Origin of the sequence: Chromohalobacter beijerinckii (genome assembly GCF_023061185.1) — a bacterium.
Taxonomy (GTDB): domain Bacteria; phylum Pseudomonadota; class Gammaproteobacteria; order Pseudomonadales; family Halomonadaceae; genus Chromohalobacter; species Chromohalobacter beijerinckii.
In genome coordinates, this window is the sequence record NZ_JAKGAK010000010.1 from 1 (window position 1) to 57,114 (window position 57,114).

Annotated in this window: 53 protein-coding genes (1 of these 53 only partly in view); 26 read left to right on the plus strand and 27 right to left on the minus strand. The window is 62.1% G+C overall.

Annotated elements, in window-relative coordinates; genetic code table 11:
• Window positions 1-44: 44 nt before the first annotated feature.
• On the minus strand, window positions 45-1,856 hold the full coding sequence (gene typA, locus L1075_RS09195; RefSeq protein WP_246941507.1) for a translational GTPase TypA: 1,812 nt from the start codon (window positions 1,854-1,856) through the stop codon (window positions 45-47).
• Window positions 1,857-2,344: 488 nt separating this feature from the next.
• Here typA and L1075_RS09200 point away from each other — a divergent pair, with 488 nt between their 5' ends.
• Window positions 2,345-4,426 (plus strand): TonB-dependent receptor, encoded by a 2,082-nt coding sequence (locus L1075_RS09200; RefSeq protein WP_246941508.1) that lies wholly within the window; start codon window positions 2,345-2,347, stop codon window positions 4,424-4,426.
• Window positions 4,427-4,508: 82 nt separating this feature from the next.
• On the opposite strand, the gene L1075_RS09205 is transcribed toward L1075_RS09200, so the two are convergent.
• Both L1075_RS09205 and L1075_RS09210 read right to left on the minus strand, forming a co-directional pair.
• Window positions 4,509-5,501: a polysaccharide deacetylase family protein gene (locus L1075_RS09205; protein WP_246941510.1), complete on the minus strand. Its 993-nt coding sequence runs from the start codon at window positions 5,499-5,501 to the stop codon at window positions 4,509-4,511.
• A 147-nt stretch (window positions 5,502-5,648) separates the two neighbouring features.
• Window positions 5,649-6,611 carry a glycosyltransferase family 2 protein gene (locus L1075_RS09210; protein ID WP_246941512.1) on the minus strand — a complete coding sequence of 321 codons (963 nt, stop codon included), beginning with the start codon at window positions 6,609-6,611 and terminating at the stop codon, window positions 5,649-5,651.
• A gap of 488 nt (window positions 6,612-7,099) precedes the next feature.
• Here L1075_RS09210 and glnA point away from each other — a divergent pair, with 488 nt between their 5' ends.
• The 10 genes from glnA (at window position 7,100) to L1075_RS09260 (ending at window position 18,085) form a co-directional block, all read left to right on the plus strand.
• Window positions 7,100-8,509 carry a glutamate--ammonia ligase gene (gene glnA / locus L1075_RS09215; protein ID WP_246941514.1) on the plus strand — a complete coding sequence of 470 codons (1,410 nt, stop codon included), beginning with the start codon at window positions 7,100-7,102 and terminating at the stop codon, window positions 8,507-8,509.
• A 179-nt stretch (window positions 8,510-8,688) separates the two neighbouring features.
• Window positions 8,689-9,309, plus strand: a complete 621-nt coding sequence (locus L1075_RS09220) for a DUF4124 domain-containing protein (protein WP_246941516.1) — start codon at window positions 8,689-8,691, stop codon at window positions 9,307-9,309.
• Window positions 9,310-9,470: 161 nt separating this feature from the next.
• Entirely contained in the window at window positions 9,471-10,565 is a 1,095-nt protein-coding gene (glnL, locus tag L1075_RS09225; protein WP_075368614.1) for a nitrogen regulation protein NR(II), read from the plus strand.
• 15 nt (window positions 10,566-10,580) lie between these two features.
• Window positions 10,581-11,990 carry a nitrogen regulation protein NR(I) gene (gene ntrC / locus L1075_RS09230; RefSeq protein WP_246941518.1) on the plus strand — a complete coding sequence of 470 codons (1,410 nt, stop codon included), beginning with the start codon at window positions 10,581-10,583 and terminating at the stop codon, window positions 11,988-11,990.
• A 144-nt stretch (window positions 11,991-12,134) separates the two neighbouring features.
• Window positions 12,135-13,106: a phosphate/phosphite/phosphonate ABC transporter substrate-binding protein gene (gene phnD, locus L1075_RS09235; RefSeq protein ID WP_246941520.1), complete on the plus strand. Its 972-nt coding sequence runs from the start codon at window positions 12,135-12,137 to the stop codon at window positions 13,104-13,106.
• Between the two features lie 64 nt (window positions 13,107-13,170).
• Window positions 13,171-13,992 carry a phosphonate ABC transporter ATP-binding protein gene (gene phnC, locus L1075_RS09240; RefSeq protein WP_246941522.1) on the plus strand — a complete coding sequence of 274 codons (822 nt, stop codon included), beginning with the start codon at window positions 13,171-13,173 and terminating at the stop codon, window positions 13,990-13,992.
• On the plus strand, window positions 13,989-14,798 hold the full coding sequence (gene phnE, locus L1075_RS09245; RefSeq protein WP_246941524.1) for a phosphonate ABC transporter, permease protein PhnE: 810 nt from the start codon (window positions 13,989-13,991) through the stop codon (window positions 14,796-14,798). Before phnC ends, phnE (L1075_RS09245) begins: the two co-directional genes overlap by 4 nt.
• Entirely contained in the window at window positions 14,795-15,628 is an 834-nt protein-coding gene (gene phnE / locus L1075_RS09250; RefSeq protein WP_246941525.1) for a phosphonate ABC transporter, permease protein PhnE, read from the plus strand. The genes phnE (L1075_RS09245) and phnE (L1075_RS09250) overlap by 4 nt, the downstream gene beginning before the upstream one ends.
• A gap of 233 nt (window positions 15,629-15,861) precedes the next feature.
• Window positions 15,862-16,725 (plus strand): isocitrate lyase/PEP mutase family protein, encoded by an 864-nt coding sequence (locus L1075_RS09255; protein WP_246941527.1) that lies wholly within the window; start codon window positions 15,862-15,864, stop codon window positions 16,723-16,725.
• Window positions 16,726-16,747: 22 nt separating this feature from the next.
• Window positions 16,748-18,085: a deoxyguanosinetriphosphate triphosphohydrolase gene (locus L1075_RS09260; RefSeq protein ID WP_040240791.1), complete on the plus strand. Its 1,338-nt coding sequence runs from the start codon at window positions 16,748-16,750 to the stop codon at window positions 18,083-18,085.
• A 31-nt stretch (window positions 18,086-18,116) separates the two neighbouring features.
• On the opposite strand, the gene L1075_RS09265 is transcribed toward L1075_RS09260, so the two are convergent.
• The 3 genes from L1075_RS09265 to L1075_RS09275 form a co-directional block, all read right to left on the minus strand.
• On the minus strand, window positions 18,117-19,037 hold the full coding sequence (locus tag L1075_RS09265) for a MalM family protein (RefSeq protein ID WP_246941529.1): 921 nt from the start codon (window positions 19,035-19,037) through the stop codon (window positions 18,117-18,119).
• 109 nt (window positions 19,038-19,146) lie between these two features.
• Complete coding sequence (locus tag L1075_RS09270; RefSeq protein WP_246941531.1) at window positions 19,147-20,523, minus strand: maltoporin; 1,377 nt, start codon at window positions 20,521-20,523, stop codon at window positions 19,147-19,149.
• A 711-nt stretch (window positions 20,524-21,234) separates the two neighbouring features.
• Entirely contained in the window at window positions 21,235-22,152 is a 918-nt protein-coding gene (locus L1075_RS09275; protein WP_246941533.1) for a nuclease-related domain-containing protein, read from the minus strand.
• Between the two features lie 148 nt (window positions 22,153-22,300).
• Here L1075_RS09275 and L1075_RS09280 point away from each other — a divergent pair, with 148 nt between their 5' ends.
• Window positions 22,301-23,182 (plus strand): NAD-dependent protein deacetylase, encoded by an 882-nt coding sequence (locus L1075_RS09280; RefSeq protein WP_246941535.1) that lies wholly within the window; start codon window positions 22,301-22,303, stop codon window positions 23,180-23,182.
• Window positions 23,183-23,234: 52 nt separating this feature from the next.
• On the opposite strand, the gene L1075_RS09285 is transcribed toward L1075_RS09280, so the two are convergent.
• The 11 genes from L1075_RS09285 to L1075_RS09335 all read right to left on the minus strand — a co-directional run bounded on the left by L1075_RS09285 (window position 23,235) and on the right by L1075_RS09335 (window position 33,180).
• Window positions 23,235-23,642: a YbaY family lipoprotein gene (locus L1075_RS09285; protein ID WP_178998320.1), complete on the minus strand. Its 408-nt coding sequence runs from the start codon at window positions 23,640-23,642 to the stop codon at window positions 23,235-23,237.
• A 46-nt stretch (window positions 23,643-23,688) separates the two neighbouring features.
• Window positions 23,689-24,063, minus strand: a complete 375-nt coding sequence (locus tag L1075_RS09290; protein WP_040240804.1) for a translation initiation factor Sui1 — start codon at window positions 24,061-24,063, stop codon at window positions 23,689-23,691.
• A gap of 89 nt (window positions 24,064-24,152) precedes the next feature.
• Window positions 24,153-24,830 carry an HAD family hydrolase gene (locus tag L1075_RS09295; RefSeq protein ID WP_178998319.1) on the minus strand — a complete coding sequence of 226 codons (678 nt, stop codon included), beginning with the start codon at window positions 24,828-24,830 and terminating at the stop codon, window positions 24,153-24,155.
• A 181-nt stretch (window positions 24,831-25,011) separates the two neighbouring features.
• Complete coding sequence (locus tag L1075_RS09300) at window positions 25,012-26,319, minus strand: TRAP transporter large permease (protein ID WP_178998318.1); 1,308 nt, start codon at window positions 26,317-26,319, stop codon at window positions 25,012-25,014.
• Entirely contained in the window at window positions 26,316-26,906 is a 591-nt protein-coding gene (locus L1075_RS09305) for a TRAP transporter small permease (protein ID WP_246941537.1), read from the minus strand. The genes L1075_RS09300 and L1075_RS09305 overlap by 4 nt, the downstream gene beginning before the upstream one ends.
• Window positions 26,907-26,982: 76 nt before the next feature.
• Entirely contained in the window at window positions 26,983-27,999 is a 1,017-nt protein-coding gene (locus L1075_RS09310; protein WP_246941539.1) for a TRAP transporter substrate-binding protein, read from the minus strand.
• Between the two features lie 56 nt (window positions 28,000-28,055).
• A complete protein-coding gene (locus L1075_RS09315; protein ID WP_246941541.1) occupies window positions 28,056-29,159 on the minus strand; it encodes a LacI family DNA-binding transcriptional regulator in 1,104 nt (367 codons plus the stop codon).
• 126 nt (window positions 29,160-29,285) lie between these two features.
• Complete coding sequence (locus L1075_RS09320; RefSeq protein ID WP_246941543.1) at window positions 29,286-30,044, minus strand: SDR family NAD(P)-dependent oxidoreductase; 759 nt, start codon at window positions 30,042-30,044, stop codon at window positions 29,286-29,288.
• Between the two features lie 165 nt (window positions 30,045-30,209).
• A complete protein-coding gene (locus tag L1075_RS09325; protein WP_246941545.1) occupies window positions 30,210-31,187 on the minus strand; it encodes a 2-hydroxyacid dehydrogenase in 978 nt (325 codons plus the stop codon).
• Between the two features lie 41 nt (window positions 31,188-31,228).
• Window positions 31,229-32,194 carry a sugar kinase gene (locus L1075_RS09330; RefSeq protein ID WP_246941547.1) on the minus strand — a complete coding sequence of 322 codons (966 nt, stop codon included), beginning with the start codon at window positions 32,192-32,194 and terminating at the stop codon, window positions 31,229-31,231.
• Between the two features lie 206 nt (window positions 32,195-32,400).
• Window positions 32,401-33,180: an IclR family transcriptional regulator domain-containing protein gene (locus L1075_RS09335; protein ID WP_246941549.1), complete on the minus strand. Its 780-nt coding sequence runs from the start codon at window positions 33,178-33,180 to the stop codon at window positions 32,401-32,403.
• A 178-nt stretch (window positions 33,181-33,358) separates the two neighbouring features.
• Here L1075_RS09335 and L1075_RS09340 point away from each other — a divergent pair, with 178 nt between their 5' ends.
• The 5 genes from L1075_RS09340 to L1075_RS09360 all read left to right on the plus strand — a co-directional run bounded on the left by L1075_RS09340 (window position 33,359) and on the right by L1075_RS09360 (window position 38,106).
• A complete protein-coding gene (locus L1075_RS09340) occupies window positions 33,359-33,802 on the plus strand; it encodes a lyase family protein (RefSeq protein WP_281504136.1) in 444 nt (147 codons plus the stop codon).
• 154 nt (window positions 33,803-33,956) lie between these two features.
• On the plus strand, window positions 33,957-34,778 hold the full coding sequence (locus tag L1075_RS09345; protein ID WP_246941553.1) for a CoA transferase subunit A: 822 nt from the start codon (window positions 33,957-33,959) through the stop codon (window positions 34,776-34,778).
• On the plus strand, window positions 34,775-35,551 hold the full coding sequence (locus L1075_RS09350) for a CoA-transferase subunit beta (protein ID WP_246941555.1): 777 nt from the start codon (window positions 34,775-34,777) through the stop codon (window positions 35,549-35,551). The genes L1075_RS09345 and L1075_RS09350 overlap by 4 nt, the downstream gene beginning before the upstream one ends.
• A gap of 10 nt (window positions 35,552-35,561) precedes the next feature.
• A complete protein-coding gene (gene pcaF / locus L1075_RS09355; RefSeq protein ID WP_246941556.1) occupies window positions 35,562-36,767 on the plus strand; it encodes a 3-oxoadipyl-CoA thiolase in 1,206 nt (401 codons plus the stop codon).
• A 22-nt stretch (window positions 36,768-36,789) separates the two neighbouring features.
• Window positions 36,790-38,106: a short-chain fatty acid transporter gene (locus L1075_RS09360; RefSeq protein WP_246941557.1), complete on the plus strand. Its 1,317-nt coding sequence runs from the start codon at window positions 36,790-36,792 to the stop codon at window positions 38,104-38,106.
• 419 nt (window positions 38,107-38,525) lie between these two features.
• Here the strand turns inward: L1075_RS09360 and L1075_RS09365 are convergent, their stop codons facing one another.
• The 3 genes from L1075_RS09365 to L1075_RS09375 form a co-directional block, all read right to left on the minus strand.
• A complete protein-coding gene (locus L1075_RS09365; RefSeq protein ID WP_246941558.1) occupies window positions 38,526-39,470 on the minus strand; it encodes a threonine ammonia-lyase in 945 nt (314 codons plus the stop codon).
• Window positions 39,461-40,009 (minus strand): thioredoxin family protein, encoded by a 549-nt coding sequence (locus L1075_RS09370; protein WP_246941559.1) that lies wholly within the window; start codon window positions 40,007-40,009, stop codon window positions 39,461-39,463. Before L1075_RS09370 ends, L1075_RS09365 begins: the two co-directional genes overlap by 10 nt.
• Window positions 40,010-40,126: 117 nt before the next feature.
• Window positions 40,127-40,297, minus strand: a complete 171-nt coding sequence (locus L1075_RS09375; RefSeq protein ID WP_246941560.1) for a hypothetical protein — start codon at window positions 40,295-40,297, stop codon at window positions 40,127-40,129.
• A 109-nt stretch (window positions 40,298-40,406) separates the two neighbouring features.
• On the opposite strand from L1075_RS09375, the gene L1075_RS09380 reads away from it, so the two are divergent.
• On the plus strand, window positions 40,407-41,879 hold the full coding sequence (locus L1075_RS09380; RefSeq protein WP_246941561.1) for an aldehyde dehydrogenase family protein: 1,473 nt from the start codon (window positions 40,407-40,409) through the stop codon (window positions 41,877-41,879).
• Window positions 41,880-41,952: 73 nt separating this feature from the next.
• Window positions 41,953-43,044, plus strand: coding sequence for an NAD(P)-dependent alcohol dehydrogenase (locus tag L1075_RS09385; RefSeq protein WP_246941563.1), 1,092 nt, complete (start codon window positions 41,953-41,955; stop codon window positions 43,042-43,044).
• Window positions 43,045-43,098: 54 nt separating this feature from the next.
• Here L1075_RS09385 and L1075_RS09390 read toward each other — a convergent pair whose 3' ends face one another.
• Window positions 43,099-44,199, minus strand: a complete 1,101-nt coding sequence (locus tag L1075_RS09390) for an NADH:flavin oxidoreductase/NADH oxidase (RefSeq protein ID WP_246941564.1) — start codon at window positions 44,197-44,199, stop codon at window positions 43,099-43,101.
• A gap of 62 nt (window positions 44,200-44,261) precedes the next feature.
• The gene (locus tag L1075_RS09395) at window positions 44,262-45,032 is read right to left on the minus strand and encodes a trimeric intracellular cation channel family protein (RefSeq protein WP_246941566.1); all 771 of its coding nucleotides are present in this window, start codon (window positions 45,030-45,032) and stop codon (window positions 44,262-44,264) included.
• Between the two features lie 237 nt (window positions 45,033-45,269).
• Here L1075_RS09395 and L1075_RS09400 point away from each other — a divergent pair, with 237 nt between their 5' ends.
• Together L1075_RS09400 and L1075_RS15735 are read left to right on the plus strand one after the other, a co-directional pair.
• On the plus strand, window positions 45,270-46,040 hold the full coding sequence (locus L1075_RS09400; protein ID WP_110060816.1) for a MipA/OmpV family protein: 771 nt from the start codon (window positions 45,270-45,272) through the stop codon (window positions 46,038-46,040).
• Between the two features lie 140 nt (window positions 46,041-46,180).
• Window positions 46,181-46,309 (plus strand): hypothetical protein, encoded by a 129-nt coding sequence (locus tag L1075_RS15735; protein ID WP_256985256.1) that lies wholly within the window; start codon window positions 46,181-46,183, stop codon window positions 46,307-46,309.
• A gap of 135 nt (window positions 46,310-46,444) precedes the next feature.
• Here L1075_RS15735 and L1075_RS09405 read toward each other — a convergent pair whose 3' ends face one another.
• The 5 genes from L1075_RS09405 to L1075_RS09425 form a co-directional block, all read right to left on the minus strand.
• Complete coding sequence (locus tag L1075_RS09405; protein WP_246941568.1) at window positions 46,445-47,824, minus strand: NAD-dependent succinate-semialdehyde dehydrogenase; 1,380 nt, start codon at window positions 47,822-47,824, stop codon at window positions 46,445-46,447.
• Window positions 47,825-47,989: 165 nt separating this feature from the next.
• Window positions 47,990-49,981: a transketolase gene (gene tkt, locus L1075_RS09410; RefSeq protein WP_246941570.1), complete on the minus strand. Its 1,992-nt coding sequence runs from the start codon at window positions 49,979-49,981 to the stop codon at window positions 47,990-47,992.
• Window positions 49,982-50,006: 25 nt separating this feature from the next.
• Window positions 50,007-50,963 carry a transaldolase gene (gene tal / locus L1075_RS09415; RefSeq protein WP_246941571.1) on the minus strand — a complete coding sequence of 319 codons (957 nt, stop codon included), beginning with the start codon at window positions 50,961-50,963 and terminating at the stop codon, window positions 50,007-50,009.
• Window positions 50,964-51,064: 101 nt separating this feature from the next.
• A complete protein-coding gene (gene dhaL, locus L1075_RS09420; RefSeq protein WP_246923718.1) occupies window positions 51,065-51,718 on the minus strand; it encodes a dihydroxyacetone kinase subunit DhaL in 654 nt (217 codons plus the stop codon).
• Window positions 51,719-51,745: 27 nt separating this feature from the next.
• Window positions 51,746-52,738 carry a dihydroxyacetone kinase subunit DhaK gene (locus L1075_RS09425; RefSeq protein ID WP_246941573.1) on the minus strand — a complete coding sequence of 331 codons (993 nt, stop codon included), beginning with the start codon at window positions 52,736-52,738 and terminating at the stop codon, window positions 51,746-51,748.
• Between the two features lie 378 nt (window positions 52,739-53,116).
• Between L1075_RS09425 and L1075_RS09430 the strand changes: the two genes are divergently transcribed.
• The 5 genes from L1075_RS09430 to L1075_RS09450 all read left to right on the plus strand — a co-directional run.
• A complete protein-coding gene (locus tag L1075_RS09430) occupies window positions 53,117-53,611 on the plus strand; it encodes an RpiB/LacA/LacB family sugar-phosphate isomerase (protein ID WP_217693988.1) in 495 nt (164 codons plus the stop codon).
• Window positions 53,612-53,702: 91 nt separating this feature from the next.
• Entirely contained in the window at window positions 53,703-54,683 is a 981-nt protein-coding gene (locus L1075_RS09435; protein WP_246941575.1) for a sugar-binding transcriptional regulator, read from the plus strand.
• 286 nt (window positions 54,684-54,969) lie between these two features.
• Window positions 54,970-56,070, plus strand: coding sequence for an MDR/zinc-dependent alcohol dehydrogenase-like family protein (locus L1075_RS09440; RefSeq protein ID WP_246941577.1), 1,101 nt, complete (start codon window positions 54,970-54,972; stop codon window positions 56,068-56,070).
• Between the two features lie 109 nt (window positions 56,071-56,179).
• A complete protein-coding gene (locus L1075_RS09445) occupies window positions 56,180-56,809 on the plus strand; it encodes a DUF2291 family protein (protein ID WP_246941579.1) in 630 nt (209 codons plus the stop codon).
• 17 nt (window positions 56,810-56,826) lie between these two features.
• A protein-coding gene (locus L1075_RS09450) for a sugar ABC transporter ATP-binding protein (RefSeq protein WP_246941581.1) crosses the window boundary here: on the plus strand, window positions 56,827-57,114 show its start. 1,260 nt of this gene lie beyond the right edge of the window; 288 of the gene's 1,548 nt are visible here — the first part of the coding sequence; it begins with the start codon at window positions 56,827-56,829; the stop codon falls past the right edge of the window.

The window sequence follows — 57,114 nt, forward strand, 5'->3', positions numbered from 1 at the left end:
GAAAGGTGAGCTTCGTGTTCCTGCCGAACGAGTGCGGGGCGCCGTTACTTCTTCTTGGCGCGCTTACGCTCGTTCTCGGTGAGGTGCTTCTTGCGCAGACGAATATGCTCGGGGGTGATCTCCACCAGTTCGTCGTCATCGAGAAACTCGATGGCTTGCTCGAGGCTGAAGCGGATCGGCGGCGTCAGCACCAGGGCTTCGTCGGTGCCGGCGGAACGCATGTTGTCGAGCTTCTTGGCCTTGGTGGGGTTGACCGCCATGTCGTCGGCACGGTTATTGATGCCGATCAGCATGCCTTCGTAGACCTCGGTGCCGTGCTCGACCATCAATTTGCCGCGATCCTGCAGGGCAAATAGCGCGTAGGCCAGCGCCTTGCCGGGGGCCATGGAGACCAGCACGCCATTGCGACGCTCGACGGAGGCATCGGGCTTGAGCGGGCCGTAATGGTCGAAACGGCTGGTGAGGATGCCGGTACCGGAGGTCAGCGTCAGGAACTGGCCACGGAAGCCGATCAGCCCACGCGCGGGGATGATGAAGTCCAGGCGCACACGACCCTTGCCGTCCGGGTTCATGTTGGTCATCTCGCCCTTGCGGTAGCCGAGCTCTTCCATGACCGCGCCTTGGTGCTGCTCCTCGCAGTCGATGATGACTTCTTCGTAGGGCTCCTGCTTGACGCCATCGTTCTCGCGGATGATGACCTCGGGGCGGCCCACGGCCAGCTCGTAACCTTCACGACGCATACTTTCGATGAGTACTGATAGGTGCAGCTCACCGCGTCCGGAGACCTTGAATTTCTCGGGCGTTTCGCCTTCCTCGACACGCAGCGCGACGTTGTGAATCAGCTCCTGCTCGAGGCGGTCACGAATGTTACGGCTGGTGACGAACTTGCCTTCCTTGCCGGCGAACGGCGAGTCGTTGACCTGGAAGGACATCGAGACGGTGGGTTCGTCGACGGTCAGCACGGGGAGCGCCTCGACGTTGGCCGGGTCGCACAGCGTATCGGAGATCGCCAAATCGCTGATGCCGGTAATGCAGACGATGTCGCCGGCTTCGGCTTGTTCGGTCTGCACGCGCTCGAGGCCGAGGTGCGTCATGACCTGACCCACCTTGCCCTTGCGGACATTGCCTTCCTTGGAGATCACGCTGATCTGTTGCCCGGGGCTCACGTTGCCGCGCTTGATGCGGCCCAGACCGATAACGCCGACGTAGCTGTTGTAGTCCAGCGCGGAGATCTGCATCTGGAACGGCCCGTCGCGTTCGACCGTGGGCGGTTCGACGATATCGACGATGGATTGGAACATCGGCGTCATGTCGTCTTCGAGCTCTTCCGGGTCCATGCCGGCGACGCCGTTGAGCGCCGAGCAATAGATGATCGGGAAGTCGAGCTGCTCGTCGCTGGCGCCGAGGTTGTCGAACAAATCGAAGATCTGGTCGATGACCCAGTCAGGGCGCGCGCCGGGACGGTCGATCTTGTTGACCACGACGATGGGCTTCAAGCCGCGATCGAAGGCTTTCTGAGTGACGAAGCGCGTCTGCGGCATGGGGCCGTCGACAGCGTCCACCATCAACAGGACGGAATCGACCATCGACATGACGCGCTCGACTTCACCACCGAAGTCGGCGTGTCCGGGTGTGTCGACGATGTTGATGTGGTAATCGTGCCACTGGATCGCGGTATTCTTGGACAGAATGGTGATACCGCGTTCTTTCTCCTGGTCGTTGGAGTCCATGATGCGCTCTTGCCCTTCGGCCTTGCGGTCGAGGGTGCCGGACTGACTCAGGAGCTGATCGACCAGAGTGGTCTTGCCATGGTCGACGTGGGCGATAATGGCGATGTTGCGAAGGTTCTCGATCACGTAGGGATCCTGCTTGAAAATTGGGCCGTATTATAGGGTCAGGGTGCCGACGACTGCCAGTTTGATGACCGTTGCCAACAGGCGCGGCACGACAAAAATCGCGTTGGCGCGGCGATAACCGTGGCGCTATCAGGGACTTGGGGCGTTTTGGCGGCAGGACGAAAATACGCAAAAAAATGGCGGCGCACTCGTCAATCGCCATTTATCGCGTCGAGGTAGACGCCTGGCGTGGGGTGGAGCGCACCGATCTAGAAGGGCTATTCACTCATTAAAGGTGCCCGAGGAGCCAATCATAGAGACGTCCTGCGCTGCTGGCAACGGGTTGCGTGACAACGAGGTACTTATGTAGGAGGCATTACTTTGCCGCCTTTTTTTGTTTTGATACGATATAACATCACATAAAAGGTCCATGTAAAATATAGGTGTCATCAATGCGTTCAGGGGAACAGTGTGCAGCGGGTGCACTTATCGGTGTGTTTATTCTGGGTGTGTCAGTAACGTCGGATAAAGCGTTAGCGGCACAGGAGGACGAATCGCAAACACTCGAAACCGTTACTGTTACGGGCGCTCCATTACCGGGCAACCCGCTATTGCAGGCGGCTGATGTCGATGTGGTCGAGTCCAATGAAATGGAAGCCAAAGGCGCCATCAACATCGGTGAAGCGCTTGAGTCACAAGCGGGTGTCGATTCGATCAGTACCGGCAACAGCGTAGGAAAACCAGTGATCCGCGGGCTTTCCGGTGAGCGGATCAAGATGCTCAATAATGGTATTGGGGTCGACCATCAGCAATATGGTGTGCGTCACATGCCGACGACCGATACGTTCCTGCTGGATCGCGTCGAAGTAGTACGAGGGGCGTCGAGCGTGCTCTATGGTTCGAGTGCGTTGGGGGGCGCCGTCAATATGCTGTCGTCTGAAATCGCCTGGGATACGCCTGTTAGAGGTGAAACGCTGACCCGCTACTCGAGCAATAATGGCCAATGGGACACCGGAATCAAGGCGACGGGCGGCAATGGTCGGTTGGGTTACTCGCTAGGCCTCATCCGTCGTGATGGTGGCAATATACAGACACCCGATGAGACGACGCACTTTCCACCTCCACCTTCACAGGATTTGCAGGATGCGCCCGCTTACACAGGCGAGCTCGACGATACCGATTTCAATCAAGTCAACGGGGAACTGGCGCTCGGCTTTCGCGACGACGGTGGCGGCACCTGGACGGCGCGTTATTCCCGCTTCAACGATGAACACAACTTTCTGCTGCCGCCGCCGGCGGGTCAGTTGCCTCCCTCGGCGGGCGCGGAAGGCGTAGGGCAATACATCGATAATCAGCAACTCGAGCTATCCGGTGAGAAGCGGGTCGACGGGATTACCTGGAAGCCGAAACTCGTCTGGCAGAACAATCGGCGTCGCTCCAACGCGGGGGGACGTCCGCGCACGGCCGGGTTCGATGGCACTATCGATGTCGAGTTCGATCAGTACACCGCACGCCTCGAAGGACAGCACGGCCCCTTTGCCGGGCTGGACGGCGGTACGGTGGGGATTGAATACACGCACAAGGACCAGGAGTCGCGTGGGACGACCCAGCTATCGCCCGGCGGCACGGTAGATAATATGGCCGCGTTTGCCTTTGAGGAAAAGCGATTTGGGGATCTCTTGCTGCAAGCGGGGCTACGCTATGACCATCACCAAATCGAAGGTAAAGCTTCCAAAACGGCCAATCCGTCGCAGAACGTTACCGATGCCGAGCGCCATAGCTATGATGTTGTGACCGGGTCGCTGGGCGGTATCTATACGCTGACCGACAACCTCTCCTTGGCGGCTAACGCCGGACGTGGCTTTCGCGCGCCGAGCCTTTTCGAGCTCTATGTAGCCGGCAAGCACGGCGGGGTGGCCGCTTTCCAGCAAGGCAGTCCCGATCTCGACCCGGAAACCTCGTTCAATACTGATCTCTCGCTACGCTGGGCATCAAGCACGGCGCGTGCCAGCGCGACCGTCTACCGTAACGTGATCGACGATTATATTTTTCCCCGCGATACCGGTGAGAGGCGTAGTGGATCGCCAGTATTCGCCTACGATCAGACCGATGCCATATTGCGGGGTGTGGAGCTGTCCATCGAGAAGGATGTCACGTCTCGGCTGACGCTTTCGGCGGCGGCTGAGACCGTTAACGGGGAACGGCGCGACAATGGCGACGATTTGCCTTTGCTGCCCGCCGACAACATGCGCGTCGGCGCCCGTTTCGCGCCACAAGGGGCAGGGTGGGCGCGTAACCCGTATACATCCTTGACGGTTCGCCGCTACGCCTCCAAGGACGCTGCGCCAGGCGAGCCCTTTAGTCAGTTCGACGACGCGCCTTTTGGCACTGCATCGACCGATGGTTACACACTGGTCGATCTGGGCGCGGGGATCGCACCCCGCATCGGCGAGCAAGTGCTGCATTTGGACCTGGCGGTTCATAACCTCTTTGACGAGGATTATCGGGGCTTTCTCGACACCTATAAGGGCTACGCCCTGTCGCCGGGGCGTGATATTCGCTTGACCGCTCGTCTGGACTTCGGTGCCTGACATCGTGAGAAGGGTGAGCCGTGCATGCTAAAAGCGCAGCAGTGTGATGCAGTACGATGGCCGATGTCTTGAACGCTCTGCGCTATAGTCGTCCTAGTAGGTAGTCGTACAGGCGCCCTGCGCTGCTGGCAACGGGTTGCGTGATCGGGAAGCGTGGCAATGCCAGCGGGTCGTCGCGGTGCGAGAGCCAGCCGGCATGGCTGTGCAGGGCTTCCTGAACGCCGCAGCGCTGGGCCAGTTGACGTACACGGAGCGAGGCTTCCGGCTGTGGATAGGCGAAATAAGACAACGGGTCGCGGCATAGCACGCCGAGTTGGCGGCGCGAATGGCGAATTTGCCATTGGATCTGATGATCGTTGAGGGTGTCTAGCGGTGTGGCGGCGACGCCGCGCGCGCCGAAACGCACCAGGCCGTCGCTTTCCAGGCGGCGCACGCTGAACGGGTCGAGCGTTTGGGGGGCGATGTCGAACTCGGTGCCCAGCGCCGAGCCGAGCCGAACCAGCGTCAATGGAGCAGCTTGTTGCGCGAGTCGTTCGAGGTAGTCGTGCAATGCGTTGCTGTAGGCGGTGCCTGGGTGGTCGGGCCGTGGCGGTGGGAGCGGGAGCCCGGCATCGCCGAGGCATTCGCGAACGCGCATGGGCTGGGTGCCGTCCCAGAGAATGTCGCCGAGGGCCATCCGCCAATCGCCTTGCGAGCGTCCTGTATCGCCCGTACTCAGAAACACGCTGGCCGGCAACGCCAGGCGCTCGAGCTGTCGCAGCGCTACCTCGGTGGTGTCGCGCCAGCCGCCGTCGAAGGTCAGCGCGATGCGTGGCATCGGGTCGCGATGCAGACGGCGAGCACTCGCCAGGGAGACGATCTGAGCGTGATCGGTCAGGTGGTCGAGCAGCCGCCGGAAGCTTTCCGGGCCGAGGCAGTAGGGAGCTCGGTGCGGCAGGCGTGCGGCGGCTTCGTCGGGCAATACGCGCTGTATGACTAGAATCGCGCTGCGTCCGCGAAGCGGCTCGCTCAGGCTGCGTCGCCAGTGTCCGCGCAGGCGCTGCACGACGTCATGGGCAAGGCTGAGATGACTCATGGCGTGTCCCTCCGCACTGCTGTCGTTGCTCGGTGTGCGAGCGTTGTTGCCGTGGTGACATCCTGTCGCAGACGGCAAGGGTCTCCTGTGAGGGATGATGTTGTGATGGCGGTTGCGATATCTATAAGCATATCTCGTTGTCTCAATTTAGCCAGTCAGCCCCGGTTTTCCTCGTCGGCAGAACGTCATCATCGCCACGCCGGTGGCAGACAACTGCAAGGCGTGCAAGCTCCAGCGATACCAGTAGACGCGGTAGGCCTTGCGCGGCGCCGCTGTGTCGTCGCGCCACGCCATGAGCCCGGCGGGGAGTGCACTGAAGGTCAAGCCGGCCATCCCGACCCCCGGCGATAAGGGCAGCCAGAGCAGCAAGGCCAGCGGGAGGCTCGTGCCTTGAAGGAGGGCGGCGGTCACCCGGGGGACGAGAAAACGCGGATGTCGTGCGGTGCTGGGGATGTAAAGGCAATGCCGCTGATGTCGGTGCTGCCGGCGCCACCAGGGGCCAAGGCGCCGCGGGGCTGCATGGTCGATCAGCAATGGGGCGTCCTGCCAGCAGAGGTGCGCGTGGCAGCGCCACAGACGCACGAGGATATCCAGGTCGGCGCCAGCTTCGAGGCGTGGGTCATGGCCCCCGAGGCGCTCGTACCACTCACGGGTGACGGCCAATTGACCGGTAGGCCAATCCCACGGGTGGTCGTCAAAGCCGCGTTGCGTGCGGCTGAGATACCAACTAGCGAGCGGCGGCGGCAACGGGGTGACTGGGTATTGGGCGCAGACGATGGCGTCGGCGGCCTGGTAACTGAAGGCACGGGCGAGCCCGGTAAGCCATTGCTCCGGGACCTCGAGTGCTGCGTCCAAAAACACCAGTACATCGCCATTGAGACAGGTGGCGCCATGGTGGCGCAGCGCGCCCTGTCCATGTTGGGGCAGCACGGCGAAGCGAATATCACGTTCAATCAGCAGGCGCTGGGTGGGTTCATCAAGCGTCGTCAGCTGTACCAACGTCTCGGTGTGTCCGCTGAAGTGAGCGATACTGCGTGCCAGGGCGCTCAGACAGCGCTCCAAGTGCTCGGGGGTATGGCTGGCGTCGATTAGCAGACTGTAAGTGCGCATCGCTGGGAGTGCCTTGGGATCAAAGCCCGTGTCGGGGGAGCTGCCCAACAGACTGGGGGGTGGCGTGAACCCTGGCAATCATCGCTGGGGCTGGTTTTTCTAAAGCGATACTGACTACGAGCCTGCGCGAGTTCAGCCCTATAGGGTGTGGCGCTCAGCTATCGAGCGGGGGGCGAACATTCTTTTGCACCAATCTTGTGCATAGGGGTGGTGAGGTGCACCTTTTTAGGGCTCTAAAGTGCCTCTGCACTTTAATGTGGCGCGCCTGGCGCTAAAGTGGTGCTGACCGATGCGCAAAGATGGTCTATTTTTTCTCGGTGGATCATGTGTTTATCGAAGGCGCACTTAGGTGGCTCAATGATTGGCATGCCTTCTGCATTGCAAAACGTAAAGTGCATACCCGTGGGCAGCTGCCGGCGGGCGTGCTACAAACGACGCTGAACACGCAAGCAAACGACCCGAGCCGTGGGCTCATAGTGGAGGAAATCATGTCCGAGAAGACCCTCGCCCTGATCGAAGAACACGATATCAAGTGGGTGGATCTGCGCTTTACCGATACCAAGGGCAAGGAGCAGCACGTCACGATTCCGGCCGGCGCCGTCGATGATGAGTTCTTCGAGGACGGCCAGATGTTCGATGGCTCCTCCATTGAAGGCTGGAAGGGTATCAACGAGTCCGACATGATCCTGCGCCCGGAAGATGGCAGCGGTTATCTCGACCCGTTCACCGAAGACGCTACCCTCGTGCTGCGTTGCGATATCATCGAGCCGGCTACCATGCAGGGCTATGAGCGTGATCCGCGCTCCATCGCCAAGCGTGCCGAGGCGTATCTGAAGTCCACCGGGCTGGGCGATACCGCCTTCTTCGGCCCGGAACCTGAATTCTTCATTTTCGACGAAGTGCACTGGAATACCGACATCCAGGGCGCGATGTACAAGATCACGTCCGAGGAAGGCGCCTGGGCGACCGACTCCACCACCGTGGAAGGTGGCAACCTGGGGCACCGTCCGCGCGTCAAGGGCGGTTATTTCCCGGTACCGCCGGTGGATAGTTTCCACGACATCCGCAGCGCGATGTGCAACACGCTGGAGGCCATCGGCCAGTCGGTCGAGGTGCATCACCACGAGGTGGCCAACGCTGGCCAGAACGAGATCGGCGTCAAGTTCAACACCTTGGTCAAGAAGGCCGATGAAGTTCAGGAAATGAAGTACGTGATCCACAACGTGGCCCACGCGTACGGCAAGACCGCGACCTTCATGCCCAAGCCGCTGGTGGGTGACAACGGTTCCGGCATGCACGTGCACCAGTCTTTCTGGAAGGACGGCGCCAACATGTTCGCGGGTGACGAATATGCTGGGCTGTCTGAGACCGCGCTGTACTATATCGGCGGTGTCATCAAGCATGCGCGTGCCCTGAATGCCTTCACCAACGCGTCGACCAACTCCTACAAGCGTCTGGTGCCGGGCTTCGAAGCACCGGTCATGCTCGCCTACAGCGCGCGTAACCGCAGTGCATCGATCCGCATTCCGTATACCGCAAGTCCCAAGGGCAAGCGCGTCGAGTGTCGTTTCCCCGACCCGACCGCCAACCCGTACCTGGCATTCTCCGCACTGCTGATGGCGGGTATCGACGGCATCAAGAACAAGATCCATCCCGGCGACGCGATGGACAAGAACCTCTATGACCTGCCGCCAGAAGAAGGCAAGGCGATCCCCACCGTGGCCGAGAGCCTCGACCAGGCCCTGGAGGCGCTGGACACCGATCGTGCCTTCCTCACCGAGGGTGAAGTGTTCACCGATGCGATGATCGACGCTTACCTCGAGCTCAAGCAGGAAGAAGTCGATCGCCTGCGCATGGCGACGCATCCGGTCGAATTCGACATGTACTACAGCTGCTGATCTCGCACGACGGCGAGTGATCGCGACTGACCGAGGCCCCGTCCGATGTGACGGGGCCTTTTACGTTATGACGCGTGCATGATGGAGGGGTCGTTGAGGGTGTAGAGGGGACGTGTTGTGGTTGGATAAATTGAAGGTGCGCTAGACTGAGCGTTCGGTAAAGGCACGAGGAGAAGGGCATGCGCCAAGGGTGGGCCACCGCGACATGGTTGAAAGGCGCTTGGGCGTTGCTCGTAGCGGTTGTGATGGGTGTCTCGGCGGCGCAGGCGACGCCGGTCTATCGCAGCGTCGATGCGCAAGGCAACGTGACCTTTTCCGATCGCCCGGTAGGCGAGAAGGTAGACGTCGGTACGGTGAACACGGTGCCCGGCCAGCCGCGCGAGACACGCGATCTCCAGGCGCTGCCGGACGCAGCGACCGAGACGGGAGCGGATGACGCATCGTCATTCACCGCTTACGAGCGTCTTGCCATTGCGGCCCCTGGCAAAGAGACGACTCTGCCCACTGGCGCGGCGGGCGATACCCAGGTGCGTGTGGCGATCTCTCCCGAACTGCGAAAGGGGCACAGGTTGCGCATCCTCGTCGATGATGAGGTGAGTGGGCCGGCCCAGCATGCAACGACCTTCTCGGTCACCGAACTAGTGCGCGGGGAGCATACCTTGCGTGCTGAAGTCGTCGATGCTGAGGGGCGTGTGCGCCAACGTAGTGCCCCGATCACGCTGTATGTGCAACGTGCCAGCCGTTACCTACCTGCCAACCCCAACAATCCCCGTAATAATGGTGGCAGCGACAACCAGTGAGCCGATTTGGCGCCTGGCGCTGTCTACCTTCCCCTTTTTGCACTATTTTGGTGCGTTAGTGACTCATGTGCCAATGACTGCACTGCCCTATGCCGGGCGGTGACAGACTGGCGCGCTTCTTGCACTGCTAACGTACATGGACGATGGATAATGGATGGCACATGCCAGAACCTCCTTTGCCACAATATTCGTTCGAACCACCAGGCTCGGTCGAACCAAAACGTTTGCTAGAACACCTGACGACGGCGGTGGTACTGCTCGATGGCGATTTGCATGTGCGCTGGATGAATCCGGCCGCTGAGTCGTTGCTGGCGACTAGCCGGTTGCGTGTCATGGGTCAGCGACTGGAAAGTCTGGCGGGGGTCGAGGGCAGTGTCGAAGCGGTGTTGTTCAAGGCGCGCGACGAGCTGCACCCCTTCACGCAACGCGAGGCGAATCTGACGTTGCCGTCGGGGGATTCGGCCACGGTGGACTTTACCGTCACGCCGTTGTCCGCCGATGAACTGCTGATCGAGATCGAGCCGCGCGATCGGCTGTTGCGCATTTCCCGCGAGGAGGCACTGATCGCGCGCCAAGAAACCATCAAGGTGCTCACCCGGGGGCTAGCGCACGAGGTCAAGAACCCGCTGGGCGGCATTCGCGGCGCGGCGCAGCTGCTCGAGCGGGACCTGCCCGATCCGCAGCTCGCCGAGTTCACGCGGGTTATCGTCGAAGAGGCGGACCGTCTGCGCGATCTGGTCGACCGTATGCTGGGACCCAACAGCATGAGCCGCCACGAACCGCTCAACATCCATAAAGTGCTCGAGCGCGTGCGGACCCTGCTGGAGGCCGAGCATCCGCGTACCGAGTACGTACGCGACTATGATCCCAGTCTGCCGGAGCTGGAGGGCGATGAAGCGCAACTGATCCAGGCGGTGCTCAACGTCGCCCGCAACGCCGTCCAGGCGATGGAGGAGCACGGCGTCGACGCCCCGCGCCTGACCCTGCGTACTCGCGCCCGGCGGCAATTCACGCTGGGGGCCGAGCGTCACCGCTTGGTCTGTGAGCTGGGCATCCTCGATAACGGCCCCGGCATCCCCGAGACGCTACGCGAGACGCTGTTCTATCCGATGGTGTCGGGGCGTGCCGAGGGCAGTGGCCTGGGCCTTTCCATCGCGCAATCGATCCTGCACCAGCACCAGGGCTTGATCGAGTGCGACTCGGTGCCCGGGTGTACCGAATTCCGTTTGTTGATTCCGCTTGAGAGCCATCATTGAGGCTTGGGAGGCCCTATGACTGACGTCGCACGCATTGTGATCGTCGACGATGACCGCGCCATACGCTGGGTGCTGGAGCGCGCGCTGGCTCAGCCGGATCTCGACGTGCAGAGCTTTGAGCGCGCTGACACCGCGCTGGAACAGATGCTGCGTCAACCGCCCGATGTGCTACTGACCGATATTCGCATGCCGGGACTCGATGGGCTGGACCTGATGGCGCGCATTCGTGAAAGCCACCCGGATCTGCCGGTGATCGTGATGACCGCGCATTCCGACCTCGACAGCGCCGTGGCGTCGTATCAGGGCGGCGCCTTCGAGTACCTGCCCAAGCCGTTCGATGTCGACGAGGCCCTGGCCTTGGTACGCCGTGGCGTGGCGCATGCCCGCGAACGGCGTGCACCGGCGGCGGTGCCGGAAGGCCTGTCGGCGGAGATCATCGGTGAGGCGCCGGCGATGCAGGAGGTTTTTCGCGCCATCGGGCGGCTCTCGCAATCGCATATCACGGTGATGATCAACGGTGAATCGGGCACCGGCAAGGAGCGTGTCGCCCAGGCGCTTCACCAGCACAGCCCGCGTCATAACGGGCCCTTTATTGCCCTCAACATGGCGGCGATTCCCAAGGATCTGATGGAATCCGAGCTCTTCGGCCATGAAAAGGGCGCTTTTACCGGGGCGACGTCGCAGCGGCGAGGGCGCTTCGAGCAGTCTGATGGTGGCACGCTATTCCTCGACGAGATTGGCGACATGCCCGCCGAGACGCAGACGCGCCTGTTGCGCGTGTTGGCCGATGGCGAGTTCTACCGGGTCGGTGGCCACACACCGGTCAAGGTCGACGTGCGCATCATCGCCGCGACTCACCAGCATTTGGAGCGCCTGGTCGAGGATGGCCGTTTCCGCGAGGATCTGTTCCACCGCCTCAATGTGATTCGTATCCATCTGCCGCGTCTTTCCGAGCGACGCGAGGACATTCCTCGCTTGGCGCAGCACTTTCTGGCCGACGCTGCCAAGGAGCTCGCCACCGAGCCCAAGGTACTGACTCAGGAGGCCGAGCAGCACCTCACGCAACTGCCGTGGCCGGGTAACGTGCGCCAGCTCGAGAACACCTGTCGCTGGCTGACGGTAATGGCCTCAGGCCGAGAGGTGTTGGTCGAGGACCTGCCGCCGGAGCTGCGTGATATCGAGGGCACCGAAAGTGCCGGTGGCGACTGGCGCGGTGCCTTCCGTGAGTGGGCCGATCGCGCCCTGGCGGCGGGGCATACGCATCTGCTCGAAGAGGCGGTGCCGGACTTCGAACGCATCCTCATCGAAACGGCGCTCAAGCATACTGGCGGGCGCAAGGGCGAGGCTGCCGAGCTGCTCGGTTGGGGCCGCAATACACTGACACGTAAGCTCAAGGTGCTGCTGCCGGCGTTGGCAGACGATTGAACCTGAGAGTGAGGCCGATATGTCGGCCGCGGGTGTCGCGTGGTCATGGCAACGTCACGGGATCGTCATCGAAGCGTCGCGGAACTGTCATTCAAGCGGGCGAACAATGGGCATTACTCATTGTTCGCAACCAGGTGACAACGCATGTTCTCGCAGACGCTTTCACTGTCTCGCCCCGTTCTGGGGTTTGCCTTTGCTGCCCTCGCGGGTATTTCCACCGCCCAGGCCGACTTCCAGCTAAGCGACCGCTACACCGATGCCGATGGCGACCTCGTCGCCGACATTCCAGAAGATGAATCCCAGTGGCGCGATCCGGACACGCTGGTCTTCGCCTATACCCCGGTGGAGGATCCTGCCGTGTATGCGGATGTGTGGTCTGGCTTCCTGGATCATATGGAGGAAGTCACCGGCAAGAAGGTGAAGTTCTTCCCGGTGCAGTCCAACGCCGCTCAGATCGAGGCGATGCGCGCCGGGCGCTTGCACGTCGCCGGCTTCAATACTGGCTCCAATCCGCTTGCGGTGGCCTGCGCGGGCTTTCGGCCCTTCGCCATGATGGCCGCCGATGATGGCTCCTTCGGCTACGAGATGGAGATCATCACCTATCCCGGCTCCGGCATCGACGAGGTCGAGGACATCAAGGGCAAGACCCTGACCCATACCTCGGAGACGTCCAATTCCGGCTACAAGGCGCCTACCGCGCTGATGGCCTCGGAATTCGGCATGACTTCCGGTGAGGATTACGAGGTCGAGTTTTCCGGCAAGCACGACAATTCGATTCTCGGCGTGGCCAATCACGACTATGAAGTCGCTACCATCGCCAATTCGGTCAAGGATCGCATGATCGACCGTGGCGTGATCGACGCGGATCAGATCGAGGTGATCTACCAGTCGGATACCTTCCCGACGACGGGCTATGGCGTGGCGCACGACCTCAAGCCCGAATTGCAGGAAGCCATCAAGAAAGCGTTCTTCGACTTCGACTGGGAAGGCACTGCGCTGTCCGAGGAATTCGGCAAGAACGGCGAATCTCAATTCATCCCCATCACCTTCAAGAAAGAATGGTCGGTGATCCGGCAGATCGACGCGGCAAACGACGTGCAGTACCAGTGTTCGTAAGCCGGCGGGTAGTGGGCGGCGTCTTGCATGACGTCGTCTGCTGCCATGGTGCTGGGAGGATGACATGCTAGAACTCCAGCAACTTTCCAAGACGTATGCCACCGGTGACACGGCGCTGCGGGATGTCTCTTTCGTCGTGCCACGCGGTCAGGTGATGGGCTTGATCGGGCCTTCAGGCGCCGGCAAGTCGACACTGATTCGTTGCATCAATCGCCTGGTCGATCCCAGTGGGGGCCGTATCCTGCTCGGCGATACCGATCTCGCTCAGGTAGGGCGCAGTGAATTACGTCGCCAACGGCGGCGCATTGGCATGATCTTCCAGGAGTATGCCTTGGTCGAGCGCCTCACCGTCATGGAAAACGTGCTCTCCGGACGCCTGGGGTATGTACCGTTCTGGCGCAGCTTCACGCGGCGTTTTCCAGGGCAAGATATCGAGAATGCCTACCGCCTGCTGGATCGCGTGGGATTGCTCGAACAGGCCGACAAGCGTGCCGATGCCTTATCGGGCGGACAGCGCCAGCGGGTGGGTATTGCCCGTGCCCTGGCGCAGGAACCGGCGTTGCTGCTGGTCGATGAGCCGACCGCGAGCCTGGATCCCAAGACGAGCCGCCAAATCATGCGCTTGATCATCGAGATCTGTGACGAGCGCGAATTGCCGGCCATCGTCAATATTCACGACGTGCCGCTGGCGCAGCAATTCATGCATCGCCTAATCGGCTTGCGTGCGGGCGAGGTGGTCTTCGACGGCACGCCGGCGGCGCTCGATGAAGCGGTGCTCGGCGATATCTACGGTGCCGAGGACTGGACGGCGATGCGCCGTGAGCACGAAGAAGATCAGGCAGCCGAGGCGGACGCCACGCGGCGTGTGGCGGAGGTCGCACGATGAGCTTCGAGACGACCTATCCGACGCACTGGCGGCGCCCGCCGCGGATGTTGCGCGATCGGCGCTGGCGGCTCGTCGTACAGGGCGCGGTGCTCGTTTATCTAGTGCTGGCGATGGGCTCGTTGGACATCGAGTGGTCGCGGGTGGTGGAAGGACTGGCACGAGGACAGCGCTTCGTGGAGGGCTTCTTGCAGCCCGACTTCATCAGCCGCTGGAGCGATATCCGTCAAGGGCTGATCGAAAGCCTGACCATGACGCTTACCGCGACGGTGGTGGGGGGCTTGATCTCGGTCCCCATCGGTATCGGCGGGGCGCGTAACCTGGTGCCGGCGCCGGTATATGGGATATGTCGCACGATCATTGCCGTCAGCCGTTCGCTGCAGGAGATCATTATCGCGATCTTCCTGGTGGCGATGTTCGGTTTCGGCCCGCTGGCGGGTTTCATGACATTGTCGTTCGCCTCGATCGGTTTCATCGCCAAGCTCCTCGCCGAAGACATCGAAGAATGCGATGTGCACCAGATCGAAGCGGTGCGTGCGACGGGAGCGTCATGGTGGCAGGTGCTGCACTATGCCATCCAGCCGCAAGTCATGCCGCGCCTGATTGGCCTGTCGATGTACCGATTGGACATCAACTTCCGCGAAAGCGCGGTGATCGGCATCGTCGGCGCCGGCGGCATCGGTGCCACGCTCAATACCGCCATCGACCGTTACGAATATGACAGTGCCGGCGCCATCCTGCTGATCGTTATCGTCATCGTCATGCTATCCGAGTATGGCTCCAGCTATTTGAGAAGGTTCCTGCAATGAAACCATCTCTCGTTAATACCACCGAGCCGGCGACATATGCCCAGATCTGGACATTCCGCACTCCGCGCGCCCAGCTGGCTTTGTGGTGCGGGTGGCTGGCGCTGGTCGCGCTGTTCGTCTACTGCTGGCAGGTCATGAACGCCGATACGATGTGGGTATTCGTGGCCGATGCGCCGACCCAAGCCGTCGATATCGGTTCACGCATGTGGCCACCGAGTTTGAGTTATCTGCCCGAGCTGATGAAGCCGCTGTGGGATACGCTCAATATCGCCACCCTGGGCACGCTGGGCGGGGTGATCATGGCGGTGCCGGTCGCCTTTCTCGCGGCGCGCAATACCACGCCATCCTCGATCTTGATCAGGCCGCTGGCGTTGTGGGTGATCGTCGCGTCGCGCTCGATCAATTCACTGATCTGGGCCTTGCTGCTGGTGGCTATCATCGGGCCGGGGCTGCTCGCCGGCGTGGTGGCGATTGCGCTGCGTTCCATCGGCTTCGTCGGCAAGTTGCTCTACGAGGCCATCGAGGAAACCGATATCCGCCAGGTCGAGGCGGTCAGCGCCACGGGTGCGAGTTCCATGCAGCAGCTCAACTACGCCATCGTGCCGCAGATACTGCCGGCGTTCTGGGGAATCACCATGTTTCGCTGGGACATCAACATCCGCGAGAGCACCATTCTGGGGCTAGTCGGCGCTGGCGGCATCGGTCTCAAGCTGCAGTCGTCGATCAATGTGCTGGCCTGGCCGCAAGTGGCGACGATCCTGCTGCTCATCCTGGCCACGGTGATCGTCAGCGAGTGGGTCTCGGCGCGGGTGCGCCATGCCATTCTGTGATCTTTACGCCGTCGACACGCGGCATGCCCCGTGCATCTTGTCGTGCGGCGTAATATCCTTCTCCTCCTAACGTCTAAGTCGATGCCTTTCCGCCTGGTTTGACAGGTGACGCGTCAGCGGGAGGCATGTCCCATGCGCCAGTTAAGCTGGCCGTGTTCAATCCGACCGCCGTCGTCCGCGCGGGCCTTTCACCCGTGCGCCGTACGGTCGTCGCGTGACAATAGGAGTCCCGAGTGGCAACCCCCTCGCAACACGATCTACGTAATGACTTCCGCGCCCTGCTGGCCTCCGATCAATGCTTCTTCACCGCCTCGGTCTTCGACCCCATGTCGGCGCGCATCGCCGCCGACTTGGGCTTCGAAGTGGGGATTCTGGGCGGCTCGGTGGCCTCGCTGCAGGTGCTGGCGGCGCCCGATTTCGCGCTGATCACCTTGAGCGAGTTCGTCGAGCAAGCGACTCGCATCGGCCGCGTGACGCGACTCCCGGTGATCGCCGACGCCGACCATGGCTATGGCAACGCGCTCAACGTCATGCGCACCATTACCGAGCTCGAACGTGCCGGCGTGGCGGCGTTGACCATCGAGGACACCTTGCTGCCGGCGCAGTACGGGCACAAGTCCACCGACCTCATCCCCCTCGACGAGGGCGTAGGCAAGATGCGTGCGGCCTTGGAGGCGCGCATCGACCCGGCGATGGCGATCATCGCGCGCACCAACGCCGGTCAACTCGACGATGAGGCTGCCGTCGAGCGCGTGTGTGCCTATCAAGCGGCGGGCGTGGATGCTATCTGCCTGGTGGGCGTGCGTGACTTCGACCACCTCGAGCGCCTGGCGGCGCCGCTGGACATTCCGCTGATGCTGGTCACCTACGGCAACCCCGAGTTACGTGATCGCGAGCGTCTGGCTGCGCTCGGCGTGCGCGTGGTGGTCAACGGCCATGCGGCCTACTTCGCCGCCATCAAGGCCACCTACGATTGCCTGCGCGAGCAGCGCGATATCGCCGCTAGCGAATTGAGCGCGTCGCAGTTGTCCACACGTTACTCTACGCTGGACGAGTATCGCGCCTGGGCGCGCGATTATATGGATGTGAAAGAGTAGGCCTCGACAACCGGAGAGTGCGATGAGCGCCATGCAATGGGAGCGTCTGCTTGACCCTACCCGCCTCAATGACAAGCACGGAGGCTCGCGCGATGAAATCGGGCGCAGTCCGTTCCATAAGGATCACGACCGTATTGTCTTCGCCGGCTCGTTCCGGCGCTTGGGGCGCAAGACGCAGGTCCACCCGCTGACCGACAACGATCATATCCACACCCGCTTGACGCATTCTCTGGAAGTGGGCTGCGTGGGGCGCTCGCTGGGCATGATCGTCGGCGAGGAGTTGCGTGAGCGACTGCCGGGTTGGATCACGCCGGCCGACTTGGGGGTCATCGTGCAGGCGGCCTGCCTGGGGCATGACATCGGCAATCCGCCGTTCGGGCATGCCGGCGAATATGCCATTCGCGACTGGTTCAAGCGCGCCGAGGCGGAGGGCAGCGGGCTGTTGGCCGAGCTTTCGCCGGCCGAGCGAGAGGACCTGCTGACTTACGAGGGTAACGCCCAAGGGTTTCGCATCGTCACGCAGATCGAGTACAACCAGTTCAATGGCGGCATGCGTCTAACCGCTGCCACGCTTGGCACGATGCTCAAGTACCCGTGGACGGTGGAGCGTGCCTCGCGGGCCGGCAAGTTCGGTTGTTACCAGTCGGAGCGCGAGCAATTGGGCGAGGTGGCCGAGCGTCTGGGTCTGTTGCCGCATGGCGAAACCGCCTGGTGTCGGCACCCGCTGGCGTATCTCGTCGAGGCCGCCGACGATATCTGCTACGCACTGCTGGATCTCGAGGACGGCCTGGAGATGGGCATTCTGCGCTACGACGAAGTCGCCGAGGTGCTCATCCAGATCGCCGGGGGGACGCCATCGGGCTATGACGACATGCGTGCCCGGGGCGTGTCCCAGCGTCGACGTATTGCGGCCTTGCGCGGCGCGGCGATGGAACGTGCGGTGAACGATGTCGCGGCAGTATTCGTGCAACATGAGAGTGCGCTGCTGAACGGCACCCTGAATGGCGACCTGCTCGAGCTGTGTCATCCCGACTTGGGATGGGGAGTAGGCACGGCCAAGCAGATCGCCCGCGAACGTATCTTCCAAAACGAACGCAAGGCCAAGCTGGAGATCGGGGCCTACACGACGCTGGGCATTCTCCTCGAAGCCTTCATCGGCGCGGCGTATGAGCTTCACCACAGCGGCGAGTCGTCCTTCAAGCACCAGCGCGTGCTGGCGTTGATCGGCGAGAACACGCCCAAGCCCTCATGGTCGCTCTATGCCAGCTATCGGCGCATGCTCGATTTCATCGGCGGCATGACTGACCACTACGCCGTCGATCTGGCGCAGGAGATGGGCGGTCGCCTGCGCGGCGAGTAATGTGCTCGCTACTCGCCGCGCAGGCGCAGGGTTACGGCGAGACGCTGCGCAGGCGTTCGGCCAACCAGGCACGGGTGCCGCTGTGGCCTTCGCGTTCGGCGCGTTCGGCCAGTTGCATGGCCAGCTCGATGTCGTCGGCCTTGAGAGCAGCGTTGATCATCCGCCGGTAATCGAAGTCAGGCGTGGAGGCGCCAGCGCTTGACTGGGATGCCTGCTTGTCGCGTGCAGTCGCGCTGCGGGTCTCCGTCACACTGTCGGCATGCGAGCGCGTGCCGAGAATCGGCGTTAGCAGGCCACCGCCGGTCTCGCGGGATTCGCTTTCTAGGGTAACATTGCCGGTGGCGCTGTGCTCGGCGATGGGGTCGGGGCCTGGGGGAAGCGCGAGACCGCGCACGCGGGCATAGACTTTTTCCGCGCTTTCATACTGCGTCGTGCCTTGGCGCGCGGTCTCGTTGCTGTAGATCACCATGTAGGTGGCATTGGGGCCGGGGGTGATGTCGAAGGTGGCGCCCAAACGCGCCCCGGCGAAACCATTGGGGCTGAGGTAGTCGAATTTATCGCTGGTGACGCGCTGCGTGGGCTGAAAATCCTCATCGAGGATCAGCACCGTGGGCGCGAAGACCTGATCCTTGGCGATGGTGCTGGTGAGTTTGAACGTCAGCGGCTCGCGCGTGCGCGGTAACTCGAACGCCTGGAAGTAGCTGGCCCCGTCCTCGAAACGGTGCATCGGGGCTTGTGTGTCGAGCGTTAACGACTGTGACTCACCGACCGCCAAGGACTGATAAGGCAAGGCGGCGAGCGTGTCGCAGCAGTCCGTGGCTTGGGCGAGCGCTCGTTGGCTTTGCTTGGCCGGCGTCACGGCGGTGTCGCCGTGGGGAACCAACGAGGCGCAGCCCGCTAGGCTGGTCAGGGCCAGTCCCGAGAGTAGGATGGCGATATGGCGTTGTGGCATGCAATGAACTCCCGAATGCAAAAGCGGCCCCGACGCTCACGCGGCGGGGCCCGAAGGATCGATACAGCTTACTAGCGTGTCAGCGGTCGCTTTGGTGACCGCCGAGCGATCAACTGCCCCACCAGACCTCCATCTGGGCGCCGAAGGTCAGACCATCGGTGTCGTTGAAATCGACGTTGTTGGGACCTGAGCCAGTATCCAGCGCGTGGGCTTGGCGATAGCCTTCTGCACTCAACTGTTCCTCATAGGCATCGCCGCTCCACTTGGCGTAGGTGGCAAACAAGCGAATGGTGGGACGAATCATGGCACCACGCCCGGCCGACCACTGCTGGGCGAGGGTCAATTTAGTGAGGTGATGATCACCACCGTCATAGCCGGCGACATTGCTTTGCGGTTCGATATGATCGTAGCCGAGTTCCATGGCGGTGCTCATGATGTCGTTCCAGTAATACACTGGGCGCACGCCTGCCGAGAACCACTTACGGCCGGAGTCGTCATCCATGTTCTTGTCTTCGTAGATGGCGGCGTAGAGCAGGTCGAGCTTATCCGGCATCAGCCAGACATGGCCACTATCGAGCACGCGCCACATGTCGCCTTCCTGCTCGAGGCTACCTGTGGAGCGACCCACTGCGTTGCCATTACTGGTGATGATGCCATCGGTGGCGTACTGCAGTGCTACGGTGTTGGAGCCGCCGAACCAGTTCGACTGAGTGTGCTCGATGGTGCCCATCCAACCCTTGTCACCCTCGTCGTAGTCGATGCCAGCATCGTCATAGTAGTCCTTCTGCCAATCCGATAGCGAGGCGCGGCCGTAGTCGACGCCCAGTTGCAGCGAGCCGCCGGGATTGGTGGGAATGTCCGTCCAGCGCACGTCAACGGTATCGTCGGAGAGCCGCTGATCCTCGTCGGGAAGGTTGTCACTATCCGAGCCGGAGCTTCTGACCCAAGCGAAGTTAAGCTTACCGGTGCCGACATCGATATCCGAGATCCCCACGCCTGGGCCGGAGACGTCCCAGTAGTAGAAGTCGTTCATGTGGATATCGTGGCGCTTGTAGAAGCGCTTACCGGCCCATAGCGTAGAGCCGTCGGGTAAGCCGCTGACGGCGTTGGTGCCGGTGACGAACATCTCGCGCAGGGCGATATTGTTGTCATCACCCTTGAGCGATTCGTCGTCGTTGGACTGCGAGGTGACGTAGGCGACGCGGCTGGCGAAGTCGAAAGTGGTGCCCTGCTGGTCGAAGAGATTGGCGCCCAGGCCCAGCTCGGCATAGGTTTCACATTCGTTGCCCAGGCGGTACTTGGCCGGTGCCCCTGCCGCCTTGAAGCAGGTCTGGCTGCCGCCGCCGGCAGTGGAGCCGATGCCCGAACGTGCGTACCCGAAAAAATTGGGATTGATATCGGCATGGGCCAGGGCCGGCATGACGCAGGAAGCGCCGATCAGAGCCGCGAGTAGCGGTCGGCGTGTGAACTGGCGTGAGTCTCTCATGAGATGTCCCTTGTGATGTTATTGGTCATGGTGACGTTGAATCGTTTCATGGCGTGTGAAACGCGATGGATCGTGCGCGTCGCTCAGTGAGCCGTGAGACCCGGCACTGAGGTCGTTGCGCAGGGGTCTTGATACCTCCTGAACGGTGAGTGGACGAGGTGAGCGTTTTTGGGTCCGCGCGAAGCGGGAGCGCAGTGGCGTGTCGACAGCGTCGGCATGAGGATCCCTTTGTTGTTGTTTTCGAAGCGTCGTTATTTTCTAGGTGCGATGACGAATGATGTTTTCGTCATGTACGACATTATTAGCACGGTGTCGTAAGTTTTCATTTTGACTATGGTATAAACGCCACTAAAGTTTAATCTCTAAACTTATCGGGGCGATTTGGTGTCGCTTTTCCGCTTAAATTGCGAATTTTTGCGCATTTTATATGGAAGGCCAAGTTACTTAGTTTTTTATATTTATTACTGCGATGAAATATTACGAAAAAGGCGTTTGCTTGCCTTCTCGCGGTAGAGGCGTCGGGTTGGGATATCGTGTGAGGATATGCTGACGGTGCCATCGTAAGATGGCTGACGTCGTGTGCTAGACGCAGATGGCTGGTGGCATGCTGCCGCCGTTATCTAATGGCGTGTTGTGCGTGGGGCGAGCAGCATTTTGTGGGCTGAGGTGGTTGGCCGACGCGCGCGCAAACGACGCCTCGGCATGCGTCGTTCAAGAGGTAGTGCCTCGAGAGGATGTGCCGCGAGGTCCGTCGCGCTTGACGCGCTGATCGAGTGCCTGAACAACGCGTTGGTGCGCGTCGTCGTTCATGGGCTTGAGCGGAGTACCATTGATCAGGGCGGCGAGCCCTTCGCCGTTGACGACCATCAGCCCGTTGGGGGCTTTCTCGATCTTTATCTCCCAGCCGGGTAGGACCAGCACACCTTGCACGGCGATATCGCCCAGGGAGTGGCGCGTCAGCCATTGACGGCACCAACTCGCGGCCATCCGTGTGTGTGCCAGGGACTGCCGTTCGCGCCAGCCCGGGAAGCGCAGGCGCTGCCCGGCCACCGTTACCTGAGTGCGGGGCTCGCCCATGACGTCCAGCGGTGGGGTCCGGGCACTGACCTCGACCACGAAGACCCCATGTGGGGTGACCACGACATGGTCGATGGCAAAGCTGTCGGAGGGCACATCATGAAACACGAAATAGGGGTGCGCCTCCGGACGGATCAGACGTTCCAGCTCCTGGCCCACGGCTAGCTCGCAGGCCAGACCCAGCTTGAGGCGGCGAATACGCTGCACGTCGCGAATCAACCGAAAGCACAGCACTAACGCCAGCAAGGTGGTCAAAAGCCCGTAAAGCGCCCATTCCAGCCAGCTGTGCCGGTTGGCGAACAGCATGCGTCCCATGCCATAGACCAGCGGCGCCAGGGTGATGATGGGCCCCAGTGCGCCATCCAGGAAGAGCGCAGCATAAGCGCGGTCGAGTCGGTCGCGTAGCGACTGTGCGGGTTCGCGCAGTGTGCGCCCGTCATAAGGTGATACGAGCGCGCCGTCTTCCAGGTGGCGTAGCGCCAGCACTACGAGCGCAGTGGCGCCGAGCGGGGCGAGAAAAATGATCGGCAGTACGTATTCCAGCCAAGCCATCACGGTCATCCTGGTCGAGAACGTGTTACATGAACGCCCATTCTAGCTAGCTTGTCGGAGATCGGCGATGCCGACGAGCGATGGGCGCTTGTCGCGACGTGGGACGCCGGTTGTATCATGTGAACATCGGCTTTCCCGGGAGATCACGATGTTCGATTCCTCAGCGTCGTCATTGGCGACCTTTCTTTCCCGTCATTCGCGGTTGTTCGTGCTCACTGGTGCCGGGATGAGTACCGATAGCGGCATCCCCGATTATCGTGATGAGCAGGGCGCTTGGAAACGCTCGCCGCCGATGACGCATCAAACGTTCATGCACAGCGATACCGCGCGTCGCCGTTACTGGGCGCGTAGCCTGGTGGGGTTCCAGGCGCTCTCCGAGGCGCGGCCTGGACGCGCGCATCGTGCGCTCGCCGCGCTGGAGCGTGCCGGACGCATCGAGCAACTGGTCACGCAGAATGTCGACGGACTCCACCAGCGTGCCGGGTCGCGGCGCGTGATCGACCTGCATGGTCAGGCCGACGTGGTGCGTTGCATGCACTGTGGGGCGACCCAGATGCGCCATGCCGTGCACGCCGCCTTGGCGCGTCTCAATCCCCAATGGACGGGCCTGGAGGCAAGCGTCGGGCCAGATGGCGATGCCGACTTGGCGCATGACGACTTCGGCGATTTCTCGCTGCTTTCATGCGCACGTTGCGGGGACGGTATCTTCAAGCCCGATGTGGTGTTCTTCGGCGACAGCGTGCCACGCTCCCGCGTGGACGCGGCATTCGCTGCGCTTGAACGCGCCGATGCGATGCTGGTGGTAGGCTCGTCGCTGATGGTGTATTCGGGCTATCGCTTTGCGCGTCGAGCGGCGGAATCGGGCAAGCCGATGGCCTGCATCAACATGGGGCGCACGCGCGCCGACGCGCTGTTCAGCCTCAAGGTCGAAGCGTCGGCGGGCGAGACGCTGGATGCTGCGCTGCGTTCCCTGGAAGGCACTATGCTCACCGAGGGACTGGTTTCTCCAGCCCCGGCGGCCAGGACCTAGCCCGGCATCGAATGTCGTGGCGCGTCCGCCCCGCTCATTTTCGTTCCACCCCCTAAGGTGAAGCGGGTTCCAGCGTTACGGTCGGGATGGTGCCGGTCTCGCCGTTGAAGACCTCGACGCGCTCACGGTTGAGATGCGTCAGCCGCCCTTGATCGCGCACTTCGGCCTGCAAGATGTACGTATGCGCCGCCTCGATGGCGCCCTGGTCGTATTGCAGCGTAACCTCGGTCGCGGTGGTGTCGACGCGTGTATAGCGGCTTTCCGCGACGGTGTCGCCATCATTGCTATCTTTCAGCGTGACATCGAGGATGGCATCGTCCGACAGCTCGGGCGGTTGATCGAAGACGACCCGCGCATCGAGCGTGGTGAAATCAGGGCCACTGGCACAGCCCGCGAGGCCAAGCAGCAATAAACCGGTGAGTACGGCATATAGGCGACGCGGCACGTTAGGCAAGGACATGAGGGCCTCCTCGCACAGGGAAGGGAAAGTAGCCGACGGAGCGCGTTCAACCGCCAGCCAGTTTGACGCGATAGCCGCGCGCTTCGAGTTCTGCCTTTAGCGTTTCGCGCTGATCGCCTTGAATCTCGATGATGCCATCCTTGATGGCGCCGCCAGTGCCACAGCGCTGCTTGAGCGCCTTGGCCAGAGCCTTGAGCGCGTCGGCCTTGAGCGGCACGCCGTCTACTAGAGTCACGCCCTTGCCCTTGCGTCCCTTGGTCTCACGGCGCAGGCGGACGGTACCGTCGAGGCTTGCCAGGCGTTCTTCCTCTGCGGTTTCGGCACAGCGACACTCGGCCAGCGGTGCCCGGCACTCGGGGCAGACCTCGCCATGTTCGGTGGAATATACCCGTCCGCGTAATTGATCCTGCAGCGATGCCATGCGTGCCTCCTGAATCGATGTGTCGCGGACCTCCATGATAACGCGCCATGCCGGTAGGCACGATATCGGTCAACGCCATGCGGTGGGAGTCAGTGCAGCACGGCTTCCAACTGTTCCAATTTCGCCACGGCGCTGGGTAGGTCGCGCATGTCATGCAAGGCGATGGCACCCTCGGGCGTGGTTTCGCGCTCGGGGAAGCGGTTGATGTGTATCGTGCGCATTCCCGCCGCCAGGCCTGCTGCGACGCCCACCTCGGCATCATCGATGACGACGCAGCGTTCGGGCGCAACCCCCATCTCGCGCGCGGCATGCAGGAACAGATCGGGATCGGGTTTCCAGCGCTCGATGGTGTAGCCGCTGTAGAGGCGGTCCCCGAAATAGGGGCGCAGGCCGGTGCTGTCGAGGGCGCGGCGAATCTTGTGCTCCGGACCGTTGGAGGCGACGCAGCGGGGGTATTCGGCGAGCCGGTCGAGCGCCTCGCGGACCCCCGGAATCGGTTGCAACTCGGTGCTCATGCGCGCCTGCATGGTGCGGCGCATCTCCGCCTCGGCGGCCTCTCGAGTGGTGTCATCCAGAGCCCCGAAACGGCGCTCCAGCTCGGCGACGATGTTGGCGAATCTGACGCCTCGAAACTCTTCCATGTATTGGGGCGCGGCGAAGGGTAATCCGGCGCGGGTCAGGACATCGGACATGACGTCGGCGAGAAGGGGTTCGCTATCGACCAGGGTGCCATCGCAGTCGAACAACAGGCACAACGGATGAGACATGGTGAAGCCTCGAGGGCATAGTGGATTAAACCGTTCATTGTCCCAAATATCGGCAGGCGACGCCCAGTCTTGATAAAGCACACCGAGTTTGCGAACGGCGTTTTTAAACGCTATCTAGAACTTTAGTTGTCCCTGGCCGTGATAGCAAGGCCAGGGAGGCGTTCAAAGCGATTGTCCGCGATTATACGAAGTCCGGCGTCAGCCAGCGCGGGATGGTAAGCACCAGCTCCGGAAAGATGATCAGCAACACGATCACCGCCACCATCACCGCCAGGTAGATAAGCGTCGTGCCCAAAGCCTTGAGCAGCGGGATACCGCCTATCTTTGCCGAGATCATCAGGCAGAGGCCGTAGGGCGGCGTAATGAGACCCAACCCCAGAGCCATGACGCCGATCACCCCGAACTGCACCGGATGCACGCCTGCCTGCATCGCCAGCGGCTGGAAGATCGGCGCCAGGATCGCCATCGCCGGCAGCGAGTCCATGAAGGTGCCGATGATTAGCATTACCACTGCCATGATGATCAGCAGCGTGGTCGGGTCGCTGATGGTGACCCCGGCCATCAGCTTGGGAGGAATCTGATAGAAACTGATCAAGTAACCGAAGATCGCTGCGCCGACCAGGCTGAAAAGCGACAGCGAACACAGCCGTACGGTGCTGGTCGAGGCCTCAAGCACGTGCTTGAAGGTCAGCTCACGGTAGACGAAGAAGCCCAGTGCCAAGGCGTAGAGAACGGCGATCACGGCAGCCTCGGTGGGGGTGACCAGGCCTAGAGTGATACCGCCGATGATGACGATGGGGATCCCCGCCGCCAGCAGGCCATCTTTGCCCGAGCTCATCAGTTCGGAGAACGTCGCGCGCTGGCGCACTGGGACGTCATAGCGGCGCACGTAGAGCAGGTTGAGCAAAAGTTGAGCAACGCCGATCATCACCCCGGGCAGTATGCCGCCGAGGAACAGCCCGGCGATCGAGGTGTTGGTCAGCGCGCCCCACACGATCATGTTGATCGATGGTGGGATGATGATGCCCATCACCGACGAGGCGGCGGTGACGGCCACCGCGAAATGGGTCGGATAGCCTTCACGCTTCATCGCCGGAATCAGCACCGTGCCGACCCCCGCGCTGTCGGCGGTGGACGAGCCCGAGACGCCGGCGAATAGCATGCTGACCATGACGTTGACGTGGGCCAGCGCGCCCTTGAAGTGACCGACCATGCGCATGCATAGGGTGATCAGCCGATCGGTGATGTGCGCCGAATTCATCAGGTTGCCGGCAAGCAGGAACAGCGGCACGGCAAGCAGCACGAACGAGTCCATGCCGTTGTACATGCGCTGGAACATCACCCACATGGTCAGCCGCGGATCGAGAAGGATCATGCTGAAGGCGGTCAGCACCAGCGACATGGCGATGGGGATGCCGGCGATGATCAGCACGCCAAGCAGGGCAAACAGCAGCCACGGCAGGATGAAGGTCCATTCCATCGGCATCATGAGCGTGGCCCTCGCGGTTGTTCGCTGGCGTCGAGCGGCGTGTCGTCGGCGCTCGCCAGCTCGTCCAGTTCGTTAGGGGTGTTGAGTTCGGCTTCCATGGCGTTCATGCCGTGGAGCGCGGCATGCAGCAGCCGCTCGAGGCTGTACAGAACGATGAATATGCCGCAGACAGTGAACGCCGAATAGACGTAGATCATCGGCAAGCCGGACGCAGTGGCGCTGCGTCTCAGGCCGGAGATGGCGAAATCCTTGCCGTAGTAGATGAAGATTACGCCCACCGCAAAGCAGGCCAGATCGCGGATCAGGCGGGTCGCCAGGTCTGCCCGCGTGCCGCGTGGAAACGCCTCGAGCACGAAATGGTCGGCATGATAGACGCCGATCGCCGTGCCCAGCATGATTAGCCACTGAAAGGCGAATCGGCTGAATTCCTCGGTCCAGTAGAGCCGCGGCAACAAGGGCAGGTTGCGGCTGACGATCTGGTAGATGATCAGCAGGATGAAGCCCAGCAACAACGCCAGCAGGATCGCGTTGAGCAGGCGCTCAAGCCCTCGGTTGAGCCGTGACAGGCCATGCAGCAGTGCGGCCATGGCGTTGTCCTCGTGGTTGATGATGAGAGGTGGGAAGAACCGGCGGGGCACCTGCGCACGATGCCCCGCGTTGGGCTCACTTGCCCACGTTGACGATCTTCTGATGCAACTCGCTCAGGCCCATCTCGTCGATGACCTGCTGGAGCGGCTCGGCAACGATCTCCATCATCCGCTCACGGTCCATCGGGTAGAGCGTCGCGCCCTCCTGCTTGAGGGTTTCGAGGGCCTCGGCATCCTGCTTGAGCTGGACGTCACGTGCGTAGCTGGCGGCTTCATTGGCGGCTTCCATCACTGCCTGCTGCTGGCTTTCGTCGAGCCCTTCCCAGCTCATCTGCGACATGGTCAGCAGGCGCACCGTGATGTCGTGCTCGGATAGGCCGATATGCGGCGCGACCTCATGAAAGCGCATGCGTTCGATCCACTCGGCCTCATTGAGCAGACCGTCGATCGCACCCAATTGCAGGCCGGTGTAGATCTCCTTCCAGGCCATTACCGTGGGCTCGGCGCCTAGCGCCTTCCACGCGGTGATAAGCGGCTTGGTGGGGTTGGTGCGCAGTTTCATGCCCTCGAGGTCGTCGAGGCTCTCGAGCGGGCGCGTGCTGACGATCTGGCGCTTGCCGCCGCCGAAGAAGGCCAGCACTTTCACGTCGGTCTCGTCCTCGATCTTGTCGGCGATCTCGCGGCCGACCTCACCATCGAGCACCGCACGCCAGTGGTCGACGTCGCGATACATGAACGGTATCGAGAACACATTGGCGGTATCCGAGAAGTCAGTGATCAGCCCGGGATTGATGATCGAGAGGTCAAGTGCGCCGGCCATCTGCTGCTCGAACATCTCGGTCTCGTGGCCGAGCACGGAGTTGCCCATGATGGTGACGGAAACATCTCCGTCAGTCTTGTCTTCGATCAATTCTTTGAAGCGTTCGGCCCCGAGCTGATAGGCGGTGTCCTCGGTACCGCCATGGCCGAAGCGTAAGTCTACGGCCTGGGCGCCACTGGCCAGTGTCATACCGAGCGTCAGCGCGACGATGCCAAGTGCACGCTTGGTGAAGGAGTGGCGAGATAGAGTTGGATCGATCCAGTGCTGAGTCATGATGTCACCTCGTTCATTGTTGTATCCGCCTCGGGCGGGCTGGCGTGACGCCTCGGTTAGGCGTCGAGAGTGGCGTGTGGATATCGTCGATACAGTGCTTCCCCATGGGCGGGAATGGGGTCGCATGAGTGACGCACTTGCAGGCGTGGTGTCAGGATTACTTGTTCGCGAGCGCCGCCAGGATTGGCAATGCGCCGCATGGCCAGTCGCGCCGCTTCCTCGCCGATGGAGAAAGGGTGCGTGGCAACACTGGTCAAAGGAGGCAGGCTCAGAGCCGCTTCCTCGATATCGTCGGTACCGATGATCGCGCAGTCTTCGCCGGGTATCAGACCCAACCGCTGAAGTCCCAGCATGGCGCCTAGTGCCATTAGATCGTTGTGGCAGATCACGGCCGTGGGGCGAGGAGTTTCTTGCATCAGTGTCTGGATGCCCTCGAAACCGGCGCGGCGTGTCACAGGTCCGCGCACGATGCCCAGTACCTCGCCGAGCCCCTGCGCGTGCATGGCGTCGTGATAACCCTGGTGGCGGGCGCGTGTGGCGGAGTGCTCGGCTTCGCCGCCGAGAAATACGATGCGACGGTGGCCGAGCGCCACGAGATGATCCACTGCTTGTCGTACACCGAGTTCGAAATCGGTACCGGCGTAGTCGAACGGGGGCGTACCGATATGGCGCAATACCTGAACGCAAGGCATGTTCCAGCCCATCAACTGGGTGAGCAGTGCGGGATCAGTACCTTCGGCGGGACATAGCAGCAAGCCGTCGACACGTTGCTCGCGCATGCGCTCCAGAAAGCGCTGCTGCCGCTCGGGAGAATCTTCGCTGTTGGCCAGGAACGAGACATAGTTTTCGCGGTGCAGGACCGAATCGATACCCGCGACCATGGCACCGAAGAACGGATTGGCGATGTCGTAGACGACCACGCCGAGGGTAAAGGTATGACTGGCGCGTAGCGCTGCCGCTCCACGGTTGTAGACATATCCCAGAGCTTTGATTGAGGCCTGCACCCGCGTTCGAGTGGAATCCGCCACTAGCGGGCTTTCGCGCAGTACCAGCGAGACCGTAGAGCGTGAGACTCCGGCATGGGCCGCGATGTCCTGCAGCGTGACGCTTTGACGCGCGCTCTCGCGTGGGGATGATGGGGGCTCGGAGGATTCGGCCATGGCTGGTTTGCCTCGTTTTGGATTGATCCAAATATGAGAGTCAGCCTAGAAGAGTCACCGCCTCGTCCCCATTCGCCTTTGGTCCAAGTGCGACCAGAGTCGTAGGTGGGATGCGTTAGAACGCGTTCAAAGCGATTGTCCGCCGGTGAGTTCGATGCGTTCACCGTTGAGCCAGTTGAAATCGCTCGACAATAGGCTCGCGACGGCGGCGCCGATATCATCCGGCTTGGCGGTGCGTCCTAGCGGCGTGATCGAGCGGAAGTGAGCGTTGAGATCCGGATCGTCGCGCACCGCGCCGCCTGCGAAGTCGGTTTCCACGGCGCCAGGGGCGATGGCGTTGACCGTGATCCGGCGCTCGCCGAGTTCCTTGGCCATATAACGCGTGGTCACCTCCAGCGCGCTCTTCATCGCCGAATAGGCGCAGTGATTGTCCAGCACGAAGCGCGTGGCGGCGGTGGAGACGTTCAGGATGCGTCCGCCCCGGGCGATCATTGGCAGCAGGGCTTGGCTGAGCAGGAAGGGGCCCTTGAAGTGGGTGCGGTAGAGGGCGTCGAGATCATCCTCGGTGGTCTCTTCGTAGGGAGCGAGAATGCCCTCGCCCGCATTGTGGACCACGGCGTCTAGCTCCGTACGGCCGAAAGTGTCTTTCAGCGTATCCGCCACGTTGTCCTTGAATTCGGCGAAGGCGGTGCTGTCGCCGATATCGAGTTTGAGCATCGCCGCCGTGCCGCCGGCGGCCTCGATTTCGCGGGCGACCGACAGGGCGTCGTCGCGGTGACTGCGGTAGGTGCCGATGACGCCAACGCCGGCGGCGGCGAGGTGCAACGCCATGCTACGGCCGAGGCCCCGGCCGGCGCCGGTGATGAGGGCAATGCTGGAGGACATGGGTAGCTCCCGAAGCGGAAAGTGGGCGGCGTTGGGGCCGCTGTCAGTGAGCACTGCCTGGGGGCGGGACACTAGGTTTCAAGCGTGCGTGCATGAAACGAAAACGCCTGCACCGAGAGGAGCAGGCGTGAAAGGACGTGGCGCGTACGGCGTATGGGGAAGACGTCAGCCGCGCGGTGTGACGTCGTTGTAGGGGCTGGGCGGTTGCTGGCCCTCGAGGGCGGCGATGACGTTGTCAACGGCGCGCTGGGCCATGGCCTCGCGCGTTTCATGCGTCGCCGAGCCGATGTGCGGCAGGGTCACGACGTTGTCCATCCGCGTGAACGGCGAGTCGCCGGGCAGCGGTTCCTGAGCGAAGACATCGAGCCCCGCAGCGTGGATCTCGCCGCTGGAGAGCGCCTCGATCAGGGCCTCCTCGTCGACCACCTTGCCACGCGCGATATTGATCAGAATCGCCGAGGACTTCATGCGCTTGAGCACGTCCGCGTCGATCAAGCCGGTGGTCTCGGTGGTCAGGGGCACGTTGACGCAGACGAAGTCGGACTGCTCGAGCAAGGCATCGAATTCGCAGTGCGTGGCGCCGAGTTCCGCTTCAAGGGCCGGCTTGGGCGAAGCGTGGGTGTAGAGCACCTGCATGCCGAAGCCCAGTGCGCCGCGACGCGCGATAGCCTGGCCGATGCGCCCGAAGCCGATCATGCCCAGCGTCTTGCCGTGGACATCGGTGCCGAAGTGAGGCTCGCCGATACTGCTCGTCCACTGGCCTTGCTTGACCATGTTGGCCAGTTCCACCGCGCGACGGGCGCTGGCCATGATCAGCAGGAAGCCGGTGTCCGCGGTGGTTTCGGTGAGCACGTCCGGCGTGTGGCAGAGCAGAATGTTGCGCCGGGTCAGCTCGTCCACGGGGTAGTTGTCGACCCCCACCGAGATGCTCGAAATGGCTTCCAGGTGTGGGGCATCATCGAGCAGCTCGGAGGTGACCGGCAAACTGGCGCCTAGCAGGCCGTGCGCTTCGCTCAGCGCTTCACGAAACGCGGGGTCGTCGGCGCTTTCCAGATGGTCAAAATAATCGACGTGGAAGTGTGTGCGCAGTTGTTCGAGGTGATGGGGCTTGAGTCGCCCGAAGGCGAGGATGCGCTTGGTCATGCAGGGCTCCTGATCGTGAAATACAGCATGGTGGCGTGTCGTCACGCCATTGGATGTGCGGCTTCCAGGTCGCGCAGTCGGTCCCGGTGCGGCAGGCCTTCCATGTCACCGACGACCTGAACCTGTTCGGCGCCGATGAGATTGCCGCGATGCGCGGCCTGGCGTGGCGAGCACCCGTCGAGCAAGGCGCTGATCACACCCACCGCGAAGCCATCGCCAGCCCCCACGGTATCGACGACCCGGGAGACGGCCACTCCCTTCACTATGCCGGCATCGTCTGCCGTGCGCACGTAGCTGCCTTCCGGACCGAGCTTGATGATGACCCCGCTGGCGCCTTGATCGAGGTAATAGCCGGCGATGTCGTGCGCGTTATCGAGGCCGGTCAGGCGCTGGCCCTCGGCGAGCCCCGGTAGCACCCAGTCGGCGTGTGCGGCCAGCGCATTGAGGGTCTCGCGCATCTCGGCTTCGCTGTTCCACAGCGAGGGCCGCAGGTTGGGATCGAAGCTGATCGTGAGACCGGCCTCGCGCGCGCGTTCCAGCATGTGGAAGGCAAGTTCGCGTGTACTGGGTGAGAGCGCGGGGGGCAAGCCGGTGGCGTGTAGGTGGCGCACTCCCTGAAAGTCGAGATCGCGCACGTCGGCAACGCCCAGGTGGCTGGCGGCGCTGCCGCGCCGGTAATAGGCCACCTTGGGATCCTCGCCGTGTTCGGCGCGTTCCTTGAAGACTAGGCCGGTGGGATGCTCGGTATCGGTGCTCAGGTAGCGGCAGTCGAGCCCTTCGGCGTCGAGCGTGTGGCGGATGAAGCGGCCGAAGCCATCGTCACCGACGCGGCTGATCCAGGCGACGTGAAAGGCTAGCCGCGCCAGGCCGATGGCGACATTGGTATCGGCGCCGGCGATGCGCCGCTGGAAGCGCTCGACCTCGGCCAGGTCGCCGGGCGTTTCGGCGATGAACAGCGTCATCGCTTCACCGAAAGTCAGGATATCCGGTGTAGTGGAATCGTTCATGAAAAGATCCTGAAGGAAGCTGCAAAAGCGGTTGCCGAGGGCACGGCATCACGACGGGTCGAGCGATCGTCGATAGGAAAACCCCATCATAGAAATACCGGGGCATTACGACAATCGAACATACCTAGACTTTGGTCGGGAAGGTGGCGCTAAAGGAGAGCGGGGAGGTAGGTTGCGCGGGGCGTTGCGCCCCGCGCATGCGTGCTTCAGCTGACATGCGTGTGGATCAACTGCACCTTGTCCTGCAGCAGTGGCAGGAAGGTATGCGTCAGGGTGTCGAAGTCGATGCGGGCGGCATTGGTGCTGATGTTGATGGCGCCGAGCAGCTTGCCGTTGGCGTCGAAGGCCGGCACTGCCAGGGAGCGCAGACCGGGGTCCAGCTCTTGGTCGACGATACTGTAGCCCTGCTGGCGAACCTGCTCGATGCAGTTACGCAACTGCGCCCTGTCGGTGATCGAGCGTTCGGTGTGGGCCTCAAGCGCCACCCGTTCCAGGTAGGCCTCCAGCGCGTCGTCGGCGAGCTGGGCCAGCAGCACCCGCCCCATCGAGGTGTAAGTCGCCGGCAGCCGCGTGCCGACCGACAGGGTAATCGCCATCAGTCTATGCTTAGCGGAAGAGCGGGCTACGTACATCACCTCGTCGCCGTCCAGCACCCCCAGTGACGAGGATTCGCCGATCTCGGCGGTGATGTCTTCCAGGTACTGCTGGATTACCGAGCGATAGTTGTTGGCCGACAAGAAAGCATAGCCGAGCTGCAGGACCTTGGGCGCGAGCTCGAAGTGGCGCTGTTGCTTGCGCACGTAACCCTGGGCATGGAGCGTCAGCAGGAAGCGACGGGCGCGGGCCCGGTTCATCCCCGTCTTGGTGGCCACCTCGCTCAGTGTCATGCGCGGGGTATCGGCGTCGAAGGCCTGTATCACCTCCAGCCCGCTAGCCAGGGCGGTGACGAAGTCACGATCGTCGGTGGTCAGGGTTTCGTCATGCATGAGGGCATCATCACTGCGGTTGCGTATCGAGTTACTAGGCCATCCACCCTCAACCTAACATAATGTTCGAGTAGCGAACACTTGCACGCTTTGGGCAGAGGTGGCGGCTCCTGCCCCGTCGTCCGCCTTACCTTACGGAGATTCTGCCAAGCCCGCCGAGATGCTCCAGTCACCCTTAATGAGTCCCGAGGCTCTGATGGCCAGCCGCGACGAGGACTTCGTCGGCGTCATACTGGCCTTCGAACAGGCCCTGGCCGGCGCCGTCGACAAACTGGCGTTGGATGTCTCGTTGCTGACTCAGTCCGAAGTCGCGGAAGTCAGCGAGCCTGCTGTCCCGGGTGCCGGTGGTTCGTCGTCGATGCCCCATAAACGCAACCCGGTGATCTGTGCCCGCTTTCTCGCTGAGGTGCTAGGGGCAGACGCCGCACAGCGTGTTGCCAAGGAGGCCGCCGAGACCTCGCGTCACGAGCGTCGTGACTATGCCGATGTGCTCCTGGCTGACGAGGAGATAGCCAGGCAGGTGGATGCGCAGCGCCTGCGGGCATGTGTCGATCCAGGTTTATACATTGGTAGTAGCCCGTGGCAGGTTCAGCGCGTGCTGGATATGTTTGAAGCCATGTAATTTACTATTTTTAAAGCGTTAATTGTTTTTTTGTCCTTGGGGCAACGCGATTGCGTTGCCCTTTTGTGCGTTTGACCGGCCGTCGCAATCCCGATAATTTTGTTCGTATCACAAACCAGTGTTCACCAAGCGAACAAGTTGCGAGGCAATCCGCATGGCCGAATTTCTTAGCCTCCATGACGCCGTGGCGCGCTATGTCGAAGATGGCGCCACCGTGGCCATGGAAGGCTTCACCCACCTGATTCCCTTCGCCGCCGGACACGAGGTCATTCGCCAGCGCAAGCATGACCTGACGCTGATCCGCATGACGCCGGACTTGGTCTACGACCAATTGATCGGCGCCGGGTGTGCCAAGAAGTTGATCTTCTCGTGGGGCGGTAACCCCGGCGTGGGGTCGCTACATCGCTTGCGCGATGCGGTGGAGAAAGGCTGGCCGCACAAGGTGGAGATCTTCGAGCACAGTCATGCGGCCATGGCGTGCGCGTTCGAGGCCGGCGCGGCGGGCCTGCCATTGGCGGTATTGCGCGGTTACGTGGGCAGCGAGTTGCCCAGCGTCAACGATCAGATCAAGTACATCGAATGTCCATTCACAGGCGAGCGCCTCGCGGCGGTGCCTTCGGTGCGCCCGGACGTATCTCTGGTGCATGCGCAGAAGGCGGATCGCAAGGGCAACGTGCTGGTGGAAGGCATCATCGGCGTGCAGAAGGAGGCGATCCTGGCGGCGGGCAAGAGCATCGTCACCGTCGAGGAAATCGTCGACGATCTCGAGGCCGGTCCCAATGCCTGCGTGATCCCCGGCTGGGCCATCGACGCCATCGCCGTCGCCGAGAAGGGCGCTTACCCCTCCTACGCTCACGGTTACTACCCGCGCGACAACCGCTTCTACAAGGAGTGGGATACCATCGCGCGCGATCGCGACACCTTTCAGGCATGGCTCGATGAGAATATCTACAACGCAGGAGGTCAGGCCCAATGAGTAACGAATATACCTCCTCGGAAATGATGACCGTGACGGCGGCGAAGGCGCTGGAGAACGGCATGACCTGCTTCGTGGGCATCGGCTTGCCGTCCGAGGCCGCCAACCTGGCGCGCCTGACGCACGCACCGGACGTGGTGCTGATCTATGAGTCTGGCACGCTGCAGACCAAGCCGGACGTGCTACCGCTTTCCATTGGCGATGGCGAGCTTTGCGAGTCGGCGCTGACCACCGTGTCGGTGCCGGAAATGTTCCGCTACTGGCTGCAGGGCGGCAAGATCGATGTGGGCTTTCTGGGCACCGCGCAGATCGATCGCTACTGCAACCTCAACACCACGCTGATCGGCGATTATCAGGCGCCCAAGGTGCGCTTGCCCGGCGGCGGCGGGGCACCGGAGATCGCGACCTGCGCCGGTGAGGTGTTCATCACGCTCAAGCATTCCAAGCGGACCTTCGTCGACCAGGTGGATTTCATCACCACCCTCGGCTTCGGTCGCGACGGCAAGGCGCGTGACGGGGTGCCCAATATCGGCCGTGGCCCGACCCGGGTGATCACCGACCTGTGCGTGATGAAGCCCGATCCCGAGACTCGCGAGCTGGTAGTGGTATCGCTGCATCCGGGCGTGACCGCCGAGCAGGTGCAGGACGCGACCGGCTGGGAGATCCGTTTCGCCGAGCAGCTCGACACCACGCCGATGCCTTCCGCGAATGAGCTCGACGTGTTGCGGGATCTCAAGGCGCGTACCGAACGCAAACATGCCGGTGAGGCGTGAGGAGAATTCGATGAGCGATGTTTGGTTGTGTCATCCCACGCGTTCCGCCGTGGGACGTTTCGGCGGCTCGCTGGCCAGCGTCCGTCCCGACGACCTGGCGGCCACGATTTTCCGGGCCGTGCTGGCGCAGGCGCCGGACCTCGAGCCGGCGGCCATCGATGAAGTGATCATGGGCTGCGCCAATCAGGCCGGCGAGGACAATCGCAACGTGGCGCGCATGTCGGCGTTGCTGGCCGGGCTGCCCACCTCCGTGCCCGGTACCACGATGAACCGCCTGTGTGGGTCGGGCATGGACGCCGTGGGCACCGCATTTCGCGCCATCAAGGCGGGCGAGTTCGAGTTGGCCCTGGCCGGCGGCGTGGAGTCCATGTCGCGCGCACCGTTCGTGATGGGCAAGGCCGAGACGGCATTCTCGCGCAGCCAGGCGATCGAGGACACGACCATCGGCTGGCGTTTCGTCAATCCGCTGATGAAGAACCACTACGGCGTCGAGTCGATGCCCGAGACCGCCGAGAACGTCGCCGAGCAGTTCCACGTGTCCCGCGAGGATCAGGATGCCTTCGCCGTGCGCTCGCAGCAGAAGACCGAGCGTGCCCAGCAGTCCGGGCGCCTGGCGCAGGAGATCACGCCGGTCGAGGTGCCGCGTCGCAAGCAGGACCCCCTGGTCGTCGATCAGGACGAGCATCCGCGCGCAGGTACCACTCTGGAAAAGCTGGCCAAGTTGCCCACGCCGTTTCGCGACGGCGGCAGCGTGACCGCGGGCAATGCCTCGGGCGTCAACGACGGGGCGGCGGCGATGCTGGTCGCCAGTGACGCCGCTGTCGCGCGCCATGGTCTCACTCCGATGGCGCGGATCCTGGGCATGGCCACCGCCGGCGTCGAACCGCGCATCATGGGCATGGGCCCGGTACCGGCGACGCGCAAGCTGCTCGAGCGTCTGGGTATCGGCATCGATGAGGTCGACATCATCGAGCTCAACGAAGCCTTTGCCGCCCAGGGGCTGGCATGCCTGCGTGAACTGGGCGTGGCCGATGACGATCCGCGCGTCAATCCCAACGGCGGTGCGATCGCGCTGGGACATCCGCTGGGCATGTCCGGGGCGCGGCTGCTGCTGACTGCAGCGCACGAGCTGCATGTACTGAACAAGCGTTACGCCCTTTGCACCATGTGTGTCGGCGTGGGCCAGGGCGTGGCCACTTTGATCGAACGCGTTTAGAAAACTACCAGATGAGTTACCAATGGAAGCAATAACCAACTTTTCTGTACGGGTCGTACAGCGTTATCTACCCAGTGCATTTGTCCTGGCAGTGATTCTCACCGCTATCGTTTTTGTGTTGGGCGTCGCCGTTGGCGGTGAGTCACCCATGAACATGGCGGATTACTGGGGTGATGGGTTCTCGAGCCTGTTCAAGTTCGGAATGCAGATGACTCTGGTGTTGCTGACGGGTTATGTGCTGGCACTGACCCCGGTGGTACAGAGTCTCTTGACCGGTTTGACCAGGCGGGCCAATACGCCGAAGCAGGCGTTAGTGCTGACGATCGTGGTGAGCTTTGTCTGTTACTACCTGAATTGGGGCTTCGGCATGGTGGCTGGTGCCATCCTGGCGCGGGAGATGGGGCGTCGGGTCGCTATTCACTTCCCGCTGATTGTTGCCGCAGCCTACGGTGGCGAGTTGGTGCGTGGTCCCTCTTCCTCCATCCCGCTGGTTATAGCAACTCCTGACCACTTCATGGAAGACGCTATCGGTATCGTGCCTGTGACTGAAACCCTCTACTCCGTCTGGAATATTGCGCTGACAGTCGGTCTGCTATGCCTGTTGGTAATCTTCTTCATGCTCCAGAAACAGCCTGAAAAGATCATCCGGCTGGAAGCGGACAGCGAAGAAGGGCGGGATGCGCCGGCTCCAGAAAAGGCCTACCAAAGCCCATCGGATCGTATTGAGAAGAGCCGCTGGCCGACGCTTTTCCTCGGTCTACTGGCAGCGGGATATTTACTGAACAAAGTGATTTTTCAGGGATTCAGCATCGATCTGAACACGATCATTCTGATCTTTCTGGCCTTGGGCCTTCTCTTGCACCAGAGCCCAGCCGCTTATCTAGGTGCGGCGGAGAAGGCGGTCAATGCGGCTCGCGGAATTATCGTTCAATTCCCACTCTATGCGGGTATCGCCGGCATGATGACCAGTGCTGGCCTGGTTACCCAGTTTTCTGAAGCCATTATCTCGGTCGCCACACCAGAGACGTTCCCTCTGCTGACGTTCCTGTCTGCGGGTGCAGTGAACTTTTTCATTCCATCCGGCGGTGGGCAGTGGGCTATTCAGGGGCCCATCATGATGGAAGCGGCTGCAGCGCTGGGGGCTGACCCGGCACAGACCATCATGGCTTTCACCTGGGGAGATGGCTGGACCAACCAGATCCAGCCCTTCTGGGCGCTTCCCTTGCTGGGTGTGGCCGGCCGTTCGGCGCGCGACATCATGGGCTATCTGGTGATCTGGTTGATTATCTCCGGCGCTGCCATCGTCAGTACCTTTGTGGCATTGGTCGTATTTGGCTAGAGCCACTTTCAAGTAGTGAGTCAGTGATGTCCTTTATCAATATCAACGGCTGCACGGTTGCCTATCGCGATAGCGGTGCAGCCGCGCTGTTGGCGCATCTCTGGGCGTGAGCCAGAACGTGTGGGAGGGTGTGGTCGCTGCCTTGCATGGCCGCTTCCGCTGCGTGACTTGGGATCTGCTCGGCCATGGCGCCAGTGGCGGCCTGATCTTGGCGGCCATCTACCTCCCGAGCTGGACGATGTGCTGGGAGTGGCACGCTTGCATTTCGTGGGTACCTCGGTCAGGGGCGTGATCAGCTAGCTGTTGCTGATCCTGTGTCCTGAGAGTCTTTCCGATGTCGTGCTGATCAATACCGGCGCGTTCATCGACACCCCGACAACGGGCACACGCGGGTCTCGCACGTACGTCAAAGACGTCGCTCACAAAAAGCCGGCCAGCTCATCGCGCCCCAGGTTGGCGCCGGTGACGATGACCACGATATCGCCTTGCGGCGGTAGTGTCGCCGCGCTTTCGAGCAGGGCGGCCACCCCCACGGCGGCGCCAGGCTCCGCGACTAGCTTGGTCTGGTAAAGCAAGTGGCGCATGGCACGGTGGATGGCATCTTCATCCACGTCGACGAGCTCGGCGACGTGTTGGCGACTCAGCGGATAGGTGTGCTCGCCGACGATAGCGGCGGCGAGACTCTTGGCGCAGCTTTGCACCTCACTGAGCCTAGCGGGGCCACCCTGGGCCCAGGCATGCGCCATGCTCGCCGCCCCGCTGGGTTCCACGCCGATCAGCGAGAGCGAGGGGCGCAGCGCCGACGTCGCCACGCCGATGCCCCCGATCAGGCCGCCGCCACCGACCGGGCACAGAATCGCCTGGGCGTCCGGCGCCTGCTCGAGCACCTCGAGCCCCAGCGTGCCCTGGCCGGCGATGATGCGTTCGTCGTCATAGGGATGCACCAGCGTCAGGCCGCGTTCCTCGACCATTTCATGCATCAATGTCCAGGCCGCGTTGATATCGCCATGCAGGATGACCTCCGCACCCAGCGCGCGGCTTCCTTCGACCTTGAAGGGACTCGCATTCTCGGGCATCACGATGGTTACGGGCACGCTCCTTTGCTGTGCCGCCCAGGCTAGGCCCAAGGCGTGGTTGCCGGCGGAAACGGCGCCTAGCCCACCGACAAGTTCCGCGTCGCGGGCCGTGCGTAGCCAGTTCAGCGAACCGCGTGCCTTGAAGGAGCCGGTGTGCTGAAATGACTCTGCCTTGAGCCACACGCGCCGTCCCAGACGCTCGGACAGCGTCTGGTCGAGCAACAGCGGTGTCGGCGCGAGGGCCTCGGCGATCCGTTCCCGCGCGCGTTGGACATCGCTTACTTCCATTTGATATTGCAGCCCATGGAAGGCGTCTGCTGCGCTGACGGTGCGCGGTCCGCGAGCACGGCGTTGGCGGCGGCCCGTAAATCCTCCCCGGTGACCGGCGTCTCCTTGCTGGGTCGGCTGGCGTCGAACTGCCCTCGGTAGGCCAAGCGATGCTCATGGTCGAAGAGGAAGAAGTCCGGAGTACAGGCTGCCTCGAAAGCACGTGCCACGTCCTGGCTTTCATCCACCAGATAATCGAAGGTGTAGCCGCGTGCGTCGATTTCTGCACGCATGTTCTCGGGATTGTCGTCCGGATGGGCGTGAAAGTCGTTGCTGTTGATGGCGATCACCGCCAGGCCCTTGGCCTGATACTCGCGGGCGAAATCGGCGAAGGCATCCGCGATGTGCTTGACGAAGGGGCAGTGGTTGCAGATGAACGCGACGAGGATCGGCCGCCCGGCGAAATCGGCGCTGTCGACTTCCTTGCCGTCGGCATCGGGAAGCTGAAATGCCGGCAGTGGGGAGCCCAGTTCGGTCATGGTGGAAGGTGTCAATGACATGGGGACCTCCGATGCGCGCTGAATATCACTCACGCCTTATGACGGGCGAGAAGCCTGCCTTCATTCTAGGCGCGATTGGCCCCTCAAGGGCAAGGGTGCCTCTGAGAGGGGCATTGTCTAGGCGCGTTGGGCAGACATGAGGTTACGCCAAGCGAGCAGTGCGATGAGCAGGAACAACAGCGCGGCGATGCTGAACAACAGGGGGAAACCGCCGAGGCCGAACAACAGGGCGCCGAGAAACGGCCCGCTGGCCATGCCCATGAAGCTAAAGAAGTTGTAGGGTATCAAGTTCGTTGATAATTGCTATTAGCCTGCATATTAATTATCCGGCTAGGCTCGCATGACCACGACGCGGCCCGACGAGGCGCGTCTTCGCATGTCGATTGAGGTGAGACACATGACACAAGCACCGTTGTTTGCCGGCCAGGATGCCCAGCCGATCGCAGGAGGCTGGCGCCAGGGAAGTGCCGAGCGCCGCCTGACCGTGACCAACCCGTATTCCGGGGAAACGCTGCTCGAGCTGGCGATGGCCGACCGGCAAGACCTGGACGCGGCCTATCGCCATGCGCAGGCGGCCCAGGCCGAATGGGCGGCGCTGGGGCCGAACGCGCGTGGCGATGTCATGCGGCGCGCGGTGGCGATCTTCGACGAGCGCCATGACGAGATCATCGACTGGATCATTCGCGAGTCGGGCAGTACGCGGATCAAGGCGCAGCTTGAGTGGAACGCGGCACGGGCGATTACTCAGGAAGCGGCGAGCATGCCGACCCGGGCCCATGGCCGCATCCTGCCGTCTGACATTCCTGGCAAGGAAAGTCGCGTCTATCGGGCGCCGCTGGGCGTGGTGGGCGTGATCAGCCCGTGGAACTTCCCGCTCAACCTGAGCGCTCGCTCGGTGGCGCCGGCGCTGGCGCTGGGCAACGCGGTGGTCGTCAAGCCGGCCAGCGACACGCCGGTGACCGGCGGACTGCTGCTGGCACGTATCTTCGAAGAGGCAGGGTTGCCACCGGGCGTGTTGAGCGTCGTCGTCGGTGCCGGTTCCGAGATCGGCGATGCCTTCGTCGAGCATCCCGTTCCTTCGTTGATCACCTTCACCGGCTCCACCCCCGTGGGGCTCAACATCGGTCGCCTGGCGAGCGGCGGCAAGCATCTCAAGCACGTCGCCCTGGAACTCGGCGGCAACAGTCCCTTCGTGGTGCTGGCGGATGCCGATGTGGAGCAGGCGGTCGATGCGGCGGTGGTCGGCAAGTTCCTCCATCAGGGCCAGATTTGCATGGCGATCAATCGCATCATCGTCGAAGAGCCGTTGCGTGACGCCTTCACCACTCGCTTCGTCGAACGCGTCAAGGCATTGCACCTGGGCGACCCCGCCGACCCCGAGACCGCCGTGGGGCCGATCATCAACGCCAAGCAGCTCGAGGGACTCCAGACCAAGATCGCCAAGGCGCATGCCGAGGGCGCCACCTTGCTGACCGGAGGCGACCCCGAGGGTAATGTCTTGCCGCCGCACGTGTTCGGCGATGTCACGGCGGACATGGAATTGGCCGACGAAGAGATTTTCGGGCCGCTGGTGGGGATTCAGTCCGCGCGTGACGAAGCGCATGCGCTGGAGCTGGCCAACCGCACCGAGTTCGGTCTGTCGAGCGCGGTCTTCACGAGCAACCTGGAACGCGGCGTGCGCTTCGCGCAGGGCATCAAGGCGGGCATGACCCATGTCAACGACATCCCCGTCAACGACGAGCCGCATGCGCCGTTCGGCGGCGAAAAGAACTCCGGCCTGGGCCGCTTCAATGGCGACTGGGCGATCGATGAGTTCACCACGGAGCACTGGATCACGCTGCAGCATGAACCGCGCCAGTATCCGTTCTAACCCATAGGCGGGAGCGATACCCGGGCCGAGGCATGGCCCGGGACATGCACCGCAACGTCGTGAGGAGCTTTCCATGCAAATCAAAGCGGCCGTGACGCGAGACAAGGGCGGGCCCTTCTCGGTGGAGACCCTGACCTTGACCGAGCCGGGGGCCAACGAGTTGCGCCTGCGCATCGTGGCCACCGGGGTGTGCCACACGGATGCCGTCGCCCGGGACCTGGAGCTGACGCCGTTCCCCGTTGTTCTGGGGCACGAGGGCGCCGGGGTAGTGGAAGCCGTGGGGAGCGAGATCACGGCGTTCGCGCCGGGGGACCATGTCGTGCTGTCGTTTGCCCATTGCGGCGCATGCGAGCATTGCCTGACCGGCCATCCTACCGTCTGCATGCGCATGAACGAGTTGAATTTCGGCGGGCGTGCCGAGAACGGGGCCTGTTACCTGCATCGAGGCGACGAAGCGGTTTCCACCTTCTTCGGGCAGTCCTCGTTCGGGTCCCATGCGGTGGTGCATGAGCGCAACGCGGTCAAGGTGGATCCGGATCTCGACCTGGGCTTGCTGGCCCCATTGGGCTGCGGCATTCAGACCGGGAGCGGCACGGTTCTCAATCGCCTCAAGCCGGCGTTCGGCAGCAGCCTGGTGGTCTACGGCTGTGGCGCGGTGGGATTGAGCGCCGTCATGGCGGCCCGTCTCGCCGGCTGCGCACGGATCATCGCCGTCGACGTGCACGACAATCGCTTGTCGCTCGCCAAGGAGCTGGGGGCCACGCACGTCTTCAATGGCAGCCAGGTAGACGTGGTGGAAGAGATTCGTGCGGTGACCGGCGTGGGGGCGCACTATGGTATCGAGACAACCGGTGTGCCGCAGGTCGTGCGGCAAGGGATGCATGCGTTGCGTCCGCTGGGTCAGCTGGCCATCGTGGGCGTGACACCGGAGGTCACGCTGGACGTGCACAATGATCTGATGGCGGAAGGCAAGACCATGCTGGGCGTGATCGAGGGCGACTCGGTGCCCAAGGTGTTCATTCCCCAGCTCATCGACTACTACTGCCAGGGGCAGTTTCCGTTCGACAAGCTGGTGACGTTTTATGAGTTCGATGCCCTGGAAGAGGCGTTTTCGGATTCCAAGTCCGGCAAGACCATCAAGCCGGTGGTGCGTATGAATCCATAGATTCATACGCTTCTTGCAGAAGATGAAAAACGTCTACGACGCTTGAATGTCGCGTTAGCCGAATAGCTTTTTAAGCGTATGCGGCTGGCTGCGCAAATACTGCTTCGGGGCATGTACGGTCGCGCCGAGCTTGGCGGCGGCGTGCCACGGCCAGCGCGGGTCGTAGAGCATGCCGCGGGCCAGCGCGACGGCGTCTGCTTCGCCACCGAAGACGATGCCCTCTGCCTGTTCCGGTTCGGTGATCAGGCCGACAGCAATCACCGGCATGGCGACTTCCTGCTTCATGCGGCGAGCGAACGGTACCTGATAGTTGGGGCCGACGTTCAAGGTCTGGCGTGGGTCCAGGCCACCACCGGAGCAGTCGATGAAGCTGCAGCCGCGGGCGTCGAGTGCTCGCGCCAACTCGACGCTTTGTTCCAGATCCCAGCCGCCTTCGACCCAATCGCTTCCGGAGATACGGATACCCACAGGCTTGTCGTCCGGGAAAACCGAACGCACGGCATCGAAGATCTCCAGCACGATCCGCATGCGGTTTTCCAGACTGCCGCCGTACTCGTCATCGCGCTGATTCGAAAGCGGCGACAAGAACTCGTGCAGCAGATAGCCATGCGCTGCGTGCAGTTCGATCAACTCGAAACCGAGACGCTCGGCGCGCTTGGCCGAGGCGACGAAGTTCGCCTTGAGCTGCTCGATATCATCGAGACTCATCGCCTGTGGCGGACGCTGCCCGTCCTGATACGGTACGGCGGAAGGCGCCACGGTTTGCCAGCCCCCCTCTTCCAGGCTTAGCTGGGCACCGCCTTCCCAAGGTGCCTGGCAGGAGGCTTTGCGTCCGGCGTGGCCCAACTGGATGCCGACCGGCATCGGCGAGTGGGCACGAACGGACTCGAGTACACGTGCCATCGCTTGCTCGTTGTCGTCCGAATAGAGCCCCACGTCGCCAGAGGTGATGCGTCCTTCCGGCGCGACGGCGGAGGCCTCGACGATCAAGAGTCCTGCCCCGGAGAGAGCGAGATGCCCCAGATGAATCTTGTGCCAGTCGGTCATGCTGCCGTTTTCGTCGGCGGAGTATTGGCACATCGGTGAAATGACGATGCGATTGGGCAATTCGAGCCGGCCGAGCGTGAGCGGCGAGAACAGCTTAGGGGATGCCATTGAAACGTTCCTGAAGGGAATGATGGCAACAATGTAGCGTGCTAATAATTGCTTGGCAATGGCTATCTGCGCCGTCGTTTGGGCGAGAGCATTCGTACGCGGGCTTTAGAGCGTGGCTTCTTTTCTATCTCGTTCGACGACGGTGTTGCGTTGTGCATAGTGCTTTGAGATTCAGCACTTTTAGATTTAGTGCTTTTAGATGAAGCCTCGGCTGGCGAGGTGATCCAGGCGAATACCGGCAAGGAGAGGCGCCAGTAGATGGCACTGAGACGCAGCCCCAGGATCACCAGTATAGGCAGCGCGATAGTGGCGTAGGGGTGGATAGGTTGACTGTACAGGATGACGTAAGTCCAGGCGCCTGCAATAGAAGCTGTCGCATAAATTTCCTGGCGCAGCACCATGGGGACGCGTCTTGCGAGTACATCACGCAGCATCCCGCCCGCGACACCGGTGAGGAGTCCCATCAATACCGCTACGGTACCACCATGGCCCAACGCCAATGCCTTGTGAGCGCCGATGATGGTGAAGATGGCGAGCCCGAAGGCATCGAGTACGGGCAGGACGATGCGCGATAACCGGTGAATGTAATGAAAGCCGACAATCGATGACACGACGGTGATGATGATCACCCATAGATAGGTGGGGTCGGTGACCCAGAACACCGGGCGAATGCCCAGTAACAGATCGCGCAGGGTACCGCCGCCGATGCCTGTCATCGCGGCCAGTACCAGCATGCCGAACGGATCCATCCTCGAGCGGCAGGCAATGATCACGCCCGACAGCGCAAAGACGATCACGCCCGCCAGGTCCAGCCAGTAAATCCATCCTGCCACTGCGACGCTCCTTGGCTACTTTGCCAGCTACCGCTTGAGCGGAAATACAAAACGAACGCCATTGTAGGCTCAAGTGCCTGGATACGTCGCGCGCTCAGGCTCGTCTTTCCCCGGTCGCCAAGCGGCTGGCGCACCAGGGATACCTACGATATCGTATGTAAAGGGCCGGGTGTGCGTGCCTGCAAGTGGCGGGCGGTCAGCCGGTGGTCATGCAATGAATCCAGGGAGTCGGTCGACATGCAGGCAGGATATCGATACGCGGCGTTGGCCGTGGCGTTACCGATGCTGGCGGTGGCAACGCCCAGCCAGGCGCAGGACAGCGGCTGGCAAGGGAGTCTGGGGGCGGGGGCGATCCATGCTCCCGATTATCTGGGAAGCGATGACTACGAAACGTCCGTATGGCCGTCGGTCGACCTGACCTATGGCGATAGCCTGTATATCAACGCGCGCGATGGCGTGGGCTGGAACGTCATCAATCGGGATGGCTGGCGGGTATCGCCGTTTCTCGGTTACACCTTCGGACGCGACAACGACGATGACCTGCATCGTCTCGATGAAGTCGACGGCGGAGTCACGGCGGGCCTGCGGGCCGAATACACCGAGGGCCATTGGCAGTACAGCGCGGCCGTGGAAACGCCGCTGAGCGGTGACGTGGATGGCTACCATGTCAGCGCCAAGGCGCACTGGCGCTCGCGCTTGACCCAGCGGCTCTCCGTTTCGCTGGGCCCGAACGTCGCCTATGGAAGCGACGCCTGGACCGAGGACATGTTCGGCATTTCCGCGCGGGAGAGTCGGCGTTCCGGGCTGGATGCGTACTCGCCGAGCGAGGGCTATTTCCGCTTCGGTGCCGATGCCAGTGCCAGTTATTATCTCACGCGGACGTGGTCCGTCACGGGCCTGGTCGGCGTGTCGCGCCTGACCGGCGACGCCAAGGACAGTCCCATCGTCGACGAGATCGGTGATGCGACCCAGGCCTACGTGGGCGGATTCATCAACTACAACTTCTAGGCACGGTTCAGTCGGTATCGTCCAGCAGGCAGTTGGCAGAAAGTGCCTGACGTCGGGAGCGCTACAGGTGCAGAAATTAGACCAAGGTCTAAAGACCAAGGTATAATATCTGGATATCCACCGACACAGGCACGTTATCCATGACGATTTCGACTGCGCGACCGACTCTGCTCAAGCGTTTTGGCAAGCATGCAGGCCGTGTGCTGGGAATGATGACCGAGAGCGCCTATCGCGGCTTTCAGGCACGCACGTCCAGCGCCTATATCTGAAGGGCCCGGCTCAGCAGAGTCCCGGTCGCGGCATGGCCGGCCTTGCCCATGACGTGACATCGCGGTCGCCGAACGAAAAAGCGCCCCCGCCCATATCGGGCGGGGGCGCTTGCGTTGGGTGCGTTCACGCTCCGCTTATTTGGCGATGTAGACCGTGCGCACGTTGAGGAAGGCGCCGAAGCCGTATTCGCTCTGCTCGCGACCGTAACCGCTTTCCTTGACGCCACCGAACGGAAGCTCGGCGAAGGGCGTGGTGGGGCGATTGACGAAGCTCATGCCGACTTCGAGACGGCGCGCGACCTGTTCGGCGCGCTTCACGTCCTGGCCGACCACGGTGCCGCCCAGACCGTAGCGGCAGTTGTTGGCCAGCTCGATGGCGTGCTCGGCGTCATCGGCGGCGATGATCGACGCCACCGGACCGAACAGCTCCTCGTCGAAGGCCGGGTTGCCAGGCGCGACGTTGGTCAGCACCGTGGGCGCATACCAGGCGCCGGGGCGGTCGAGCACCTCGCCGCCGGTCTCGAGCTGCGCACCGTGCTTGATCGCCCGCTGCACCTGGTCGTGCAGGTCGTCGCGCAGGTCCTTGCGCGACATGGGGCCGATTTCGGTGTCGCCGTCCATGGGATCGCCGATACGCATCTTCTGCACGCGGTCGATGAGCTTTTCGGTGAAGCGCTCCAGCATCGGGCGTTCCACGATCAGGCGCTTGGATGCCGCGCAGCTTTGCCCGGTATTGTCGAAGCGGCCGTTCACGGCCAGCTCCACCGCCTTGTCGACGTCGGCATCGTCGAGCACGATCAGCGGGTCGATACCGCCGAGCTCGAGCACGCTGGGCTTGATGGCCTCGCCGGCGATCTTGGCCACGGCACGGCCGGCATCTTCACTGCCGGTGAGCGTGACGCCGCACACCAGTGGGTCGTGGATGATGCCCTCGACCTTGTCGGAGCCAACCGGCAGCCAGGTGAAGGTCCCTTCCTTGAAGCCTGCGTCGTGGAAAAGCTTGGTGATGAACTTGGCGCAGCCCGGGACATTGGAGGCATGCTTGAGCAGGCAGACGTTGCCACCTGCCAGATTGGGCGCGGCGAAGCGTACCACCTGATAAAGCGGATAGTTCCACGGCATCACGCCGAGCACGGCCCCCATCGGGTCGTGAACGATCTCGGCCTTCTGCGCGCCTTCTACCTGGCGTGGCTGCGGCTTGAGCAGGGATTCCAGGTTGTCGGCGTAGAAGCGAACGATGGCCGAGGAAATCTGTGTCTCGGCAATCCCCTGATGGAAGGGTTTGCCCATCTCGTGGGCGATGATCTCGGCCATTTCGCGCTGATGCTGGTCGATCAAGTCGGCCAGTGCGGTGAGTCGTTGGCGACGATCGGCCAACGGCAAGTGGCGGAATTCGGCATAGCCCGCGCGGGCTTGGTCGAGCTTTTCAGCCAACTGGGCATCGTCGAGCATCTCGTGCTCGCCGAGTACTTGATCGTTGGCGGGATTGACGGCGGTGAGGGTCTTGCGGCTCATGTCATCCTCCTTAACGGGATCGTCGGTGACGAGTCTTCCTGAGGTAGCCGTTCCTGCTTGCCTCACTACTCGTTTTGGCGATGCGCAAGGAGAGAATCAAGGGGGAGCTTCACATCCACTTAGCCCTGGCCACCAGAGATAATCCAGCAGCCAGGGCCAGGCGGGTCAGTCGAGCAAGGCGCGGGCCTTGTCGATCACGTTTTCGACGGTGAAGCCGAAGTGCCGGAACAGGTCCTCGGCCTTGCCCGATTCGCCATAGCCGGTCATGCCGATCACGTTGCCGCGAGGGCCGACGTACTTACGCCAATAGTCGGGATGCGAAGCTTCGATGGCGAGCCGGCGTGTCACCGTGGGTGGTAGCACCGCCTCCTGGTAATCGGCGTCTTGGGCATCGAATTCGCTGGCGCAGGGCATCGAGACGACGCGGACCTGCCGTCCCTGGTCGTTGAGCTGGGCAGCCGCTTCCATGGCCAGACCGACTTCCGAGCCGGTGGCGATGAGGATCAACTCGGGCGTGCCCTCGCAATCGTCGAGCACGTAACCGCCGCGTTCGATCGCGGCGAGCTGGGCGACATCGCGTGCTTGCCCGGGAAGCCCTTGGCGCGAGAATACCAAAGCCGTGGGGCCGTCCTGGCGCTTGAGAGCGGCGAGCCAGGCCACGCTGGTTTCGGTGGCGTCGCAGGGGCGCCACGTTGCCAAGTTCGGCGTGATGCGTAGCGCATTGAGTTGTTCGATGGGCTGGTGAGTCGGGCCGTCTTCCCCCAGGCCGATGGAGTCGTGGGTGTAGACGAAGATCACCTGGCGCCGCGCGATGGCGGCCATGCGCACGGCGTTGTGCATGTATTCCATGAACGTCAGGAAGGTGGCCCCATAGGGAATGAAGCCGCCGTGCATGCTGATGCCGTTCATGATGGCGCCCATGGCGAATTCACGAACGCCGTAATGCAGGTAGTTGCCGTCGGGCGCCTGGGCCGAGATGGCGCGTGCGCCCTCCCAGATCGTCAGATTCGATGGCGCGAGGTCGGCGCTGCCGCCCAGCAGTTCCGGCAGGCGTGGCCCCAGGTGGTTGAGCACACCGAGTGAGGCCTTGCGCGAGGCCAGTGTATCGCAGGCGTGCTGGGCCTCTTCGATCAGGGCACTGCCGCCCAGGTCGCCGGGTAGCTCGCCACGCCAGCGGCGCTCGAGCTCTTCGGCAAGCTCGGGATAAGCCGCGGCGTAGCGCGCGAAGCGTTGGCGCCACTCGTCCTCGGCGTGCTGGCCGGCCGTGTCGGCGTTCCAGCCTGCGTAGACCTCCTCGGGCACGTGAAACGGCGGGTGTGACCACTCGAGGCGCTGGCGCGCGGCGGCGACTTCATCCTCGCCTAGGGCGGCACCATGACAGGCGCCGGTGCCCTGTTTGTTGGGCGCGCCGAAGCCGATGACCGTCTTGCAGATGATCAAGGTCGGGCGCTGGTCGTGTTGTTTGGCTGCGCTGATGGCGTCTTCGATGGCAGCAGGGTCATGGCCGTCGACATCGGCGATGACCTGCCAGCCGTAGGCCTCGAAGCGCTTGGCGGTATCATCGGTGAACCATCCTGCGACCTCGCCATCGATGGAGATGCCGTTGTCGTCGTAGATGACGGTGAGCTTGCCGAGGCCCTGGGTTCCCGCCAGCGAGCAGGCTTCGTGGCTGATGCCCTCCATCAGGCAACCATCGCCGACGAAGCACCAGGTGCGATGGTCGACGATGTCATGCCCTGGGCGATTGTACTGCGCGGCCAGAGTGCGTTCGGCGAGTGCCATGCCCACGGCATTGGCCAGCCCCTGACCCAGCGGGCCGGTGGTGGTTTCGACCCCAGGCGTGTAGCCGAGCTCGGGATGCCCGGGCGTGCGCGAATGGAGCTGGCGGAACTGCTTGATGTCGTCGATGGCCAAGTCATAACCGCTGAGGTGTAAAAGCGAATACAACAGCATCGAACCATGCCCGTTGGAGAGCACGAAACGGTCGCGGTCGGGCCAGGTGGGGTTGCTGGGGTTGTGCTTGAGATGGTCGTTCCACAGCACTTCGGCGATATCGGCCATACCCATCGGCGCGCCGGGGTGGCCGGAATTGGCTGCCTGCACGGCATCCATCGACAGGGCGCGAATGGCATTGGCCAGCGTGAAGCGAGAGGGCATCGATGTCTCCTCCATGAGCGATGAATCAGTTAGCGAGCCGGTCGGCGATCAAGTCCTCGAGACAGGCCTGGTCGTCGGCGAAGCGACGAATGCCTTCGGCCAGCTTGTCGATGGCCATGGGGTCCTGATTATGCTGCCAGCGAAAGGCGTTTTCCTCTAGGGGAGGGACAGGCTGCGCCTCGGGATGCGTGAAGCGGACCTTGGCGTCGACATCTCCTTCGCGCGCCTCGAGCGTTTCCAGCAAGGCGGGCGAAATCGTCAGGCGATGACAGCCGGCGAGGGCGAGGACTTGCTCCGGCGTACGGAAGCTGGCCCCCATGACGACGGTATCGTAGCCGCCCCGGTCGGCGCGCTCGCAGACCTGGCGCACGAACCGCACGCCGGGGTCCTCCTCCGGGGAGAACGTTTGACCGGTTTCTTTCTGATACCAGTCGGTGACACGCCCCACGAAGGGCGAAACCAGGAACACGCCGGCATCGAAGCAGGCCTGCGCCTGAGCGTCGCTGAACAGGAGGGTGAGGTTGCATTGAATGCCTTCGCGCTCGAGTACCTCGGCGGCACGGATGCCTTCCCAGGTCGACGCGAGCTTGATCAAGATCCGCTCACGGCCGATACCCAGCGCCTCGTAACGCTCCACCAACTCATGAGCCTTGCGGATACTGGCCTGGGTATCGAACGAGAGCTTGGCGGCGGCCTCGGTGGAGACGCGTCCCGGAATGAGTTGGGCGACCTCGCTGCCGATGCCGACCGAGAGGCGGTCGACGATACGCTCCAAGTGGTCGGCGTCATGTGACTTCTCGTCACGCGCCTCTTCCAGGATCCGCTCGATCAGTGGCTGATAGCCGGGCAGCTCGAATGCCTTGAGGATCAAGGAAGGATTGGTGGTGGCATCGACGGGCCGATAACGTTCGATGGCGGCTGGGTCCCCGGTGTCGGCGACCACTTGCGATAGTGCCTTGAGTGAGTCGAGCTGTGAAACCATGGTGTGCTCCGCCGCGGTATGCGGGCGTGAAGGCCCTCGACGTGCCAGACGGCGTCGGGGGCTAAGAAATGGAGGGGAACCCAGTAAGCCGCCGCCAGTGCTCAGGCGGCGGCTTTTTCCAGGCGACGTTCGGTGCTATCGGCCAAGCGGGTCAGCAGCAGGCAGCACGACACCGCGCCGGCGTCCAGATGGCCGCGCGAGCGTTCGCCGAGGCGTGCCGCGCGTCCGATCTTGGCTTCCAGGTCGAGCGTCGAATCGCGACCGTCTTGGGCGCCGTTACGTAAGGCTTGCAGTGCGTGAGGAAAGTCGTCTCCGCCCTCGACGGCGTCACGGTAACGTTCGATGGCCGGCACTAGAGTGTCGAGAAGACACTTGTCGCCGACCTTGGCATCGCTGATCTGCTCGAGTGCTTCGCGTCCATCGGCCAACATGTCACCGAAATCCTTGGCGTCGAGGACGTTCTTGTCCTTGACCGACTTGGCCATGCCCATGAAGAGGCTGCCGTAAAGCGGCCCCATCGAACCGCCGATCGAGCCCATCAAGGTCGTGGCGAGCGTGCCCAGCGCCTTGGAAAGCGACAGCGATTGGCCGGCGACCGACTCCCCGCAAAGCCGAAACCCCTTGGCCATGTTGATGCCGTGATCGCCGTCGCCGATCGCGCCGTCGACGTCACTCAGGTATTGGCGGTTGTCGACGATGACCTCGACTAACTCCTCGAGAATGTCCCTGCCTTGAGTCGCGTCCAGAACTTGCATGATGAGTCTCCGTAGTAGCGGTTCCGATCAGCACTGCGTGATGGCCAGCGAGCGCGCCGGGGCGTCCAGCAGCGGTTTGAGCTCGTCGTCGAGCTTCATCAGCGTAAGCGTGGCGCCCATCATCTCCAGCGAGGTGAAGTAATTGCCGATGTCCGTACGGTGTACGCGAATATCAGCGGCTTCGAGCCGTTCGGCGATGTGTGCGTAGAGGATATTGAGCTCCATCACTGGCGTGGCGCCAAGTCCGGAGATCAACACCGCCACCTCGCTGCCGGCGAAGTCCTGGTCGGCGAGAACGGGGTCGCACATGGCCGTGGCGATGGCCTCGGCACTGGTCAGCGGCGCGACTTCTATTCCCGGTTCGCCGTGGTGGCCGATGCCGAGCTCCATGTGGCCGGGCTCGATCGAAAAGTTGGGCTTGCCATTGGCGGGGATGGTGCAGCTACTCAGCCCGACGCCGATGCTCGAACACGCATCGACGGCTTTTTGCGCCAGGCGAATGACCTCGTCGAGACTATCGCCCCGGGCCGCTGCCGCGCCGCCGATTTTCCACATCATCACCTCGCCGGCCACGCCGCGCCGCTTGTCGCGCTCCGCTGCCGGTGCCGAGGCCACGTCGTCGCGTGCAATCACCGTCTTGACCTCGATGTCTTCCATCTCGGCCATCTGCTTGGCCATCTTCACGTTCATGTTGTCGCCCGCGTAGTTGCCGTACAGGCAGGCGACGCCCTGCCCGTGGGGCGCGGAACGAAAGGCTTCGAGAAATGCATCGGCGGTGGGCGATGAGAATATCTCGCCGATGGCTACCGCATCACACATTCCTTCACCGATATATCCCAGGAAGGCCGGTTCGTGGCCGGAACCGCCACCGGTGACGATACCGACCTTGTCGCTTGCGCTGCTCGGGTACTTGAGAACACGCGGGTGGTCGGTGGCGGCAAACAAGCTCGGCGAGGCGCGCAAGTAACCTTTGATGGCATCGTCCACGACGTTGTCGGGGTCATTGATGATGCGTTGCATGGCGTATTCCTCTTGTTCGTTGTGACCGACGATGGGGCGTGGCGATCCACCACCTAGGCTGGCGGTATATATAATGATCTTTCACTGAACAGATGTTTAGGCTTGGGGCCCAAAGGCTGTCAAGGCATGGCCGGTGTCGACGTCTGAGACTTTGGTCGTGGGTAAGAGCGTCGAAGTGATGGTTTACGTATAAATATTTGAAATTAATGAGTTTTATTTATTTATCGGAAAATCGGTTAATAGGGTGACGCAAATCCGTGGCTGACTTTTCGTGATCGAGAATTTTACAAATGTTCGGTTAGTGATATTTTGAACATAGCCGCGAGCGGTAACAGTATGCCGGTCGCAAGCGGGAGGAATCATCACGGGAGGCTACACATGTCAGACTCAACAGGCCGCGCGGCGGCAATGCGCATCGCAGTGGGTGGCGACGAGGCCGCGTTCGAGCTCAAGGCTTTGCTGATCGAGCACATTCGCGCTCTGGGTTACGAGCCTGTCGATTACGGCACCTATAACGCTGAGCCGGTGCTTTATCCCGATGTGGCGGTCAAGGTGGCGCGTGCCATCGACGCGGGAGAAGTGGCGCGGGGAGTGCTGGTCTGTGGGACCGGCATCGGTGTGGCGATTTCGGCCAACAAGGTGCGCGGGATTCGCGCGGCGCAGGCGCATGACACCTATTCGGCCGCCAAGGCGCGTTCGAGCAACGATGCGCAAATCGTGACGCTCGGCGCCCGTGTGGTTGGCCCGGAGTTGGCCAAGGCCGTGGTGACGACCTTCCTCGAAACCGAGTTCGGCGGTGGCGGGTCGCGCGCCAAAATAGCGCGCATTGCGGAATACGAGGGGGAGGCTTTCCGCGACTCCCCGAGCGTCTGATCGTTAAGAGTACGCCTGTTCGCTGTGGTATCTTGTGCGCGTCGCCCGAAGTGGACCGGGATCGGGAAGCGGATCGTATGAGGCTAGTGCCATGAGTGAACGTGTCGAGAGCGCCGAGGTCGCGCTAATGACGGAGATCGCCTCTCTGTATTATGTGGAGGGCGAAACCCAGGAGGCGATCGCCAACCGGCTGGGGATTTCTCGGGTCAAGGCGGGACGGCTTTTAAAACGCGCGCATGCCGAGGGGATCGTCGATGTGCGCGTGCGTCAGCACCCCGCGGTGAGTGCCGAGATCGAGCAGGCGTTGATACGTCGCTTCGGTATCAAACGCGCCTTGATAGCGCTCGACAACACCGAACCCGACGTTCAACGTTCCGGCGTGGCCAGCCTGGTGGCCGATCATTTGTCGCGCGAGCTGCACGATGGTTCGATCGTGGCGGTGGGGATGGGGCGCAACGTGGGCTCGGTGGCCGATAATGTCTTCGAGCAAGGTGAGCGCAAATGCTCGTTCGTGTGTGCCATTGGCGGCTCGCTGCGTGCCGGCGAGTACATGAACCCCGACCATATTTGTCGTCGCCTGGCGATGAAATATGGCGGTGAAAGCGAAACGCTTTATGCCCCGGCGCTGGTGCAGAACCCGGCGCTGCGCGACTCGATGTATGAAAACCCCACCGTGCGCCAGACGTTGGATAGAGCGCGGCGCGCAGATATCGCGATGATCGGTGTCGGTGATCTCAGCGAGGATAGCAACATGGTGCGCATGGGCTGGTTCACGCCGCAGGAGATCGCTGAGGCGCGCCTCTCGGGAACGGTGGGTGACATGATGGGGTACGACTTCATCGACATGCATGGCCGACCATCGGAAACGCCCATGCAGGGGCGGGTCATCGGTTTGACCATAACCGACTTGGCGCGGATTCCCGACGTGGTGGCGATCGCCAGCGAGAATACCAAGGCGGCGGGGATCCTGGGGGCACTGCGTACAGGTGTCATCGATACCTTGGCCACCAGTGTGACCAACGCCCATACCATCCTGCGCTTGGATGAGGCGACTACCTCAACGGCGAGCTGAGTCAAAGTGTCGCCGATTGTCGTGCAGAGCCGTTCATATGAACACTGATGTGTCTATGTGAACGGCTTTTTTGTGCGGGCTTTCTCCCTCTTTCTGCACATTGCGGGCATTGGTTTCCATAAAAGCCCATGTAAAATCCATTATTTTCAATAATTTAAAAAGCAATCCTAAAGTATAAGGCGAAAAGGTCGCCGACTTCATTGACCTGGCTATACTGAAAAGCGTTAATTCATTTGAGCATCAAAAGATCAAATGATAAGTAAGCGTCAGCTCAATGGAGGCCATCATGAACGATACGCTCACCCCATCCCCCGACATCCCCGACACGATGCGTGCCATCGTGGCCTATGCGCCGGAAGACTATCGACTGGAAAACGTTGCGGTCCCCGATATCGGTGAAAAGGAAATTCTGGTCAAGGTCGAGGCTTGTGGTATCTGTGCCGGTGATCTCAAGGCGTATGAAGGCGCGCCGAGTTTCTGGGGCGACGAGGATCAGCCTGCCTATATCAAAGCCCCCATGATTCCAGGGCACGAGTTCATCGGACATGTCGTCAAGATGGGCCCCGGCGCAACAGGTTTCGAGATCGGGGATCGGGTCATTTCCGAGCAGATCGTGCCGTGCTGGGACTGCCGCTTCTGTCATCGCGGTCAGTACTGGATGTGCGAGAAACACGACGTGTATGGCTTCCAGAATAACGTCAACGGCGGCATGGCCGAGTACATGAAGTTTCCCAAGGAAGCCATCAACCACAAGCTGCCGGACGATGTGCCAGTAGAAAACATCGTGCTGACCGAGCCGTTTTCCTGCTCCATGCACGCAGTGGAACGAGCACAAATCCAGTTGGGAGATATCGTGGTGCTCTCCGGTGCCGGCACCTTGGGGCTGGGAATGATCGGCCCGGCCAAGAAGTCCGGTCCCGCCAAGCTGGTGGTGCTCGATCTTCACGGTGAACGCTTGGAACTGGCCAAGAAATTCGGCGCCGATGTGGTGCTTAATCCAGCTGACGAAGATGTCGTTCAGATCGTCAAAGACATGACCGACGGCTATGGCTGTGACATCTACATCGAAGCGACCGGTGCACCCAAGTCGGTGGAGCAGGGGCTGTCGATGTTGCGCAAGCTGGGTCGCTTCGTCGAGTTCAGCGTGTTCAAAGACCCAGTGACGGTGGATTGGAGCATCATCAGTGACCGTAAGGAGCTGGATGTGCTCGGCTCCCACTTGGGGCCCTACTGCTATCCGCAAGTGATCGAAGGTATCGAAAGCGGCGACTTCCCTACCGAGGGTGTGGTGACCCACAAGCTGCCACTAGCGGATTTCCACAAGGGTATCGAACTGATGAGACACGACAGCAGCGCACTCAAGATCATTCTCATTCCTGGGGCGTGATGTCGCGATGTTCTGCGTGGCGATCACAATCGTCATCCGACGCGGGACTTGATTACCACTCATCAGCGACGCCAGGGGGCGCTTCATCATGACTTCAGATACGGCCGTCATGCCTACGAAACGATGGCGAAAAGGGCGCGGTAGGGCGGTGATGATCGGCGTTGTGGTCGTCCTGCTTGCCGTCATGGCTTGGGACACCAAGGTGATGCCAATCGGCGCGGAAGAAGAGCAGGAAGGCGCGAAAATGGCACGCTTCGCCGAAGAAGAATTTCCCAAGATTCGCGATGATATCGACAGTAGAGCCGTCGATATCGAGAAGCTCTCCAGTGCGATTGCCGACGACCAGAGTGCGGCAGGAGAACAGTACGGTGTATCGGGCGGAGTCGGTCCCATCATGCCCGTTACCTTCACCGGCGTGGTAGGCGAAGGTACGTCCGGGACATATGAGGTCAAAGCCGACGAGGCGCCCGATGACCTCGTGGTACGGGTTCAGACCGGTCCAGCGATCAATGGCACCGACCTACGGGATGCCACAGGGGAGATCGCGTTCGGTCAATTCAAGAATCAGATCGAATACCAGAATGCGGGCGCCGCTCTGAACGATGCCATGAAGGCTCAGGTTCTATCGGATATCGATACGCAAAACCTGGAAGGCAAGACCGTGACGGTGACGGGCGTATTCCAGTTGATCAATCCGAATAACTGGCTCGTGACACCGGTCGACTTTAGCGTGAAATGAGCCGGAGGCTTGATGCGATGAACGAACATGCAACCAGTCAAGAAGGGGCGCTGGGCAAGGTGATTCTGTCGGCGCGCAATATCGCCAAGTCATTCGGTAATGTTCATGCCTTGAAGGCCGTCAATTTCGATGTCCACTACGGGCAAGTGACGACTCTTTTCGGCGAGAATGGCGCGGGAAAATCGACGCTGATGAAAATTCTCTCGGGGGTCATGCAGCCATCCTCGGGGGAGATCGTCCTCGAAGGCGAGCCGGTTCGCTTCTCCTCGACCACGGAGGCGCAGCGCCAGGGAATATCGATCATT

Bases quoted from the DNA above. Each gene is read 5' to 3' on its own strand.
- L1075_RS09305 (WP_246941537.1), bottom strand. From the start codon at position 26,906: ATGGCCGCACTGCTGCATGGCCTGTCACGGCTCAACCGAGGGCTTGAG.
- L1075_RS09285 (WP_178998320.1), bottom strand. From the start codon at position 23,642: ATGTCCTTGCCTAACGTGCCGCGTCGCCTATATGCCGTACTCACCGGT.
- L1075_RS09300 (WP_178998318.1), bottom strand. From the start codon at position 26,319: ATGATGCCGATGGAATGGACCTTCATCCTGCCGTGGCTGCTGTTTGCC.
- L1075_RS09400 (WP_110060816.1), top strand. From the start codon at position 45,270: ATGCAGGCAGGATATCGATACGCGGCGTTGGCCGTGGCGTTACCGATG.
- tkt (WP_246941570.1), bottom strand. From the start codon at position 49,981: ATGCCCTCTCGCTTCACGCTGGCCAATGCCATTCGCGCCCTGTCGATG.
- L1075_RS09280 (WP_246941535.1), top strand. From the start codon at position 22,301: ATGTTCGATTCCTCAGCGTCGTCATTGGCGACCTTTCTTTCCCGTCAT.
- L1075_RS09430 (WP_217693988.1), top strand. From the start codon at position 53,117: ATGTCAGACTCAACAGGCCGCGCGGCGGCAATGCGCATCGCAGTGGGT.
- glnL (WP_075368614.1), top strand. From the start codon at position 9,471: ATGCCAGAACCTCCTTTGCCACAATATTCGTTCGAACCACCAGGCTCG.
- L1075_RS09265 (WP_246941529.1), bottom strand. From the start codon at position 19,037: ATGCCACAACGCCATATCGCCATCCTACTCTCGGGACTGGCCCTGACC.
- L1075_RS09345 (WP_246941553.1), top strand. From the start codon at position 33,957: ATGGCCGAATTTCTTAGCCTCCATGACGCCGTGGCGCGCTATGTCGAA.
- L1075_RS09360 (WP_246941557.1), top strand. From the start codon at position 36,790: ATGGAAGCAATAACCAACTTTTCTGTACGGGTCGTACAGCGTTATCTA.
- L1075_RS09385 (WP_246941563.1), top strand. From the start codon at position 41,953: ATGCAAATCAAAGCGGCCGTGACGCGAGACAAGGGCGGGCCCTTCTCG.
- L1075_RS09425 (WP_246941573.1), bottom strand. From the start codon at position 52,738: ATGCAACGCATCATCAATGACCCCGACAACGTCGTGGACGATGCCATC.
- glnA (WP_246941514.1), top strand. From the start codon at position 7,100: ATGTCCGAGAAGACCCTCGCCCTGATCGAAGAACACGATATCAAGTGG.
- L1075_RS15735 (WP_256985256.1), top strand. From the start codon at position 46,181: ATGACGATTTCGACTGCGCGACCGACTCTGCTCAAGCGTTTTGGCAAG.
- pcaF (WP_246941556.1), top strand. From the start codon at position 35,562: ATGAGCGATGTTTGGTTGTGTCATCCCACGCGTTCCGCCGTGGGACGT.
- L1075_RS09440 (WP_246941577.1), top strand. From the start codon at position 54,970: ATGAACGATACGCTCACCCCATCCCCCGACATCCCCGACACGATGCGT.
- L1075_RS09270 (WP_246941531.1), bottom strand. From the start codon at position 20,523: ATGAGAGACTCACGCCAGTTCACACGCCGACCGCTACTCGCGGCTCTG.
- L1075_RS09335 (WP_246941549.1), bottom strand. From the start codon at position 33,180: ATGCATGACGAAACCCTGACCACCGACGATCGTGACTTCGTCACCGCC.
- L1075_RS09370 (WP_246941559.1), bottom strand. From the start codon at position 40,009: ATGTCATTGACACCTTCCACCATGACCGAACTGGGCTCCCCACTGCCG.
- ntrC (WP_246941518.1), top strand. From the start codon at position 10,581: ATGACTGACGTCGCACGCATTGTGATCGTCGACGATGACCGCGCCATA.
- phnE (WP_246941525.1), top strand. From the start codon at position 14,795: ATGAAACCATCTCTCGTTAATACCACCGAGCCGGCGACATATGCCCAG.
- L1075_RS09220 (WP_246941516.1), top strand. From the start codon at position 8,689: ATGCGCCAAGGGTGGGCCACCGCGACATGGTTGAAAGGCGCTTGGGCG.
- L1075_RS09315 (WP_246941541.1), bottom strand. From the start codon at position 29,159: ATGGCCGAATCCTCCGAGCCCCCATCATCCCCACGCGAGAGCGCGCGT.
- L1075_RS09445 (WP_246941579.1), top strand. From the start codon at position 56,180: ATGCCTACGAAACGATGGCGAAAAGGGCGCGGTAGGGCGGTGATGATC.
- L1075_RS09330 (WP_246941547.1), bottom strand. From the start codon at position 32,194: ATGAACGATTCCACTACACCGGATATCCTGACTTTCGGTGAAGCGATG.
- L1075_RS09325 (WP_246941545.1), bottom strand. From the start codon at position 31,187: ATGACCAAGCGCATCCTCGCCTTCGGGCGACTCAAGCCCCATCACCTC.
- L1075_RS09260 (WP_040240791.1), top strand. From the start codon at position 16,748: ATGAGCGCCATGCAATGGGAGCGTCTGCTTGACCCTACCCGCCTCAAT.
- L1075_RS09340 (WP_281504136.1), top strand. From the start codon at position 33,359: ATGAGTCCCGAGGCTCTGATGGCCAGCCGCGACGAGGACTTCGTCGGC.
- L1075_RS09320 (WP_246941543.1), bottom strand. From the start codon at position 30,044: ATGTCCTCCAGCATTGCCCTCATCACCGGCGCCGGCCGGGGCCTCGGC.
- phnE (WP_246941524.1), top strand. From the start codon at position 13,989: ATGAGCTTCGAGACGACCTATCCGACGCACTGGCGGCGCCCGCCGCGG.
- L1075_RS09275 (WP_246941533.1), bottom strand. From the start codon at position 22,152: ATGGCTTGGCTGGAATACGTACTGCCGATCATTTTTCTCGCCCCGCTC.
- L1075_RS09210 (WP_246941512.1), bottom strand. From the start codon at position 6,611: ATGCGCACTTACAGTCTGCTAATCGACGCCAGCCATACCCCCGAGCAC.
- L1075_RS09405 (WP_246941568.1), bottom strand. From the start codon at position 47,824: ATGAGCCGCAAGACCCTCACCGCCGTCAATCCCGCCAACGATCAAGTA.
- L1075_RS09365 (WP_246941558.1), bottom strand. From the start codon at position 39,470: ATGGAAGTAAGCGATGTCCAACGCGCGCGGGAACGGATCGCCGAGGCC.
- L1075_RS09295 (WP_178998319.1), bottom strand. From the start codon at position 24,830: ATGTCTCATCCGTTGTGCCTGTTGTTCGACTGCGATGGCACCCTGGTC.
- L1075_RS09380 (WP_246941561.1), top strand. From the start codon at position 40,407: ATGACACAAGCACCGTTGTTTGCCGGCCAGGATGCCCAGCCGATCGCA.
- L1075_RS09205 (WP_246941510.1), bottom strand. From the start codon at position 5,501: ATGAGTCATCTCAGCCTTGCCCATGACGTCGTGCAGCGCCTGCGCGGA.
- dhaL (WP_246923718.1), bottom strand. From the start codon at position 51,718: ATGCAAGTTCTGGACGCGACTCAAGGCAGGGACATTCTCGAGGAGTTA.
- tal (WP_246941571.1), bottom strand. From the start codon at position 50,963: ATGGTTTCACAGCTCGACTCACTCAAGGCACTATCGCAAGTGGTCGCC.
- L1075_RS09390 (WP_246941564.1), bottom strand. From the start codon at position 44,199: ATGGCATCCCCTAAGCTGTTCTCGCCGCTCACGCTCGGCCGGCTCGAA.
- phnD (WP_246941520.1), top strand. From the start codon at position 12,135: ATGTTCTCGCAGACGCTTTCACTGTCTCGCCCCGTTCTGGGGTTTGCC.
- L1075_RS09310 (WP_246941539.1), bottom strand. From the start codon at position 27,999: ATGACTCAGCACTGGATCGATCCAACTCTATCTCGCCACTCCTTCACC.
- L1075_RS09290 (WP_040240804.1), bottom strand. From the start codon at position 24,063: ATGGCATCGCTGCAGGATCAATTACGCGGACGGGTATATTCCACCGAA.
- L1075_RS09435 (WP_246941575.1), top strand. From the start codon at position 53,703: ATGAGTGAACGTGTCGAGAGCGCCGAGGTCGCGCTAATGACGGAGATC.
- phnC (WP_246941522.1), top strand. From the start codon at position 13,171: ATGCTAGAACTCCAGCAACTTTCCAAGACGTATGCCACCGGTGACACG.
- L1075_RS09350 (WP_246941555.1), top strand. From the start codon at position 34,775: ATGAGTAACGAATATACCTCCTCGGAAATGATGACCGTGACGGCGGCG.